Here is a 57,671-nt window from a genome sequence, read left to right on the forward strand (position 1 = left end):
GATGCTCAACTCAGGCAGCGCAGACGGGTGCGCTGAGGGCATAGGTGTTATGTCTATGACTCGCCCCGAAGTAGGCGCATGCACAGGTACAGACCAGTTTGCAGTGGGTTTTGTAAGCGCTTGGCCTTTTAATACGGTGTCATGAATGTTGACTAATAACTGACCCTGCGCACCGATATGTTGCTTGATAGGCAACACGATTTTATCCGGTAACGGTAGGGTGTGGATAGGCAGTGAATTTGACTGGCTCTTGTTTTCCGGCGGGTGCACCCCCCCTGGAATTTGCCATAATTCTCCGCGACTGATTCGTTCTAATAAAGAGTCCAACTCACACCTCTTAATCAATTTGCGTCACGGGAATAGCGTCTAATTGCCACTTCCACGTTTGTTTGGTTTGTGCCACAGGAACCATGTCGATGCAATCGACTGGGCAGGGGTCAACACATAAATCACAGCCAGTACACTCATCAATCAGTACGGTGTGCATCTGTCTCGTTGCGCCAACAATGGCGTCAACAGGGCAGGCTTGAATACATTTGGTGCAGCCGATACATTCATCTTCGCGAATATAGGCGACTTTCTTTTCTGGTTCGGCCTGTTCACCACCGGCGAGTGGTTTTGCTTCCACGCCCATTAAGTCAGCCAGTTTTTTCACTGTGGCTTCACCGCCCGGTGGGCATTTATTGACATCATCACCGTTGGCGATGGCTTCTGCATAGGGCTTACAACCAGGGTAACCACATTGGCCACATTGGGTTTGTGGCAAAATGGCATCAATTTGTTCAACGATGGGGTCACCTTCGACGCGAAAACGCACGGCTGCGAAACCGAGGATGACACCAAATACCAGTGCTAAAATACCCAGAGCAATGAGGGCGTAAAATAAAGTCATAATTAAAACTTAACCAATCCGCTAAAGCCCATGAACGCCATCGACATTAGGCCAGCTGTTATCATAGCAATTGCGGCACCTTTAAATGGCGTCGGCACATCGGCGCCTGCCATTCGTTCACGCATCGCGGCAAACAGCACCAACACCAACGAAAAACCAACAGCAGCACCAAAGCCATAAACCGCAGACTCAACAAAACTGTGTTGTTCCTTGATATTTAATAGGGCAACACCTAATACCGCACAGTTGGTGGTGATAAGCGGAAGGAAAATGCCTAACAATCGATACAGGGTAGGTGATGTTTTTTGTACTACCATCTCAGTGAACTGTACCACCACCGCAATGACCAAGATAAAGCTCATGGTGCGAAGAAAAGTCAGTTCAAGGGGCAATAGAATATATTGATTGACCAAATAACTGGTTACCGATGCCAGCGTTAGTACAAAGGTGGTCGCCAAAGACATGCCCACGGCGGTATCTAATTTACTCGATACGCCCATAAACGGACACAGACCTAAGAATTGTACAAGAACGAAATTGTTAACCAACACGGTACTGACAAGCAGTAAGAGATATTCCGTCATAGGCACCCAAGAAACTGAAAAGAACTGCGGTATTATCCTTATTTCTCGTTCATTTCACAACAGTTACGACGGTTTTAAGGCGTGTTCAAAGAAGGGGAGTCGCGGCGCTCTGGATCGCCGCGGGAGAACACTGAGATTAAGCTTGTGTTTGCGAGCTGTCACGCACCACCAAAGAAGGCGTAAAAATTCGCTGAATGTCTTTATCTTGATTTCTCGCACCACGTGTTTTACTAAACAGCAAACGGGCTGCGTGTTGAGAAATAATATCGTTATCTTGATGTGCAGTGGTGAGCTTTGGCCAGGTTTGTTTGGAGAACGGTGAGTCTTCAAAACCTGTGATTGCTAACTCGTTTGGAATAGAAATATCCATCAAGCGTGCTGCGAATAACGCACCGGCTGCAATTTCATCGTTGCCGCCCATTACTGCAGTGATCTGTAGCGCGTTATCGCCTTTAAGTAGTTCTTTGGCACCGCTTACACCAGATTCAAACGAATACTCGCCACGGTAAATTAATTCTTCACGGTTTTTAATGCCGTTGTCAGCAAGCGCTTGCTGATAACCTGCTAAACGCTCAGATGTGGATTTGTGCTCTTCATCACCACAGATAAAAGCGATATTTTTGTGACCTAGGCTTAACAAGTGCTGTGTGATTTCGTAAGCAGCCGCATAGTCGTTCACGTAGATACAAGGGCTGTTGTCGCTGTCATCTCCACGGCCTGAGAGAATCCGCACATAATGCATGTTCATGCTATCGAGCTCGTCGATAAGTGCTTGTTGCTCAGAAAGTGGTGGAGTGAGCACTAATCCGGCGATGCGTGAGCGTTGGATCATTGTTTTGAGCTCATCTTCCATTTCGCTGTCGGCGTAACTGCAAGGGTGAATCACCAATTCGTAGCCTTCTTGGCGACAGCGTGACAGTACGCCATTTTGCATATCGATAACGTAGTAGGCGTTGGGGTTGTCGTACACTAGGCCTATGGCATAAGAAGAGGTACCGGCAAGGTTTCGTGCTGCGAGATTAGGTTGGTAGTTAAGCTCTTTGACGGCGGCCATAACGATGTCATGGGTCTTTTTGCGCACCGATGGCTCATTATTGATTACTCGCGAAACCGTTTTCATAGATACACCGGCGAGTTTCGCAACGTCATTAATAGTTACTTTCATGATTGTTTCTTATTATCTCAGCGCAGGCACAAGTACCTAGCCTTTTGTTATGTAATCGTGTGAGCCAAATTAGCTCGCTATCATTTTTCAATCTTAATGCTATGAGAGTTTAACCGTCTAAAATTTATAGCTAGCGGTCAAAAGCTGAGTGAAAAACGCTGTTGAAATTTTAAGCCAACAAAAATGACTGTAAGACAAATTTTCATTGAGTGTATCTAAAGTTATAAAAAATTAGCAGAGAAAATTTCATTTTTTCCACATGATACCGGTGTCAAAGATGAAAATATGCGCTATCATTCCGCAAATAAAATCAAAAATAAGCCATTTGACAGCGTTGTCATTTTAACTTAACGTTTACGTCCCAATGGCAATATGCAGTATTTGATGCAAGTGGTTACGCGCTTATTGTTCACGAAGTTACATAAAAATGTCGTGATAATGAGGCAAAATTAAATCAAACGTCGAAGTACCCACTTAATCAGTTAGGAATCCGAGGAACAAAAAATGGTAGCAAGTCGTTCACAATTAACGAGTTGGCAAGCACTTGAACAACAGGCTCAAGAGCTTAAAAGCGCACACCTAAAGCAATTATTTGCACAAGATGTAGACCGTTTTTCGACATTTTCTTTAGAAATTCCAGGCGTATTGTTTGATTATTCGAAACAGTTAATCACAACAGCTGTTCGTGATTCACTCGTCGCACTTGCTGAGCAATGTGAGTTGGGCCTATGGCGCGACAAAATGTTCAGTGGTGAAAAAATTAACATCACAGAAGACCGCGCGGTGTTACACACAGCGCTTCGTAACCGTGCAAAAACACCCGTATTGGTGGATGGTCAAAACGTGACTGAGCAAGTTGAAACTGAACTTGCCAAAATTAAAGTATTTGTAGAAAAAGTACGTTCAGGTGCATGGCTTGGTTATACAGGCAAAGCGATTAGCGATGTTGTAAGCATCGGTGTAGGTGGTTCTAACCTTGGCCCACAGATGGCAACTGAAGCACTCGCAAGTTATGCTGACGACACTTTGAAAGTTCACTACGTGTCAAACGTGGACGGCGTGCAAATTGCTCATGTGCTCAAAACACTTAACCCAGAGACGACTTTGTTTGTTGTGTCTTCTAAGACCTTCACTACATCTGAAACGATGACTAATGCGGGCACAGCAGTGCAGTGGTTAACGGATGCATCAGGTGATGCAGCGGCTGTTGCAAAACACTTTGTTGCCGTAAGCACAAACTTAGAAAAAACGTCTGCATTTGGCATCGCTGATGAAAACGTATTCACTATGTGGGATTGGGTCGGCGGTCGTTTTTCCATGTGGAGTGCGATAGGCTTACCTATTGCTTTGTATCTCGGTTATGACACATTTATCGACGTGCTTGAAGGTGCGTTTGAAATTGACCAGCATTTCCAACAAGCGCCTTTGAGCGAGAACATTCCTGTTTTGATGGGATTGCTCAGTGTTTGGAATACGAGTTTCTTAGATCACCGTGCTCAAGCGATTTTACCTTACGACCAAGCATTGCACATGTTGCCTGCTTACCTTCAACAAGGTGAGATGGAAAGTAATGGTAAGTCAGTGAATTTTTCCGGTCAGAATGTTGATTACACAACGGTGCCATTGATTTGGGGTATGACAGGTATTAATGGTCAACACGCGTTTTACCAGTACCTGCACCAAGGTACGACTATCGTACCTGCTGATTTCATCGGCTCTGTGCAGCCGCAACACGATGTTGATGACCATCATACTATTTTAATGTCGAACTTCTTCGCTCAAAGCGAAGCCATGATGAATGGCGTTAATGCTGAAGAAGTACGTGCAGATTTGCGCGCTAAAGGCTTGAGCGAGCAACGAATTGAAGAACTTGTTGAGCATAAAGTTCACCAAGGAAATCGCCCTACAACATCTATTATATTAGATAAAGTAGATGCAAAAGCATTAGGTCGTCTAATTGCGATGTACGAGCACAAGATTTTTGTACAAGGGATCATCTTAGAGATTTGTTCTTTTGACCAATGGGGTGTCGAGCTGGGCAAAGGCCTTGCAAAGAACATTGAGTCAGAATTGCGTGACAATCGTGTAGGGGAGCACGATAGTTCGACGCACGGACTCATGGCGTATTATCAAGCTAAACGTCAGTAACAATTTTTGCTGCATGCGCAGCACAGCCGAGTAGCGCTGAGAGGCTTGGCGATTTTAGATGTAAATCGCTAAGGCTTTTATCCCAAGCGGGACAGCACACAAGAATACCTTTGAACGGGTAGCGCTGGAGTCTTTAGGGCCTGTATGTTTGTGAGAGGATATACAGACTCCCTAAGACTCATTTATTCCCAAGCTCCGACAGCTAAGCTCTTAGTGTCGGAGCTTGCCTTTTTCGAATATGAAAAAGCTTACTCTAGGTGCATTAAATTATGCATTACGAGGACAATATCCAAGGGCGATAATGTAGAATATCAACCAGCCCTATAGTCACAATTATTATGTTCTGTTGCCCAAAGGGGCAGGAGAATCAAGCAAACAGGTAGAGAGTAAATCATGCTAAATCCTTTTGATATTATCATTTTTGGTGGTGGCGGTGACCTTGCACTTCGCAAGTTGTTGCCTGCTATGTATCGCGCTTATCAGGAAGGCAACTTACCTCAGGGAACGCGTATCTTGCCGACAGTACGTGGCGCAGATAAGCGTGACGAATACATTGAAACTGCGCATGAAGCGATGAAAGAACACCTGTCAAAAGGTGAATACAATGCGAAAGATTGGAAAGCATTTGCGCAGTACTTAGTACCCGTGGTTGTGAATGTAACCGAAGCAGACTCACTGTGGGACGAATTAAAAGCAACGCTAGATGAGCACGAAGAAGACAAGTCTCGCGTGTTCTATTTGTCATTGCCGCCAGCAGTCTATGGCAAGTGTTGTGAAATTTTATCTACTAAAGGCCTAATCACTGAGACATCTCGTGTGGTTGTGGAGAAACCAATCGGTTATTGCGGCAAATCAGCAGAAGAAATTAACGCAAAAATCGCGCAATATTTCACAGAAGAACAAGTGTTCCGTATTGACCATTACCTCGGTAAAGAAACAGTGCAAAACCTTATGGCACTGCGTTTCTCAAACTCGGTGTTTGAAAACCTGTGGGATGCCAAGACCATCGACAATATTCAGATCAGTATTTCTGAAACTGTGGGTCTTGAAAGTCGTGCTGGTTTTTACGATAAAGCCGGCGCGTTGCGCGACATGATCCAAAATCACTTGTTACAGCTACTGTGCTTAGTGGCAATGGAATCTCCGCACAAGCTGACAGCGAATTCAATCCGTACTGAAAAGCTCAAAGTACTCGAAGCGCTTCGTCCTCTGGTCGCTGAGCAAGTAGACCAAAATATCGTACGTGGTCAGTATGTACCGGGCGATCTTGATGGCAAATTAGTACCAGGTTACCTAGAAGAACTAGGCGAAGGTTCAAGTGCGACAGAAACATTCGTTGCGATCAAAGCGCACATTGATAACTGGCGTTGGGCTGGTGTGCCATTCTACCTTCGTACTGGTAAACGCATGAAGAAGCGTTGTGCGGAAATCGTGGTGGAATACAAGCCGGTTTCGCACAATGTGTATGAACAAAGCGTAGGCCCAATTCAGCCAAATCGTTTGGTTATTCGTTTACAACCAGAAGAAAGCATCAAGCTGACACTGATGTCAAAGCGTCTTGATAACCTTGAAATGCAACTAGAGCCAGTGACGTTAAACATTGAACTGTCTGAGTCTTATTCAAATGGCTTCCACTCAGATGCGTACAAGCGTTTGATGCTTGATGCTGCGGCAAACAACCCATCACTGTTTATCCACCGTGATGAAGTGCGTCAAGCATGGCAGTGGATTGATCCAATCATCGAGCGTTGGCAAGAGAAAGGTGTTCCTGCATTGTACCGCGCTGGTACGTGGGGCCCAGAAGATGCGGACGAGCTATTGGCTGAAACAAACCATCGTTGGTTCAACACAGGTGAGGGCGCATAATGGCGAATATTACCGAGCGTTTTTTTGATTCAAAAGAGCAAATGACCGAAGCCTTAGCTGCATCACTTGAGAGCCGTTTGACAGACGCATTGGCATCATCACAGCGTGCATCATTGATGGTCTCAGGTGGGTCATCGCCTGCACCAGCCTACAAATACCTATCGGGTTTGGATATCGCTTGGAACAAGGTTGATGTCGCTATGGTTGATGAGCGTTGGGTTGATGCAGGGCACGATAAAAGCAACGAACAGTTCATCAAAGGTACTTTGTTGCAAGACAAGGCCGCCGCAGCCAACTTCATCACCATGAAAAACGCTGCCGCAACTGCTCAGGAAGGTGTTGCTGAGTGTGAGCACGCGTATCAACAAATTCAACGTCCTTTTGATGTAACAATTTTAGGCATGGGACCGGATGGTCACACGGCTTCATTGTTCCCGCACGCTGAAGGCTTAGAAGTCGGTTTAACTTCAGACCAATTAGTTTGTGCTATTAATGCAATTGAGAGTGAAGTGACGGGCTCTATTACAGAACGCATGACCTTAACACTCAACGCTATCGCTCACTCTAGGGTTGTAAAACTCTTGATCAGTGGTGAAGAAAAGCTGGCTGTTTACAAAGAAGCAAGCGCTGGCGGAGATGTTAATGCGATGCCTCTTCGCGCGGTACTTCAGCACCCAGATATTGAACTCGAAGTATATTGGGCGCCATAAGGCGACATTGATTTTGATTTAAAAACGCAGTCTTGGCTGCGTTTTTTTATATCCCAAATATGCCTTGCTATACAGCGCCTTAGCGAGACGATGTAAAATATTACGGACAATCGTCTGCACCACAGTAGGGCAAAATCGTTTTCAACACTCGCCGCAGTCTTTACATTTGAATGATGTTTTGTGCTATATTCCTCCGCGTTTCAATCTGACTTAACCGATTTACACTGACTTATAATCCATAAATTTCAATTAGTTAAATATGCATTAGTGCTTTTTTTAAACTAAAAAGACAAAAATATGTAGCGAAATTGTAATTTTGGGTGTATGGTTTGTTAGTAGATGACAGCGTTGTCATCATCACTGGGCAGAAGTGATTTGAAAATCAACAAAATGATTCAAGGGGAATCCTGTGTTAGCTAAAAATTTTAAGAAAAGCTTATTAGCAGTGAATGTTAGCCTTGCAGTAGGCGCTGGTTTTTCCGGCGTTGCAGTGGCAGCAGACGCACAAACTCAAGCAAAAGAAGACGTAGAAGTAATCGAAGTACGTGGTATTCGCCGCTCTTTAGCAGCTGCAATGAACACCAAGCGCTTTGCGAACTCAGTAGTTGATGCGGTATCTGCAGAAGATATCGGTAAGTTCCCAGACAGCGATGTAGGTGAAGCACTTGGTCGTATCTCTGGTATCTCAGTAAACCGTCAATTCGGTCAAGGCCAGCAAGTATCAATCCGTGGTGCGTCAGCTCAGCTTACTCGTACACTTCTAAATGGTCACTCAGTTGCTTCGACGGGTTGGTACGACCAACAAGCAATCGACCGTAGCTTCAACTACACATTGCTTCCACCTGAACTAGTAGGTGGTATTGAAGTATCTAAGTCTTCACAAGCAAACACAGTTGAAGGTGGTATTGGTGGTACGGTTAACGTTAAAACACGCAAGCCACTTGACCTAGATGCGAACACTATCTTTGGTGGTGTTAAAGCGGACTACGGTACAATTTCTGAAGAAACAGATCCAGATGTATCAGGTCTTTACTCTTGGAAAAATGACGACGAAAACTTTGGCTTCTTATTTGCAGCTGCATACTCAGAGACAAACTACCAGCGTAACGGTATTGAATCGCTAGTGGGTTGGGGTGACATCGTTCCGACTACATTCCAACAAGAGCGTGAGCGCACAGCAATTAATGCTGCATTCCAGTACCGTCCTACTGATAATCTTGAGCTTGGCTTAAATGTAATGAGCCTTGAGCTTTCAGCTAACAACGCTAACACGTCACTATTCGCTATCTTCCCAGATGACAAAGCGGCTGCATGTGAGCAAACAAATGCGTCTGGCACATGTACTTTCTACCGTCGTACAGCGGGTGACGCTAACCCTGGTTGGGCGCAAACATGGGCACGTGCTGGTTCAATGACATCAGACACAGTTGATTTCGACTTCAAATACGTGGGCGATAACTTCGAAGTGTCAGGTCGCTTCGGTAACACGCAATCTGACGGTGGTACTGACCTAACAGCAAACTACGGTTTCTGGCTAGGTACTCCTGCTGATTTTGCTGGTACATACGACGCAACAGGCGATGTAATCCAAATTGACATCGCAAACAAAGAATTTGACGCAAGTGACTTCACGGGTGAGCTTTCTCCAGCGGGTTGGTCACTTAAGAAACAACCTAACTCAGATGAAGAAACGTACGCACAAGTTGACTTCTCTTTCCCAGTAGACTTCGGTGCAATCACTGCAGTTAAAACGGGTTTCCGTTGGGCTGACCACGAAGTTACACAAGAAACGTGGGGCGCTAACCTAGTTGACTCACTACCGGTAAACAGTGCTGACAAGTATTTCTCAGGCACTATGTCTTCAGGTGCTGGTTTCACTCTTCCAGAGCCTAACCTAGATGCAATGATTAGCGATGGTTACGCGGCAATCGCAAGCTTCGATGACACATCAGCTGTTTACAAATCAGGTTACGGTACAATTCAAGAAGAAAACTTCGCACTATACGTAATGGCTGATTTCGAAGGTGAAGCGTTCCGCGGTAACGTGGGTCTACGTTATGTTTCTACCGATGCAGAGTCTGATTACTTCGACCTAGACGCAAACGGTAACTACGCAAATGCGCTGAGCACTGACAAAGCTGATTACGATGAAGTGCTTCCTAGCGTGAACATCGCATTCGATCTTGCTGAAGACGTAATCCTACGTGTATCTGCTGCACAAGTAATGTCACGTGCTAACTACGCTGACATGTTCTCAGCATCTACACTGGCTGGTTACAATGACGGTACAACAGGCAACGAAGTACTGAAAAAAGGTAACATCGGTCTAGAGCCGTTCAAAGCAACGCAAGCTGACTTCGGTATCGAGTACTACTTCGATAACGACGCCATGTTCAGTGCCACTTACTTCATCAAAGATATCTCAAGCTTCACTAAGACTGACCAAGTTCTTAACCAAAGCATCGGTATCGTTGATAACGACTCAGGTGTAGATAGCTGGACTATCGCAACGATGGGTACAGGTAGCGGCGGTGAGATCCAAGGTATCGAACTACAGCTACAAGATGGTTTCGACAATGGCCTAGGTTACCAAGTGAACTACACGCTTGTTGACTCATCAGCACCAGAAGAGAACTTCCCAGATCGCGTATCACAGTTCACTGATTCATCTGATCACACTGTGAACCTTGTGGGTTACTACGAGACTGAAGACTTCAACATCCGTCTAGCGTATAACTGGCGTTCAGAATACATGATCCGTGAATTACCAGGTTTCTACGGTAACCGCGAGCATCAAGACTACGGCACACTTGATTTAAGTGCTAAGTACTCAATCACTGATAGCCTAGACGTTACATTTGAAGCTGTTAACTTAACAGAAGAAGACAGTGTTCAACTAGGTGTTGCTGAAGGTGATGTAGACGTTAAGCCTGAATTGAAAGATGGCTACCCTGCATGGTTCTTCGAAGGTGAAGCACGTTACAAACTCGGCTTACAATTCCGTTTCTAAGCCGTGCGCTGTGAAAAAGCCAGAGACTTGTCTCTGGCTTTTTTTTGCCTTTTGTTCAGAGAGTTACAGCATTGGCTCAGCTGAAAGTAGGGCGAACCACAGGCACGAAAAAGCTCAGCAAGGCCCAGCTTTCTCATTACATTTTTGCTAAGCCATTTTGCCGTATCTTTGCAATTAACTCGCGGTTGGATTGCAGTTGGCTGCGTACATGATTGGCCTTTGCGGCGATAGCATGGTGCAAGCTATTGAGGTTCTTGCTACGGTGATTAAACACCGAATTTGATAACTGAGTTTTAAAGTCCATCCCGTACAGCACATAAAGATAATTCTCGAGGCGAAACGCATCAAACCCTTGTGGGAAATCGTAATGTGAGGGCAGGTGAGTGCGCCAGTGTTGCACGTTATCTTGCAGTTGTTGTGGCCATGTTTGCGGGTTGCGGTTATCCAGCCAAAATTGACTGTCGTCGCGGTTTGAGATGGCGTAATGTAGCTTGATAAAGCCAATCACACTCTCCCACATACCGCTTACATAGCTATTGAAGCGGTCGCTTAGTGGCGCTAATTCCTCTGTACAGGTCGGGAATTGATGCGCCAGTAATTTTGCGGTGGCATCAAATACCAATAAACCGGTGGCTTCCAGCGGCTCAACAAAACCTTGTGCTAAGCCAATGGCCACACAGTTTTTATGCCAGAACTTTTCGCGATAGCCCACCGGCATAGCGATCTCACGGGCATGTACTTGTGAGGCAGGCTTCTGTAGGTAATTTGCCAGCAATTGATGGGCTTCATCGACACTCATATGCTTGTCACTAAAGACATGGCCGACACCGCGACGAGTGGGCAATGCAATATCCCAAATCCATCCGGCTTCTTGTGCAGTTGCTTTGGTGTAAGACGGGATCACGGCATCGGGGTCGTCGTAAGGTACTTGAATTGCCAGTGCTTTGTTTACAAACAAGACATCGCTTTTATTAATAAACGGCACGTGCAGCGCTTCGCCTAACAAGCGGCTGCCAAAGCCAGAGCAGTCAACGTACAAATCAGCGTGATGGGTATTGCCCTTTGCATCTATCAGTTGATGAATCGCGCCATCGTCGCTGAGCGTGACTTTATCAATGTGGGCGAACACGCGTTTAACGCCCAGTTTGTCGGTAGCATGCTCAGCCAGTAGGGCGCCAAATTTTCCGGCGTCAAGGTGATAACCATATGCGGCCAAGCCTTGATATTCTGGGCAGCATATCGTTTTTGGGGCGAGCTCTGCATCGCATAACTGCGCCTGAATACCGACTTGATGGCTAAAGCTATTCTCTTGTTGCGCTAACCAAGCTGCGACATTGTTGTCATCTAAAATGGGGTAGTCAAACGGATGATAATAATGATGTGGCTGCTCATCTTGGGGTTTCATCCAGTTGTCAAAGCGAATACCTTGTTTGAACGACACATCACAGCGCGTGATGAAGTCTGTCTCACTGATGCCAAACTCTCTGAGTGTATGCACCATCAAAGGAACCGTTCCTTCTCCAACACCAATTGTCGGTGTATCAGGAGATTCTATTACGGTGATCTCAACACCACCTTGATGTGCAGGTTTGAGCTTGGTTGCTAGGTGATTCGCACTGAGCCAACCGGCAGTGCCACCACCGAGAATTATCACTTTTTGAATTGGCTTATTGTTCATTATTTTTCACCTATAAATGACAGCGCTGTTATTGTATCTATTCTGCGCTGTTAATACAGCCTATTAACAAATAAAGTCGACGTACAAAAGTCTTAAGTATTTTTTGCTAGGGGCGATCTCAATTCGCAAGAGATGTGTATATATGCATCGATTCACATGTTAAGATTCATGCACTAATTAAATTATTGTATTATCAAATGGATTTGACCCTAAACCCAACATTGCAAGTTCGCACACTTGATGTTCCCGGTACCCAAGAACAAGTCTTCGTCATCGATGATTTTTTGCTAGACCCTGAGCCGGTTTTGCAGTTCGCTAGAAATCACGCTTATTTCAATCCTGTAGGTGCAGATGGCACCTTCTACCCGGGTATTCGGGATCATATGCCAGCACCTTACATTCGTGTTTTAGAGCAGCTCCTCAATCAAGGCTCACATCCATTCACTTGTGGCCAAGGGCCGCAGCGGGTCACCAAATCCATGGTGAGCTTGATCACACAGCAAGCGTCACAATTATACGATGTTCAAAAGATGCCGCACATTGATAGCAGTAACGACAGAGCCTACGCCAGTGTACATTACCTCAGTGCTGAGCCCAGAGGCGGCACCGCTATTTATAAATACAGACCCACTGGCACAGTGCAAATTAACCAACAAAATCAAGAAGTGGTGTTAGCTATGATGGAGCAAGTTAAAGCGCAATCGCAAGAGCACAGTGGTTACATCAATGGTGATACGTCCTTATTTGAGAAGCTTGTCGACATCCCAGAGCGTTTTAATAGACTGGTGATTTACAAAAGTAATTTACTGCACAGTGCGCGACTTACTCACGATAAAAGCATCAGTTCATCCCCAGATGAAGGCAGGCTCACGGTTTCTTCATTTTTTAATGACCTTCAATAGTCGCACGACTAGGACACACGTTGGCTTTCTTGTAGACTAATCCTATTGCGTACAAACACTAAAAGAAATCGCGTGAACAACAAGATAAAAAGAATTGTCATCCTCGGTGGTGGCACAGCAGGTTGGCTTGCAGCCAGTCATTTAGGCGCTCATTACAAAAAGACTATCCAAGCTGGGCAATTAAGCGTGACCGTTGTTGAGTCTCCTGATGTGCCGACTGTGGGAGTGGGTGAGGGTACTGTGCCAATTATCCGCGACAGTATTCGTAGCTTTGGCATCTCTGAAATCGAGCTTATCAGTAAATGTGATACCAGCTTTAAACAAGGGATCAAATTTGTAGAGTGGACGCATAACCCTTCGCAAAAGCCCGGTGACTTCTATCACCATTTATTTGAGACTCCTCATGTTGCTCAAAGTGGTATTAATGCGCATTGGCTTCTAAACAATCAATCTATGAGTAAACACTATGCTCAGTGCGTGTCTATTCAACACGATGTGTGTGAGGCCGGATTAGGGCCAAAAGATTTGTCGACGCCTGAATTTCAGGGCATCGTGAATTACGCGTATCACCTCGATGCAGGAAAATTCACCGAATTACTCTCACATAATGCGCAGCGAAACTTAGGTGTGCAGTACATAAGTGGGCATGTAGATACCGTTAATCTCACAGACGATGGAAACATCACCTCGTTGCTCCTAACCGATGGCAATACGATTGCCGGCGATCTATTCGTAGATTGCAGTGGCTTCCAAGGTCGATTGATCAATGATGAACTGCAGGGGACGTTCGTAGATAAATCAGATGTACTGCTGTGTGATAGCGCATTGGCTGTACAAGTGCCTTACACCGATCCTAATCATGACATCAAATCTTATACTATCGCCCACGCTCAACAGGCAGGGTGGGTCTGGGATATAGGTCTCACTTCTAGGAGAGGAGTGGGTTTTGTATACTCAAGTGCTCATTTAAGTGAAGATGAAGCGTATCAAACCTTATTCAACTATCTCGGTACACAACCTGAGATGGTTAGAAAGATACCAATGCGCACAGGGTATCAAAGCCAGCCATGGCTAAAAAACTGTGTCGCTATGGGGTTGGCACAAGGATTCGTTGAACCACTTGAGGCAACAGGGTTGCTGGTGTTTGATATGTCAGCAAAATTGCTCGCGACAAAACTTCCTGTGACGCAAGATGAAGTGGCGATTGTTGCCAGCAAATTTAATAATCAAATGACCGCCATTTGGGAGGACATTGTGGACTTTATAAAGTTGCACTATTGTATTTCCAAGCGAGACGATACGGCATTTTGGCTAGATAACCGCGCACCAGAAACAATTCCGCAAAGTTTACGCGAACGTCTACAACTTTGGCGTACTCACATTCCTACTCATTTCGATTTTGAACGAACATTGGAGTTATTCAAACTCGAAAATTACCTCTATGTCCTCAATGGCATGGATTTCTGTGTTGATAAAGAGGCCATTGCGTCACGCTATATGCAGACCGAAGGTGCGCCGCAACACCTCGCAATGATTGAGCAAGCGGTTCGCCAAGTCACCAGTGCGTTACCCAAGCATCGTGCGCTGCTAGAGAGTATTAAGCAACGAGGACGTCATTAATACCTTTGTGGCGAACTTTGTTAATTGATTGTGCCACCGAATTCACTTTTGGTGGCACTGCTTTGCTACATAAAGCTACACAGCGCTTATTTTGTTTTAAACATTATCAAGGCCTTGGAATCACTCGTATAGCCTTCTATACAATGACTTTAAACTTTCACGTATTTTCTCTTCCTTTTTGTAAGCAAAACCGATAGCCTTAGGCCACAACAAGTAACAAATACGTAAATAGTATGGAGCAGTATTATGGCGGAGCAACAAGTGCAGCCTTTGCATAACGAGAAACATGCCAACACTAAAATCAAAAATGGCATCAATCTAGAATTCTTAAAAACTCAACACCTAGTACCAGTAGTTGCACACGAGTTCGGTCGTGTAGCAAATGAATTCCCAATGGCTTTCGTTAAAAACAACGAAACAGGTAAATTCCAAGCGGTAGCACTTTTCGGTCTTGAGCCAGGTGAAAACCTTTTCGTAGACGGTGACAAATGGAACGCTGGTTTCGCACCTCTTGCAGTTACTCGCTACCCTCTAGGTCTAGTTAAGCACCCAGAAGAAGAGCAGTACGGTGTAGTAATCGACGAAGCGAGCCCGCTTGTTGGTGAAGAAGAAGGCCAAGCGCTATTCGAAAACGGCGAAGAATCTGATTACCTTAAGCGTCGTAAAGAAGCGCTTATCTCTTTCATCGAGTTCACTGGCGTGACTGACGTATTCACAGAATACCTAGCTGAAAAAGAGCTTCTAGCTCCACAAACGCTAACTGTTGATATCAAAGGTGAGAAAAAAGACATCACTGGTATCTACATGATTGACGAGAAAAAATTGAATGAACTAAGCGATGAGGCTTTCCTAGAACTACGCAAGCGTGGTTACCTGGCGCCTATCTATTCATTCTTAACTGCTAGCCATCAAGTGGCTCGCCTTGCTCGTCTTAAAGCAGAGCGTAGCGCATAAGCGTGAATGAAATACGATAAAAAAACCCAGCCTATGCTGGGTTTTTTTATGTTGTTTGATTACAAAATCGGCTATTAACCATCTTGGACGAAAGTTTTACCTTTTTATTCTTGAGTAACTTTCGCCCTTGTGAAAAAATTTAAGTTTACTTAATAACCCCAAACGCAGACACGAGGATTTCGATTATGCGCATTATTTTATTAGGCGCACCAGGCGCGGGTAAAGGCACGCAAGCTCAGTTTTTAATGGACAAGTACAGCATTCCACAAATTTCTACTGGTGACATGCTACGTGCAGCTATTTCCGAAGGCACACCACTTGGCCTAGAAGCAAAGAAAGTAATGGATGCGGGTCAACTTGTGTCTGACGATATTATCATTGGCCTTGTAAAAGAACGCGTAGCGAAAGCGGACTGTGAAAACGGTTTTCTACTAGATGGCTTCCCTCGCACAATCCCTCAAGCGGACGCGATGAAAGAAAATGGCATCAGTGTTGACCATGTTATCGAGTTTGAAGTTGCTGACGAAATCATTGTTGAGCGTATGGGCGGCCGTCGTGTACACCCAGGTTCAGGTCGCGTATATCATGTTGTTTACAACCCGCCTAAGGTTGAAGGTAAAGACGACGTGACGGGTGAAGATCTAATCATCCGTGATGACGATACAGAAGAAACAGTACGTAAGCGTCTTGCTATCTACCACGACCAAACAAAGCCGCTAGTAGATTACTACCAAGCAGAAGCTCAAGCTGGCAACACGCAGTACCACAAACTAGACGGTACACAAGCTGTTGAAGCAGTAAGCAAGCAACTAGCTGACCTACTAGGTTAAGCATATTGCAAATTAAGAAACCGCCGTAAGGCGGTTTTTTGATCTAAGCGCCACTTTTATTGGTATAATCAACGTCATATCAATAAAAGGAAGATGAATTTATGTCGTTAGCCCTGACGCAGCCGGCGAGTCGTTACGGTGTTTTATTGGTCAACTTAGGTACGCCTGATGCGCCAACCGCCAAAGCCGTTCGTGCCTATCTTAAAGAATTTTTATCTGACACTCGCGTGGTAGAAATACCGCCATTCCTTTGGTCCATCATTCTCAATGGCATCATATTGCCGATTCGTTCTCCTAAAGTGGCCAAAGCCTATGCGGAAATTTGGGAAGAGGGTGATTCTCCGCTGCGTGCAATCACGCATCGCCAAAGCCAAGCACTAAAAGCGTCGATTGAATCGCACCTCGGTGAATCTATCCACGTGGACTACGCCATGACGTATGGTAAACCAAGTATTCAAAGCCGCGTTGATGACATGATTGCCAGAGGCATAGATAAAATTGCGGTGCTGCCTTTGTATCCACAATATTCTGCGACTACCACGGCGGCAGTATTCGACAAGTTAAATCGTCATTTGGCAACGATTCGCAATTTGCCAGAAATTCGCTTTTTGAAACATTACTACGAGCGTGATGATTATATCGCTGCACTCGCGTCCTCTATTACAAAATATCGCAAAGAGCATGGCAGCGCAGATAAGCTCATTTTCTCATTCCACGGTATCCCTAAGCGATGTGTAAATAAGGGTGACCCTTATTATGAGCATTGTAAGGCGACAGCACACAACACGGCGAAAAAACTTGGTTTGAAGGACGAGCAATGGATGATGACATTTCAGTCTCGTTTCGGTGCAGAGGAGTGGTTACAACCCTATACCGATGAAACGCTGGAGAGTCTCGCTAAATCGGGCACTAAGACAATCCAAGTTGTATGTCCTGCGTTTGCCGCAGACTGTTTAGAAACCTTAGAAGAAATTTCTCAGGAAAACGCCGATATCTTTAAAGAGGCGGGTGGAGACCACTTAGGTTATATCCCTGCGTTGAACGATTCAGCGGAACATATTGCGGTATTGACTGACCTTGCCAAAGGTCAGCTACAAAACTGGTAAACTCAGAATAAAATAAGGGCGCTTTAGCGCCCTTATTATTAAAGTGCCTTTAACGCGGCAATCGCGTTGTCGTAATTTGGCTCTTTAGATAATTCACTCACTAATTCTTTGTACACAATCTTGTGGTTCTTATCTAATACGAACACTGCGCGGCTTAAAATGCCCATGTCTTGAATCAGTAATCCGTAATTTTCAGCAAAGTCACGCCAAACTGCATCTGACAATGTTTCTAACTTATCAATGCCTTCAGCCGCGCAATAACGTTTTTGCGCAAAGGGTAAGTCTGTGCTGATGGTGAGCATGGCCACCTGCGGGTAGTTTGCAGCGACTTGCTCGTTAAAGTGTTTGGTTTGAATACTACACACACCGGTGTCTAAGCTTGGTACTACACTTAGTAACACAGGCTTTTGTTGATAATCAGACAAACCTTTCGATTGGAACTTAGCATCAACAACTTTAAAGTCCGGCGCAGTTTGGCCAACTTCAACGCCTGTGCCGAGTAAAACAACAGGCTTTCCTCGTGCGGTAACCTTACCTGCATCTAGGTTATTAATGGTGCTACTTTGCTGTGCCACGGCACTCAAGCTAAAGGTCATTACTGCGATTGAACTGAACAAAAGTTTTTTAATCATGTTGTAGCCTTATTATTTAGTGATGTCCCATTAAAAGGAGTTTAATGGCCGACTATATTTAAATTGAGTTTATAAAATTATTTTATTAACATTGTGCTTAGTTAGTTTTAAAAAAACATTAAAAATCATTAACTCAGCTAACTATTCTACGACGTTTGTGCGAGGTGCGGTAAGTCATGAAAACCCCAGTGTTAATCTGTGATGACTCAACAGTTGCGCGCCGCCAACTCGCACGTTCATTTCCCGAAGATTGGGAAGTCCAACTCAGCTATGCCACCAATGGTCAAGAATGCCTTGCAACACTTGAAAGTGTTAAACCTGAAGTTTTATTTCTTGATTTAAACATGCCTGGCATGGATGGTTATCAAGTATTACAAGCAATTCGTGAACGTCATATCCAAGTGATTGTTATCGTTGTTTCTGGCGATATTCAACCCAGTGCTCATGAGCGCGTATTAGCAATGGGAGCGGTGGACTTTATCGCTAAGCCCTGCGATGCAAACAAGCTCGCTCAAATTATAGATCAGCATGGTATCAAAGATAGGGCAATGCGCCAGCGAATTGCGATGCAACTGGGTGAACAGCTAGATCCCGATATTCGCGATATATATCAAGAGATAACCAATGTTGCCATGGGGCAAGCGGGCGATCTATTAGCGCGCTTACTCAACGTATTCGTGAAGTTGCCTATTCCCAACGTGAATGTGCTTGAAGTAAATGAACTGGCTATGGCACTGAGATCCATCGACCAAAATGCCGCGACTTCGGGTATCTGCCAAGGTTTTATTGGCGGCGGTATTTCCGGTGAAGCGTTATTGTTATTGAACGACTCCAGCTTTAAAGAGATTGCGTCGTTGATGAATTACGACGGCGACCTGACGGATAATGTCGAGCTTGAGCTACTGATGGACGTCAGTAATATCCTCATAGGTGCTGTGCTCACGGGGCTTGCGAAACAATTGGATGTGAGCTTTTCCCAAGGCCACCCTGTGGTACTTGGACAACACCGTGAAGTGGAAGAGTTAGTGGCTACAAACCGAACGCGCTGGCAACGAACGCTCGCCATCGAGATAAGTTATGGGATAGAAGATCACGACATTAACTGTGATCTGATGTTGTTATTCACAGAAGATTCGCTTCGTACCTTGAAGTACAAAGTCGAATATTTACTGGAAGACTGATTATGCCTGCTGCAGATTTCAATATGCATGAAATCCATTGGTTAATGGATATGTTTAACACCGTTGACGTGGGGCTTGTGGTCCTCGACAGGCAATACTGTGTGTGCATTTGGAATGGTTTTATGGAGAATCACTCAGGCTTATTACCCAGCGCAGTAAAAGACAAAGAGATATTCGATTTATTCCCAAGTATTGATGAGCCGTGGTTTCGTAAGAAAACCGACTCAGTGTTTGTGCTCAAGAACCGCTCTTTTACTATTTGGGAACAAAAGCCCTATATATTCCGCTTTAAAAATTACCGTCCTATCACGGGCAAAGCGCACCACATGTACCAAAACGCCACCTTTATTCCGCTGACGAGCACCACAGGTGATGTCACCCATGTGTGCATTATTATCTACGATGTCACCGACGAAGCCGTGAATAAGATTGAGCTTGAAGAAGCAAACCGATTACTGGAGCAAGTCAGTAGAACAGACAGCCTAACGCAATTGCCTAATCGTGGTTTTTGGGAAGAAACACTCAGCAAAGAATTCAAGCGTTTAAATCGTTCCAACGGCTGCGGGTCATTACTGATTTTGGATATTGATCACTTCAAAAACATCAATGACACCTATGGGCATGCCACAGGTGATGAAGCGCTCAGGCATATTGCCAGCCTACTCAAAGCCACCTTGCGTGAAAGTGATATGGCAGGACGCTACGGCGGCGAAGAGTTTGTAGTGACCTTGTGTGACACCGATTTGGATGGTGCACAGGTGTTTGCTGAGCGCTTACGCCAACGCGTTGAAAGTACCGAAGTCGTGGTGGGTGAGTTTAAGCTCAAAATGACTATCAGTATCGGCATTGCCCAATTTCAAGATAGCTTTACACAGTACGAGCAATGGATAGAAGCTGCAGATAAGGCGCTTTATCGCTCTAAAGAAAATGGCAGAAACCAAATTTCAGTAGCGGGCGTGAAGTAAGCCGAGATAAGGCGCTCACATCGAGCTCGTTTCACCTGCTTCAACTTAGCATACACAGCCAACTTACTTGATAGAACCCGACTCATGACCAACAATCGTGAATGTTATCTTTGTTCTATTGGCTAAATTAGCAATGGAAGATACAAAGAAGTAGCCGTATTTCATATTAGAAAAAATCTGATTTATCAGAAACTAATGTACAAGACTAACACATTGCGATACAGATAATACAATTCGGTAAATCGCGACGGGAGATTAATAGATGGCGTATTTTATGTATTTCAAAACGCTAGCACTGTGTACATTGCTAGCATGGGTGTCCAATGTACACAGTGCATCTGAAGTTCCGAAACCCGATAAAAATACGCAATCCATTCCAGAAGCGACTCAATTTGTTACTCAGCATAAAGGCACGTTTAATGGTCAAAAGCTGAGTTACAAGGTTGTCGCGGGTGAAACCTATTTATTGGATAAAAACGAAGAGCCTACCGCCTCTATCTTTTCATTTGATTACACAGTCGCAAGCGAAAAAAATAGGCCGGTCACATTTATATGGAATGGGGGCCCTGGTTCATCTTCTAACTGGTTACACATGGGGGCCTATGGGCCTAAACGTATTGTTGTGCCAAGCGATGCCGCGCATCCAGGGACAGCTCCCTACCAAATGAAAGAAGCGCCAGAGACCATTCTAGATGTTACTGATATGGTTTTTGTTGACCCTGTCGGTACTGGGTATTCTCGCGCTCTGGGAGGTACCCCAAGTAAAGCGTTTTGGGGGTTAAATGAAGACGCAACCTCCATGGCCGACTTTATCGCGCAGTGGCTAACCGATGAAAATCGCTGGAATTCGCCAATATTCTTGTTGGGAGAAAGCTTTGGAACGACCAGGGCAGCAGCTGTCGCTAAAGTCCTCATGGATAAACACCTAATTAATGTTAACGGCATAATTTTTGTTTCCCAAGCATTGGACTATCAAGGGTCAAGCCCTTATGTCGATGACAACATTATCTCTTACATCACCTATATACCGACATTAGCAGCAACAGCTTGGTACCATGAAAAAGTGGACACAAGTGGCAGCTTTGATGCGTTTATAACAGCGAGCAGACAGTTCGCCGTCGATGATTTACTGCCAGCATTGTTTAAGGGCAATGCCCTCACCTCGGATGAAAGAGCGCGCATTGTCGAGGGGTTACAGCGTTATACCGGGCTTAGTAAGCAATACATAGAGCGGGTTAATTTGCGTATAAACGCATTTAGATTTGCTAAGGAGTTGTTGCGAGAAGAAGGGGTGTCAATTGGCTTGCTTGATGGACGCTATAAAATGGATGAAAGAGATGATGTGGCTGCCGACCCTAAAAAAGATGCTGCAACTGTCATTTCACCGGCCTACAAAGCCGCATTAATGCACTATATGCGCACAGAGTTGAATGTGGAGTGGAAAAGACAATATTTAAATCCATCTGACCCTGAGTTATCAGCGAATTGGCGCTGGCGTAAGGCTCCAGACGGGCAAAGCTGGGAGCCAACATACGTTAATACGGCACCTGACTTATCTTACGCCCTAAGAGGTAATCCGCAGTTGAAAGTTATGGTGGCGTCTGGTTACTACGATATGGTCACACCATTTTTTGATGCCGAATATACGTTAAACAGACACGGAATATACGCTGATAAAATTGATTATCACTATTACCACGGTGGACACATGATGTATGTTCACGAACCCGCGAGACTATCACTGTTAAAAGACACTCGACACTTTATTAAAAAACAGCTGGAACAAGACTCTGAATATTAGAACCTATTTAATTGCGACAATATCTGCAATTGCTTTACCGACGTTAATAATGACGTGTTGGTACCTTCACGGCCAATTTGAAATATTCGATGCAAACGATCCGTATATTTGGGTTCGTACCAAAGGCTTCTTTCTTATGGTCTTGATAATTGCGGCTGGTTATGTGGTTTTTCTGGGGCTGCCTGCTTATTTTCTATTAAAACACATCAACAGAGTAACTTGGTGCTCTATAGGCGCTTCTGGATTTTTAATAGCAGCAATGCCGGTAGCAATATTCTTATGGCCTTATGGTTCTCCTGGTTCAAGTGCTTCTTCTAATGGGACTAATACTATGATCAATGGGGTACCAACTTTGGCTGGGTGGTTTGATTATTTGGAAGCTGTTTTATTTTTTGGTGTGTTCGGTATGGCAAGCGCATCTATATTTTGGCTACTAACCCGAAACAAACAAATTAACGTGGACTAATACCGCTTGGCTCTGTGCGTGCCTCATTGTTTTAGTCAATGAGCTTAAGCCATTATTCGGTTTTAGCTATTGAGCGATATTTTAGAGCAAGGATGACTAATTTAGTTATGAAAAGAATCTTAATGTGTTTATCAATCATGGTCCCAAGTGTTGGCTATTGTTGCCCATCATTGGATGGAGCATGGACATCATCCATAGAGAAGTTTGAATCGTTCAATAAACAATGGGCAAATATAGACGAAAAAGCGTGGTCTTTTATGATTCAAACGCAAGGGGTTGAGGTTATCAAATATAATGGAAAAAATGAGATGACCGTTAATTCCCCCGAAATTGAAATCAAGATGGGTGACAAAAAGATGAAACGCCCACCCTCAGAAGAGCGTATTACTTTCAATGTACTAGGATGTACAAGTAACAGCATCGCAATACAATATGAAAGGTATGGCGAAAAAGAAATCTCTCAATTGCACTTTGAAAATGAAGATACATATTGGGTATATATGGGGGCTGCGGGAGCAGGCGGCAATAGCCATATAAGGGAATACTACACAAGAAATCGGCCTGAGTAGTTAACAAACTGGGTAATCGGGACGCCACACAGTTGGCGGAGTTTCGTTTTGCTTCACATAATAGCCAACCAAGTTTTGCCTTTTAACTGAGGCGTTATAATTACTTGCCAGTGTCGGAACTAGGATTTAAAAGATGAAGTGTTCAGTGTTTATTGCAACCAGTACAGACGGTTACATCGCAGATGAAAATGGTGGTTTGGATTGGCTTCATGTATCAGGCAATCAAGACGCTGATATGAGTGGAAATCCAGATATGGGTTTTGCTGATTATGTAAGCACAGTTGATTGTATGGTCATGGGGCGAAAATGTATGGAAACGATATCTCGTTTTAATCTTACCTCTGAACAGTGGCCTTATGGTGATATAAAAATTTATGTCTTGAGTAATAAACTCAAAGCAGCACCGGACAACCTCTCTGATAAAGTTGAAATGTACTCTGGGTGCCTATCTGATTTAATGCGTAAGCTTGATCAAGACGGTTATAAGCACGCCTATATTGATGGTGGCTCTACAATTACCTCCTTTTTAAATCAACAACTTATCAATGAAGTCACAATAACAAGCGTTCCTGTGATTTTAGGTGGAGGTATTCCACTTTTTGGTAAATTGGATAAAGCTATTCAGTTGCGTGATGCTTCAGCAACAGTGTTTCCTAATGATTACATCCAAACAAAGTATTCCGTAAATTACTCATAACAGAGCGTATAAGAGAGACTCCTAACGCAGCGCTTGTTTATGGCTAAGATGAGCTTACTCATTCGCGCTACGTATTAATCTATCTCTTCAACTTTGGGGCACTGTGCGATTTTAACGATGCCGCCATCGGCATTTTCTTGTTCAAGCTTCACGGTAAATCCCCATAAACGATGTAAGTGCTTTAATACCTCTTCACGTGAGTCAGCCAGTGGGATGGCGTTATGGGGCACGTAGCGAAGCGTCAACGAGCGATCGCCGCGAATATCAATGTCGTACACTTGGATATTGGGTTCGTGATTACTCAAGTTGTACTGCGCAGAAAGCGCTTGGCGAATTTTCTGATAGCCGATTTCATCGTGAATGGCTGAGACTTCTAAATTGGGTGCGGCACTGTCATCGACAATCGAGAACAGTTTAAATTCACGGATCATCCGTGGGGATAAGAACTGGCTGATAAAGCTCTCATCTTTAAAATTTTGCATCGCAAAATGCAGTGTTTCGAGCCAATCACTGCCCGCGTATTCAGGGAACCAACGTTTATCTTCATCGGTCGGGTTTTCACAGATGCGGCGAATATCCACCATCATGTTAAACCCCAATGCATAGGGATTAATGCCTGAGTAATAATTACTGTTGTAGGGCGGTTGGTACACTACATTGGTGTGGCTTTGCAGCACTTCAAGCATAAAGCCATCTGTGAGTTTACCTTCATCATAAAGGTGATTGAGCAAGGTGTAATGCCAAAATGTTGCCCAGCCTTCATTCATCACTTGTGTTTGCTTTTGCGGGTAAAAATACTGTGAGATTTTGCGCACGATACGCACAATTTCACGTTGCCACGATTCTAATAATGGGGCGTTTTTCTCGATAAAATAGAGGATGTTTTCTTGTGGCTCTGATGGGAAGCGAACGCGTTTTTGCTTCGCTTCTTGCTCACTATTTGGGATAGTGCGCCACAGCTCATTAACTTGAGATTGCAGGTACTCTTCACGTTCTTGTTGGCGCTTTTGTTCCTCAAACATTGAAATTTGTTGTGGCCGTTTATAACGGTCGACACCGTAATTCATCAACGCATGACAGGAATCGAGTATATCCTCAACCTCGTCAATGCCATATTTTTGCTCACACTTGGCAATGTAATTTTTGGCAAAGAGCAGGTAATCAATAATAGAACCTGCATCTGTCCAGGTTTTAAATAAATAATTGCCTTTGAAAAATGAGTTGTGGCCATAACAGGCGTGCGCCATCACCAGCGCTTGCATTGCCATGGTGTTTTCTTCCATCAAGTAGGCAATGCACGGGTTAGAGTTAATCACAATCTCGTAGGCTAACCCCATTTGCCCACGGCGATAGTTTTGCTCGGTTTGAATAAACTTTTTACCGTAGGACCAGTGGTTGTAGCCAATAGGCATGCCCACACTGGAATACGCATCCATCATCTGCTCTGCGGTGATCACTTCAATCTGATTGGGGTAAGTGTCCAATTTGTAATGCTCGGCGACGCGTTTGATTTCTTCGCGATATTCCTCGAGTAATTCAAATGTCCAATCCGGACCGTCACTTAAAGGCTTACGTGTCATACTCGCCCTCCCAAGCTACGCGCTGCGCGCCGTTTTATTCGCACTTTTTTTGAATAGCTCGCGGAAGATAGGGTAAATGTCTTCAACCGCGGTGATGTGCTCAATCGCAAAATTACCAAAATGGGCAGCCAGTTGTTCATATTCGCGCCATAAGCTTTGATGGGCGCGATTAGTGATTTCAACATAGGCGTAATAACGTACCTGAGGCAGAATTTTGGTGCTCAGCAATTCAGAGCACTGTGGTGAATCGTCTGCCCAGTTATCACCATCAGATGCCTGTGCTGCATAGATATTCCATTCACTGGAGGAATATCTGTCAGCAATGATTTGGTGCATCAGTTTCAATGCACTGGAGACAATTGTACCGCCTGTTTCTTGGGAGTAGAAAAACTCTTGCTCGTCTACTTCTTTGGCTTGGGTGTGGTGACGAATGTACACAACATCGATGTCTTTGTAGGTGCGTGTGAGGAACAAGTACAGCAAGATGTAAAAACGCTTCGCCATGTCCTTGGTGGCTTGGTCCATTGAACCTGATACATCCATCAGACAGAACATCACCGCTTTTGAGGTGGGGTGAGGGCGCTTTTCATAATTCCTAAAGCGCAAATCATAATTATCAATAAATGGCACGGCTGATATCTTGCGCTCGAGCGCTTCGATTTCCTCAAGCAGTGCGTTAATCTTGGTTTGCTCTGGCACAGGCTGTTGCTCAAGCTCAATAAGTTGTTGCTTGAGCGCTGCTAACTCCTTTTTCTTGCCAGCAGTCATGGCTACGCGGCGCGCAAGGGAGCCTTGCAGTGAGCGCACCACATCGATGTTGCTCGGCATACCGTCATTACAAAAGCCTGCTCGGTGCGTTTTCATTTGCACCAGTTTGTCGAGGCTGTTTTCCTGTAAATTCGGTAGTTCTAAATCTTCAAAGAGTAAATCAAGGTATTCATCTTTGGAGATAGAAAAGACAAAATCGTCCTCTCCTTCCCCTTGGTCGCTGGCTTCGCCTTCACCAGCGCCACCACCTTGGCCGCCTTGTGGGCGCTTGATTTTATCGCCCGTGTTGAATTGATCATTACCTGGGTGTACCTGTTCGCGACGACCCCCTCGGCCTTGGTGAAAAAAGGGCTCAGTGATGTCTTTTGCAGGTATAGAGATACTCTCGCCACTGGATACATCAGTGACACTGCGTTTGTTTATGGCGTCCGAAACGGCTTCTTTTATCTGCTTTTTGTAGCGACGAATAAAGCGCTGGCGGTTAAGCGTGCTTTTATTCTTGCCGTTTAGGCGCCTATCAATAAAGTGCGCCATATTATTCCCCTCAACCTACATCAAGGCGTTACTGCGACTTACGAACGCGTAAGTACCATTCTGATAACAACCTAACTTGTTTCTGGGTGTAGCCTTTGTCGACCATGCGATTAACAAAGTCTTCGTGTTTTTTCTGATCGTCAGCAGATGTTTTAGTATTAAACGAGATGACCGGCAGCAAGTCCTCAGTATTAGAGAACATCTTCTTCTCGATAACGGTGCGCAGTTTCTCGTAACTGGTCCACAGCGGATTCTTGCCATTGTTATGCGCCCGAGCCCGCAACACAAAATTAACGATTTCATTGCGGAAGTCTTTCGGATTTGAAATACCAGCTGGTTTTTCAATTTTCTCCAGTTCAGCGTTGAGTGCCGCGCGGTCAAATAATTGGCCAGTATCTGGATCGCGATATTCTTGGTCTTGAATCCAAAAGTCAGCGTAGGTGACATAGCGGTCAAAGATATTTTGGCCATACTCAGAGTAAGACTCTAAATAGGCGGTTTGCAGCTCTTTACCGATGAATTCAACGTATTGTGGAATGAGGTAGCCTTTTAAATGTGAGAGGTAACGCTCTTGCACTTCTGCACTGTACTGCTCTCGCTCAATTTGTTGCTCCAACACATAGAAGAGGTGCACTGGGTTAGCGGCCACTTCACTGTGGTCAAAGTTGAATACGCGAGAGAGTATCTTGAATGAGAAACGCGTCGATAGACCTGTCATGCCCTCATCGACACCCGCATAGTCACGGTATTCTTGGTAAGACTTAGCTTTAGGGTCAGTGTCTTTGAGGCTTTCGCCATCATAGACCCGCATTTTTGAATAAATACTTGAGTTTTCTGGCTCCTTAATACGTGATAACACCGAGAATTTGGCCAATGTTTCTAATGTTCCAGGTGCGCACGGAGCGTCGCTAAGCTCACTGTTTTGTAATAATTTATCGTAGATTTTGACTTCTTCTGTCACGCGCAAGCAATAAGGTACTTTCACTATGTAAACGCGGTCTAAGAAGGCTTCGTTATTTTTGTTATTTTTAAATGTTTGCCACTCAGATTCATTTGAGTGGGCGAGGATGATACCGCTAAATGGCAAGGCTGAAATGCCCTCCGTGCCATTGTAGTTACCTTCCTGGGTTGCCGTCAGCAGTGGGTGCAGCACCTTGATAGGCGCTTTAAACATTTCCACAAATTCCATTAACCCCTGATTCGCCAAGCACAATGCACCTGAATAGGCGTAGGCATCTGGGTCGTTTTGGGCAAAGTGTTCGAGTTTACGAATATCTACTTTACCGACTAACGCTGAGATGTCTTGGTTGTTCTCGTCCCCAGGTTCTGTTTTGGCAATGGCGATTTGATTCAAAATGGAAGGGTAGCGCTTCACTACTTTGAACTGGCTAATGTCGCCATTGTATTCTTTTAGGCGTTTTGCTGCCCAAGGCGACATAATGGTTCGTAAATAGCGCTTCTTGATGCCATATTCTTTTTCAAGTAACTCACCATCTTCCATTGAATTAAACAAACTCAAAGGGTGATCATTGACGGGGGAGCCTTTTAGACTGTAAATCGGCACTTGTTGCATCAAGTACTTGAGCTTCTCTGCGATAGAAGACTTACCACCGCCAACAGGACCTAGCAAGTAAAGTACTTGTTTACATTCTTCGAGGCCTTGTGCCGCATGCTTCAAATAAGAAACAATTTGTTCTATGGCATCTTCCATTCCATAAAACTCACTAAATGCGGGATATCGTGCAATGACGCGGTTGGAGAACAACCGACTCAGTACTGCATCCTTAGAGGTGTCGACCATTTCGGGTTCACCAATGGCTGTGAGTAACCTCTCTGCTGAGGTTGCATAGGCGGTTTTATCGGTTTTGCACAGTTCTAAGAACTCGCTGACCGTGTATTCTTCTTCTTGGGACGCTTCAAACCGTGATTGATAATGCTCGAAAATTGTCATATCGACCTCCAAGTAACCTAAAGCGAAAATGAAAAGGTAAAGATGCCACTCGGTAATTAAAGCTTAGACAGTGATATAAAAATTTGCGAAATAAATTAGTTATTTACTGTGTTCCTGATAGGGGTATTCAGGCATAAAAAAGCCGTAGTAACTCATGCTACTACGGCTAGAAATTAGGCTAATTAAGCGTGAAAAATTTTCACTTCACTTAATGAGCAGGGATTAAGCTGCGAAGTTTTGGTTCGCGAAGTCCCAATTAACTAGAGCCCAGAAACCTTTAAGGTAATCAGGACGCACGTTACGGTAATCGATGTAGTATGCGTGTTCCCATAAGTCCACAGTTAGAAGTGGAGTTACGCCAGCTTCAGTTAGCGGAGTAGCAGCATTTGAAGTGTTAACGATGTCTAGTGAACCGTCAGCCGTTTTTACTAACCAAGTCCAGCTTGAACCGAAGTTGTTAACTGCTTTGTCGTTGAATGCTTCTTGGAACGCTTCGAAAGAACCCCATTTAGCGTTGATTGCGTCAGCTACAGCGCCAGTCGCAACACCGCCGCCGTTTGGAGATAGGCTGTGCCAGTAGAATGTGTGGTTCCAGATTTGCGCAGCATTGTTAAAAACACCGCCTTCTGATGAACATACGATCTCTTCTAGTGATTTACCTTCGAAATCAGTACCTTCGATTAAGCCGTTAAGTTTAACTACGTAAGTGTTGTGGTGCTTACCGTGGTGGAACTCAAGTGTTTCCTGAGAAATGTGCGGCTCTAGTGCATTGATTTCATACGGTAGTGACGGTAGTTCAAATGCCATGTTTTTCTCCATCTGTCTTTATTTGAAAAAGGGCTGACAGGGTAGCTGCTACAGCAGCGTTTTATATACTGAAAGCCATTATAGTGTTACTATAATTCCTGAGTATTTTACTCAAGTTTAAACAAACAGCAACGCCTAACGACGGTGTCAATCGCCCAATATCGCAAGTGAGCGTTTAAGCATAGGTGTTTTTTTACGTAATGCCTGTAAATAGCAAGCGCATGATGCCTGTGCAAATTTCCCCTCACTCCGGCTATTAACCTAGTGCTGTTTGCTTTAACATTACACGTATTCATAGACATTGTGGTTACAGTGATGGTTTTCAACTTAAACCATCGCTTAAAACAGAAATTGAGGTTGTTAATGGAAACCATCGATAAGATTAAACAGCAAATTGCTGAAAACCCTATTCTTCTTTATATGAAGGGTTCGCCAAAATTACCAAGCTGCGGCTTTTCATCGCAGGCTTCACAAGCATTGATGTCGTGTGGTGAGCAATTTGCTTATGTCGACATTCTTCAAAACCCGGATATTCGTGCTGAATTGCCTCAATACGCAAATTGGCCGACATTCCCACAGTTATGGGTAGAAGGCGAGTTGATTGGTGGTTGTGACATCATTATTGAAATGTTCCAACGCGGTGAACTTCAGCCTTTGATTCAAGAAACTGCGGCGAAGTACAAAGACGCTGACGCAGACAGCGCAGAATAACCCAGAGCCGGCTTAGCCGGCTTTTCTTTTTCCTTTTCTTATCCTTAACTTCTATTACACTCATTACATGACCCTTATGGAGGAGTGTAATGTCATTAGTTAAGCGTTTTATTGCAGTGCTAACGATTTCTGCATTATTCGGCTCTATTACCTCTACCTGTTTTGCTCAGCAAAACAACCGCCTTCTGCTTATTAATTATCAAGTGGGTGAACAGCGTCATGATTATGTCGGTCAGTGGCATGGTCAAACCTTGTCAGTGTCTGCTGGAAAAGCCAAGACCATTATTATTGCGACATTAGATTGGCCTCCTTATATAGGTACGCAGCAATGTCAGGGCGGTTGGTTAACACATTATATGAGCGCAGTGCTCATTGAAGCTGGATACAACCCTGAGTTTCGCTTTTTACCTTGGGCACGCGCTGTACGCATGGTTGAATTAGGACATGCTGATATTCTTGCCCCTGAGTATGAGATAGAGAAGACGGCACCTTCCGATGTGGTGATTGGTGATACACGGTTGCAGCATCTGGCGATGTCAGAATCCCTTTTCCCACACTCCTTTGCATTATTTCAGTGCAGCAAATAGCCAGATAAAAAAATCGCCCACCCTTGATGAACTTCCTAATTATTCTGTAGGTGTTGTTCGAGGCTATCAGAATGCACCCGACGTAGATAAGGTGCTAGACAGTGGCAAAGTAGTTGTCCAGCAGGCCATCGATGATGCGCAAAACTTAGACTTATTAGTCAACAACCGTGTAAATCTAATAATTGGTGATCCCTATGTCATCGACACTATTGCTACACGCAAAGGAATTAGTGCGAATTTATATTCACAACTGGAGCCCAGTATCATTGAGCAGCAACTCTATTTTGCGCTCTCAAAAGCTCGCCCACAATGGCAAACGCTTCAACGCGATATCAACGCAGCCATTACAACACTTAACCGCGCCGGTGTGGACGAGCAAATAACGGCGAAAATCAACCAACTATGCCTTCATAACTAGCCTAAATAGGCAATGAATAGTTATTCTTTGAGTGCATAATTATTCATTTCTTTTGCCTCTTTACGTTAACGTAAACTGCGGCTTTACCTTTGCGTTTATCGTCTATTTTTTGTTTTGACACTGGTGTCATTGTAAAAATAACGAAAATAAACCAGCTAAATAGTGCAAAGTGTTTACTTTTCTACTTGGTTTACAAACAATGAAAAATATTCAAGAATGTGAATATGTATTCATTATTTCGTTGACACCCTGTGTGCAAAGGGTTAGCGTTGACGGTCCGTTAAGTCACTCGTTGTTTCTTATCAACGCAGTGGTGGGCGCGCAGTAGCAAGGGGGGAGGAGTCCACAATGTTATATGACTCAACGTTAGTAAAAGATAATTGCGGCTTTGGTTTGATCGCTCAAATAAACGGTCAAGCCAGCCATAAATTGATTCGAACAGCGATCACTGGTTTGGCTCGAATGGAGCACCGTGGCGGCATTTCTGCCGACGGTAAGACGGGTGATGGTTGTGGTTTGTTAATGCAAAAACCAGATAGCTTTTTTCGCGCAATTGCCAAAGAAAATGAATGGCTATTGGGGAAAAACTATGCGGTCGGGATGCTTTTCTTAAGCCAAGATCCTGTAAAAGCACATGCAGCCAAACACATTATTAGTAAAGAATTAGAAAAAGAAACACTGACATTAGTCGGTTGGCGTGACGTACCTACGGATAACAGTTATTTGGGTGAGATTGCTATTGAGCAATTACCTCAGTTTGTACAAGTATTTGTTAGTGCGCCAGAAGGTTGGCGCCCGAAAGACTTAGAGCGCCGTTTGTACATTGCGCGCCGTCGCATTGAGCAGCAGTTGGTAGATGACCAAGATTTTTATATCGCTAGCCTTTCAGGTTTAGTGACTGTCTACAAAGGCTTGATGATGCCTGTAGACTTGCCCAACTTTTATCTCGACCTTGCTGACATTCGTATGACTTCAGCAATATGCGTTTTTCACCAACGTTTTTCAACGAATACGCAACCGCGCTGGCCTTTGGCTCAACCATTTAGGTATTTAGCGCATAACGGTGAGATCAATACTATTACGGGTAACCGCCAATGGGCGAGAGCACGGGCATATAAATTTGCCTCACCTTTGCTTCCAGATTTACAAACGGCAGCGCCATTTGTGAATGAAAGCGGTTCTGATTCATCCAGTTTAGACAATATGCTGGAGCTATTTCTTGCCGGTGGCATGGACTTATTCCGAGCGATGCGCATGCTGGTGCCACCTGCTTGGCAGAAAAACAGAGCAATGGATGAAGACCTTCGCGCTTTTTATGACTTTAACTCGATGCACATGGAGCCGTGGGACGGTCCTGCAGGTATCGTTATGTCGGATGGCCGTTTTGCAGCTTGTAACCTAGACAGAAACGGTCTGCGTCCAGCTCGTTATGTGGTTACTCAAGATGGGTTTATCACCCTCGCTTCTGAAGTGGGGATTTGGGATTATGCTGCCGACGAAGTCATCGAAAAAGGCCGTGTTGGCCCGGGCGAGTTGATGGTTGTTGACACGCTGCACGGTAAGATTTGGCACTCTGATGAGATAGACCAAGATCTCAAAGCACGTCATCCATACAAGCAATGGCTTGAGCAGAACGTGAAGCGCCTGACGCCTTTTGAGCAACTCAGTGATAAAGAAGCGGGCAATCGCTCATTTGACGATGAAACCCTGCTTATTTATCAAAAGATGTTTGCTTACACTAATGAAGAGCTCGACCAAGTTATTCGTGTAATGGGGGAGAATGGTCAAGAAGCAACAGGTTCTATGGGGGATGACACACCATTTGCTGTGCTATCACAGGGGCATCGTTCACTGTATGATTATTTCCGTCAGAAATTTGCGCAGGTAACCAATCCACCGATCGATCCACTGCGTGAAAACCACGTTATGTCGTTAACGACCTGTATCGGCAGCGAGCAGAACGTATTTAATGAAACCACTGGCCACGCAAAACGCTTGCAATTCGATTCACCTATTTTGATGTACTCAGACATGGTGCAGTTGCGCACTGCGAGCCACGAGTATTATTCACACAGCCAAATCGATTTGAATTACACCTCTGACGAAACACTTGCCCAAGCCATTGAACGCATTTGTGATGAAGCGCAGCGTAAGGCTGAATCCGGTGTAGTCATGCTCATTTTGAGCGATCGTCAAATCACTCAAGACAGCTTACCAATCCCTGCTGCAATGGCGGTAGGGGCTGTGCAGCAGCGCTTAGTGAATAATAACTTACGTTGTGACACCAACATTATTATTGAAACGGGCAGTGCCCGCGATCCGCATCAATTTGCGGTGTTATTAGGGTTTGGTGCAACGGCGATTTATCCATATCTTGCTTACGAATCGCTGGTGGCAATGAGTGACAGTAAGATTATCGACAAAACATACCGTGAAGTGACCTTGTCATATCGCAATGCGATCAACAAAGGGCTATTCAAGATCATGTCGAAGATGGGGATCAGTACCGTTGCTTCGTATCGTTGTTCAATGTTGTTTGAAGCCGTTGGTTTGTCTAATGACGTGGTGGAATTGTGTTTCAAAGGCGTAGCAAACCGTATAAGTGGTGCTTGCTTTGAAGACTTCGAGGGTGATCAGCTCAGTTTGCGCAAACTCGCATTTAGTTCGCGTAAGTTATTGAGTCACGGTGGTTTGCTGAAGTTTGTTCATGGCGGTGAATACCATGCGTATAACCCAGACGTGGTGCAAACGCTGCAAAAGGCTGTGCGCTCAGGTGAGTACAGTGATTACCAAGAATATGCGGACCTTGTAAACAATCGCCCTATCACGACATTACGAGATTTGCTGGCACTTAAGCCAGACACTCAACCTATTGCGATTGAAGACGTTGAGCCCGCGACGGATTTATACAAGCGTTTTGACTCCGCAGCGATGAGTATCGGTGCATTGTCACCAGAAGCACATGAAGCTTTGGCCATTGCCATGAACCGTTTGGGCGGTTGCTCAAACTCCGGCGAAGGTGGTGAAGACAAACTGCGCTACGGTACAGAGAAAAACTCGCGTATAAAGCAAGTGGCTTCTGGCCGCTTTGGTGTAACGCCACATTACCTGCGCAGTGCCGATGTGATACAAATTAAAGTCGCCCAAGGTGCTAAGCCGGGCGAGGGGGGTCAACTTCCAGGTGAGAAGGTAACGCCGTACATCGCCAAACTACGTTACTCGGTGCCTGGCGTAACATTGATTTCGCCACCACCGCATCACGATATTTATTCTATCGAAGACTTGGCCCAACTTATTTTTGACCTCAAGCAGGTTAACCCTGATGCCATGATTTCTGTGAAATTAGTATCTGAGCCAGGGGTTGGCACGATCGCTACGGGTGTGGCAAAAGCCTATGCGGATTTAATCACCATCGCCGGTTATGACGGTGGTACCGGGGCGAGCCCCCTCTCATCGGTGAAGTATGCGGGTAGTCCTTGGGAACTCGGACTTGCTGAAACTCAGCAAGCGCTGGTCGAAAATGGCCTTCGCCATCGTATACGTTTACAAACAGACGGTGGTTTAAAAACCGGCCTAGACATAATCAAAGCGGCGATTTTAGGCGCCGAGAGCTTTGGTTTTGGCACAGGACCTATGGTTGCTCTGGGTTGTAAGTACCTGCGTATTTGTCACTTGAACAACTGTGCGACCGGTGTCGCAACACAGGATGAAACTTTGCGTGCTAAGCACTATCACGGTTTGCCAGAAATGGCGATGAACTACTTTAAGTTTATTGCCCAAGAGGCACGTGAATTGATGGCAGCGCTAGGCGTTAAGCGTCTCGTTGATTTGATTGGCCGTACCGATTTACTCGAAGTGATTGAAGGTAAGACGGCGAAGCAACAGAAGCTGGATTTATCGCACTTACTCGCTCAGCCAAACAATGTGAGCGGTCAATCCTTGTATTGTTCTACACCTAACACGTCTCACTACACAGGTAGTTTGAATGAAGAGTTGTTAGACAAAGCCAAGGACGCAATCGATACAATGTCGGGCACGAATTTAGTGAGCCGTATCTGTAACACTGACCGTTCAGTGGGTGGCATGCTCTCTGGATATATTGCTTCAAAGTATGGCAATCAGGGCATGGCCGCTGATCCTGTGCGCATTGAGCTACACGGAACCGCAGGCCAATCATTCGGTGTGTTTAACGCCGGTGGTCTGGAAATGACCCTCATTGGAGATGCCAATGACTATGTGGGCAAAGGCATGGCTGGTGGTCGATTGGTAGTACGTCCACCAATTGGCTCGTGCTTCCAATCTCATCAAGCAGCCATTGTTGGTAACACCTGCTTGTACGGTGCAACAGGCGGTAAATTGTACGCCGCGGGTTGCGCTGGAGAACGTTTTGCCGTTCGTAACTCAGGTGTGACAGCCGTCATTGAAGGCCTTGGTGACAATGGTTGTGAATACATGACTGGCGGAGTGGTGTGTGTACTGGGTAAAGTTGGCATCAACTTTGGTGCAGGCATGACAGGTGGATTTGCTTACGTGTTAGACGAGGGTAAAGACTTCGAAAAACGCATGAATCCTGAGCTTGTCGAAACGGTTGAGTTAGACACTTTAGCTACACATCAAGAGCATTTACGCGGTTTGATTGCTGAGCACTTAGACTTGACCGGATCGCAACGTGCAGAAGCGATTTTGGCTAACTTTGATTTGTATTTACCCTTGTTCAAATTAGTGAAGCCAAAATCGAGTGATGTGAACAGTTTATTGGGCCACCGTGCCCGCAGTAGCGCAGAATTGCGCGTGCAGGCACAGTAGGAGGAAGTATGAGCCAGAATGTTTATCAGTTCATCGATGTGCAGCGTGTAGACCCGCGCAAGAAGCCAATCTCTGCGCGTAAACAACAGTTTGTAGAGATCTATGAACCGTTTTCGCAAAATCAAGTGGACTCACAAGCAGACCGTTGCCTAGATTGTGGTAACCCATATTGCGAATGGAAATGCCCGGTACATAACTATATTCCCCAGTGGTTAAAATTGATTCGTACAGGGCGAATTTTGGAGGCGGCTGAGCTTTCTCATCGCACCAATAGCTTGCCTGAGGTGTGTGGTCGTGTTTGCCCACAAGACCGTTTGTGTGAAGGGGCGTGTACACTTAACGAAGAATTCGGCGCCGTTACCATAGGCAACATCGAGAAATACATCACCGACACCGCATTTGCGATGGGGTGGAAACCTGACATGAAGCACGTTGTGTGGACTGATAAAAAGGTCGCCATTATTGGGGCGGGTCCTGCGGGACTTGGCTGCGCCGATGTACTTGTACGCAATGGTGTTAAGCCTGTGGTCTTTGACCGTCACCCTGAAATTGGTGGTCTACTCACTTTTGGTATTCCTTCTTTTAAACTCGAAAAAGAAGTAATGCAACGTCGTCGAGAAATTTTCACGGAAATGGGTGTTGAATTTAGGCTCAATACCGAAGTGGGCCAAGACATTGAATTACAGCAGATTATTGACCAATACGACGCTGTGTTCTTAGGTGTCGGTACCTATCAAAGTATGCGTGGTAATCTGGAAAATGAAGATGCACAAGGCGTGTATGACGCTTTACCATTCTTGATTGGCAACACAAATCGCGTAATGGGTTACGATGAGAGCAACGACCCGTATCTTGATATGCAAGGCAAGCGCGTTGTTGTCCTCGGTGGTGGCGATACAGCGATGGACTGTGTTCGTACCTCAGTGCGTCAACAGGCACAGCATGTAATTTGTGCGTACCGTCGCGATGAAGAGAACATGCCGGGCTCTAAGCGTGAAGTTAAGAACGCGAAAGAGGAAGGCGTAGAATTCGTCTTTAATGTTCAGCCAAAAGGTATCGAAGTCAACGAGCAAGGCCAAGTGACCGGCGTACGCATGGTTAAAACTCAACTTGGTGAACCCGATGCGAATGGTCGTCGTCGTGCTGAAGAAGTCGAAGGTTCTGAGCATGTGATTGCTGCGGACGCAGTATTGATGGCATTTGGCTTTCAACCACATAAAATGGCGTGGTTAGAACCATTTGGTGTTGAAATCAATTCGTGGGGCGGTATTACAGCGCCTGAACACGGTGCTTATACACATCAAACAACCAATCCGAAAATCTTTGCCGGTGGTGACGCCGTTCGTGGCTCTGATTTAGTGGTAACGGCTATTTTTGAGGGGCGTAACGCTGCAGAAGGGATTATGGACTATCTTGACGTGTAATTTCGATAAGCGAATAAAAAAGCAGGCTTGTAGCCTGCTTTTTTTATGTCTTTAAGCGTGGGCAGATATTAATTCTTGGGCATTTGCGAGCGTTGTTTTACTGATGTTATCGCCGCCTAATAAGCGTGCTATTTCATCTATACGGCCTTGCAAATTGAGCGACTTCATTTGTGTATAGGTCTCATCATTGGCGACCTCTTTGGCAACAAAGAATTGGTTCATGGCACTTGATGCAACTTGCGGTAAGTGCGTCACACAAATGACTTGGGTTGATTCGCCCAACCGGCGCAGTAATTTACCAACGGCCGCCGCAGTAGGGCCTGAGATACCCACATCCACTTCGTCAAAAATCAATGTTGGGGTCGTAACTCGTTGCGCGATAATGACCTGAATTGCCAAACTAATACGCGACAATTCACCCCCTGACGCCACTTTTGATAGAGCTTGCATCGGTTGACCTGGGTTGGTTGATACTAAAAACTCGATGCGGTCCTGACCCAGTCGCGATGGTACACGCTCTTTGTCAAAATCGAGTTCAATGTTAAAGCGGCCATTCTCCATCGACAATTCATGCATGCTGGCACCAATCAATGTACTCAGTTGTGCAGCAGCGGTTTGTCGGCTTTGCGATAAAAGCTCACTGCGGTGTTGGTAATTTTCGAATGCATTAGCGATTTCTGCATCCAATTGTGATAAACGTTCATCATCCACACAAATGGCTTGCAAGCTTGCTTTGATTTCTAAATGGTGTTGTACCAACGCATTAGGATCAACCATGTGTTTGCGAGCAAGGCTGATGGCATTGCTTAAACGCTCGTCTAATTGGGCGAGGCGCTCGGGGTCTAATTCAGCGCTGTCGCAGTAGCTACGTAATTCGCGGCTCGCTTCTTCCACCTGCACGCAAGCATCATTAAGCATGGTGGCAATGTCTTCTAAGGATGGGTCAATAGTTGCAAGCTCAGCAATCGCGATGGCGCTGTGTTGAAGCGCGCCATTGATGGTTTGCTCATCGCCCTCATAAAGGGCATACAGTTGTTTTTGTGTGCCTTCAAGTAGGTGCTGAGAGTGACTAAGTTTATTGTGTTCAATTTCAATTTGCTCGAACTCGCCTTCTTCCAAAGCAAATTCATCTAGCTCGGCCACTTGGTATTCTAACAACTGCTTCTGCGCTTGTTGTTGCGCGTTCTTTGCTTCTAATTCTTTGAGCTCTTTGAGTAAACTCTGATAGTGAGAATAAGCACAAGCGGTGTTCTCGAGTAGCGATTGATGGCCGGCATAGTCATCAACTAAGTGCAGTTGGTGATCGTTTTTCAACAATAACTGGTGTGCATGTTGACCATGAATGGAAATGAGGTGTTGTCCCAGTTCTTTAAGTTGTGCAGCGGTAACTGCGGCGCCATTGATATAGCTTTTACTGCGGCCATTTTTAGCAACGACACGACGCAATAAACACTCATTCTCGTCACCTTCGAGCATGTGCTCTTGCAGATACTGTTGGGCTTTAGGAAGCTTACTGATGTCAAAGCGTGCACTAATGTCGGCTTGTTTTGCACTTGGCCTAACAGCGGCTGCATCGGCACGCTCCCCAAGGCACAGTGATAAAGCATCAATTGCAATTGACTTACCGGCACCTGTTTCACCGGTAATAGCAGTCATACCTGCATGCCATTGGGTTTCAAGCTCGCTGACGATAGCAAAATTAGAAATGGTTAATCCCGAAAGCATACTGTTTATCCATCCAGTTGTTATTAACTGTTAATCTATACAGTGTTTCGGGATTTTGCAAACAAATTTTAAGCAATATGTGCTGTTTTTTCACGCTCTAATGAATCGTCGTCAGCCGACTGCACGACTTCAGCTTGCTGTAGCTCCATTAGTTCTTGGGGGCTCAAATCACGTGACATCAATTGAGTGATCAGGCTAGGGAGGATTTCATGATAGAAAGCGTAGTTAAACTCGATACCGCGATGTGGGATCTCAGCAACGAGAAATTGCATTCTCTCGCGAAGACCTTCAATATCTTTGCGGGCATCCGCTTTTGTGAGCTCTGATTGAAAGGTTTGTAAAATACGCTCAATGATGTACTCAAGGTACTCTAGATTTTCGTTATTTTTACTTTGTACCACAAAAAAATTGCTACAAATACTGTTCAACTGAGTGGTGTTTTTAGGGCGTAAAATTCGTGCTTCAACATATTCATGTAAAACACTGCTAAATCGTTGTTGTACTTCTTTGATACGGGTGTTGAATAATCGTCTTTCTAATTCACGTGCCTTTTGTCTATTGCGCTCGATAATTATGTATACCGCGAGCAGAGCGATGAGTAAAACAAGGGCAAGAACGACAATTAGGACCATGGTTGATACAGCGATTTTTATTGGTTATTTGTGCGGTTATTCTTATTCAATTGGTGCCTTAATGCAATACAAAATGCAGCCAAAATATCGACGGGGCTCAGTACAGTCTGGAGCCCCAATTTAGCTTTTGTCTCAACACGTTATAGTAAGAATAGTCTGTTGGATGAATCAGTCTTAACGGTCTTTCCGCCTTTTTTATTACCACTTCATCACCGGGCAATGTCGCCAAAACCACGTGACTGTCACAACTTACTTGCAAGCTGTCTGTGTTGTCTAAACTCAACTGCAATCTTATTACGCTGTCACCATCAACGACCAAAGGTCTACTTGATAAGGTGTGCGGAAACATGGGCACAAGCGCCATGGCATTGAGTCCTGGCGTAAGAATTGGGCCTCCACCAGATAGGGAATAGGCTGTTGAACCTGTTGGTGTGGATACAATAAGACCATCTGATTTTTGTGAGAACACGAAGTCGTCATTAATGAAGCACTCAAATTCAATCATGTGCGCGACTTTATCTGCGTGCAATACCGCTTCGTTCATGGCTGAGTTCGCGCTTTTGAGTTCAGCGTGACGAAAAACCTCCACTTCTAGTAAGAAACGCTTTTCTTCAATGTACTTGCCACTCAGTACTTGTTCGAGCGCAGCTTCAAAACCATCAGGGTTGAGATCGGTTAAAAAGCCAAGATTGCCTCGATTTACACCAATTACGCCAACATCAAAACGTGCCAAGACGCGTGCTGCGCCAAGCATGTTACCATCACCGCCCACAACAACGGCTAAATCTGCGCGCTCACCGAGCTCAACTAGGTCAACCAATGTGGCATCTTGAGGGTTAGCCAGTTGACCGCCATAGTGACGTTCTACGAGCACCTCATAACCTAACGCTTGCAAAAAGGCATAAAGGCGTTGTAATGTCAGCGCCGCGCCTTCGTGATTCGCTTTTCCAATTAAGCCGATTGTTTTAAATGAAGCGCTCATATCTGTGCCACAAATGAAAAGTCCTTATAGATTAACGCAAAAGTGGTGGGGTTGAAACTGAGGCAAAGAGCCTAAATTATAACTATATGAAATTATCTCCACGTGATGAGCAGATTTTCTCTGCGGTAATGAGTTTGTATTGTGATGGGCAGGGCTTACCTGTTGCGTCGTCACGCATTGCCAAACAAAAGGGCATGGCTGTATGCAGTGCTACCGTTCGAAATGCAATGGCACGCCTAGAAAAGTTAGGTTTATTGTATTCTCCACATACCTCTGCAGGGCGTATTCCTACCCATGAAGGCTTTTCTTTGTGGTTTGACTCCTATTTCCAGTTGCACCAGCTGGGGCAGTATTGGCAGCCACCGCAAAGTAAATTAGTTGAATTTGCTCACCATTTAGCACAACGGTATAAAGTCTGTTGTTGCGTAGGGTTACCGCAAGTCACAACACAAGTTGTATTTCGCGTGGAAGTGCTGGATTTCGACCGTAAACACTGGCTTATCTTATTGCTTGATAGGCAGGGGCAAGGCCATAATATTTTGATCAGCAAACCGCTCGAAGCGAATGATGAAATCCGCTATCAATTCGCGACTTGGTTGAATTCGGTATTTGCCCAACAAAACCTGATGGAAGGTATTCATCGCATGCGTGCAATGAGCCGCACAGCGCCTCACTATTGCCATGGTTCTTTAGCACAGTGGACGCGTGAATTGGCCAATAAGCTTGGTAGCGATAATAGTATTGTTGTGGGGGAAAATAACCTGTATGCGTATGCGCAGACCAATCAAGAATACAATATTGGCGTGCGTTTTTTACATGCGATTGAAGATAGGTTGGCGTTTAAAAATGGTGTGTCAGTGCTCTTCGGTGAAGAGCTCACACAGCCAGGGTTTGAACCCTTTCTTATTTTTAGTTTGGCTTATTTTGCCAACCAAGAATATCAGAGTCGATTTTGCGTAATTTTGCCTAAGTCAGCACCGATTGAGGCGATCATTCAAGAATTTGCGCAAATCGATGACGTCGACTCTTGAAACCTACTAAACAATCCCCATAATGTTTCGCAGTTACGCAGTTTTTGGAGAGTAAATATATGTCTGAGCAACAACAGGCTAACGAACACGAGCAGGAATCAGTAGAAGCGCAATCTGAACAAGTGCAACAAGAACAAGCGCCTGAGCAAGAGCAAAGCGTTGAAGCAGAATTAGCCGCACTTTATGCAGAGCTAGAAGCTGCTAAAGAAACAATCGAAGCCCAAAAAGACAGCGTAGTGCGCGCTGCAGCGGAAGTAGAAAATATCCGTCGTCGTGCTGCACAAGATGTTGAAAAAGCACATAAATTCGCATTGGAAAAGTTCGCAAATGAATTACTACCAGTGATTGACAACCTTGAGCGTGCAATTGAATTTGCTGACAAGGAAAACGAAGCTATCGCACCTGTACTTGAAGGTGTTGAGATGACAGCCAAGAGTTTTGTTGAAGCGGTTGCTAAGTTCAATGTTGAAGTGGTTAATCCACAAGGTGAAGCATTCAACCCTGAGTTGCATCAAGCGATGGCGATGCAACCAAGCGAAGATGTTTCGCCAAATACCGTGTTAGCGGTGATGCAAAAAGGTTACACCCTAAATGGACGTCTACTTCGTCCAGCAATGGTAATGGTGTCTAAAGCACCTTAATCATCGAATTTAGTTGGAAAAATGCCCACTTAAGAGTGGGCATTTTTTTTGCGATGCCAAAGCTGTGTTACCACAATAAGCATAACGGCGCTGAACATCATAGCGGAGAAAGGTAAGGCGTTTTCAGGGTGCACTAAGGCTAATATTGGGCCAACCAATGCGCCACTGCCAAAGCGTAAGGTACCAATTACCGCAGTGGCTGTGCCTGAATTTCGCTCGAATTCCATCAGAATAAGCGCATCTGCATTTGACGCAATAATACCTAAGCTCATCATCAGCGGCGCGATACTCCACACGACGTAATACAACGACAGTTCCATCGCACTGACCACTAGCAAGGTGGTGCCGCTGACAATGGCGAGTGCTAAGCCGTAATAAAGCATTTTTCGTGAGCCCACTTTCGGCACAATACGGGTGTTGATAAAATTACCCAACATCAGCGCAATGACGTTTAACGCGAACAACACGCCGAATAGTTGCTCAGACACGGAGAAGTAATCAAGGTAAATAAACGGCACTGACGTTAAAAAACAAAAGAATGCGAAGGACGCTAGCATGGAGCTTAAAATATCGGCACGTGCTTTCGCTTCCCCCAAAATTACGCCATAACTTTCGAAGAACAACTTCAAGCCGCGTTTTTCACTGCGGTAAATGGGGATATCTATCAAGTGCATTTGCACCCACCCCAAAGTCATCAGTGCATAGCCTCCAAGTACCAAGAAGATCACTTGCCATTGAGCGAGGCCCATAATCAAAGAGCCAATACTGGGTGCAGCAAGTGGTGCGACCATCATGATCATCGACACATAGCTCATGCCTTTGGCGGTATTTTGCTGGTATATATGCCGGATGATCCCAGGGACCACCACGGTGGCGGCAGCACCCGTGAAGGCTTGCAGTGCGCGTAGCAGCCAAAATAGATGGATGTCTTCACAAAACGCCAAAGCAGTTGATGTAATAGCGAACATCCCCAGACCGATGCGAGCAAGCCGACGACGGCCCATTTGGTCAGCAATCGGTCCAAAGAACAGCATGCCCAACGCATATCCTGCAAGATAGACGCTCAGAGAAATTTGCACCTGCGGCATAGTAGCGCCCAGATCACTGGCGATTTGCACCATGGCCGGTAAATACATATCGACCGCGAGGGGGGTGATGGCGACAATACTCGCCAACAATGGCAACAACAAACGCCGACTAGGCGTTTTTCTATCTTCAGTGGACATAGATAAACTATCTTCTAAATTTGATGATGTGGAGAAACTAAGGAGGCACAGAGAACTGTACATAGAGTGAGCATCTTCTTAGTTTGAACACTATAGCACCAAGAATTAAAGCAGAGTAGTAGGGTGATATTAACATTATGTTAATTATCAAGTTTTAACATGCGCTATGCGATATCTCTCGGGTTTGATATCCTAGATTCATCAAAATAATATCGGGACAAAGATAATGAAAAAAATGATGCTTGCACTGGCAGCTGTGGCGGTAATTGTTGGTTGTAAAACTTCACCGACTGGTCGTACTCAAGTGACGCTTTATTCAGACAGCCAGATGAGCCAATTGGGCGGTGCAAGCTTTGCACAAATGAAAGAACAGCAAAAAATTAATCGTGACGCCGCAACCAATGCATACGTTCAGTGCATTGCAGATTCAGTCGTAGCGGTGTTGCCACAAAAATTTGCGCAACAAAAGTGGGAAGTGGTGGTTTTTGAAGAAGATTCTGCGAACGCATTTGCCCTTCCAGGTGGTTATATTGGTGTGCACACAGGTCTTTTAAAAGTCGCTAAAAACCAAGATCAATTGGCAACGGTTATTGGCCACGAAGTAGGGCATGTCATTGCAGAGCATTCTAATGAGCGCGCATCGCAAAGCCAGGTATTGCAGACCGGTATGCAACTTGGCGCGGTAGCCCTTGAAGCAGGAGACATTGGCTATCGTAACGAAATCATGGGCGCATTGGGTTTGGGTGCACAATACGGCGTGGTTTTACCATTTAGCCGCACTCATGAAAGTGAAGCCGATGAAATTGGTTTAGAATTAATGGCTAAAGCGGGCTTCAAGCCAGACCAATCAGTTGCACTTTGGCAAAACATGGCGCAAAGTGGTGGTGCGACTCCACCTGAATTTTTATCGACTCACCCATCACCATCAAGCCGTATAAATGACTTACAAAAGCGCATGCAAACTGCCAACGCTTTATACCAAGATGCTTACAACAGTGGTAAGCGTCCTCAGTGTAAGTAAGTCAGCACTTGTCTAGGTTTTGCATCTATACAGCGCTGTTGATTGCAGCAGCGCTCACGTTTGATAGCTTTGTTACATCCCCCGTGTTTGGCATTCATTGGCATAGCCCAGAGTGGATGGCTCACGCAACAGCTATTTTTAACGTCATTAAGTTGTTACTAATGGCTGTGTTAACAGGTTATTTATGGTGGGTTGTACCAAAGTGCGAGTTTCGCCCTGCTAGCACCATGGCATTACAGTTTATTACGCTTTTATGTGCGGTTCACGCCATTGTTTTGTTGGTGGCAAGACAAAACCTACTCAGTGACAAACAAAGCATTCAGTCTGTTGGGCCTATCACGGTTGTTGCGATTGATGAGCAAGAAAGCAGAACGTCGAAGCAGATTGTGTACCTTCGTTGCCAGCGCGCGTTGGGTTTTTACTCGTTGCACGAGCTTCTTTATTTGCCAAATCAGGAAGTGGCAACAGTAGGTAAAAAAGAGAGTACTTGGTATCTATATGCCGATAAAGAATACAAACTCATAGATGACTCAACTATGACTACCTTATGTAAATAAAAAAGGTGAGCACTTGCTCACCTTTTTTGTCTTTGGATTAGCGCGACTGCTAAGCGCGGCTAATGAACTTGCTCTCAGCAGTGTTAATCTTGATTTTATCACCTGATGAAATGTGCTCAGGGACTTGCACTACTAAACCTGTTGTTAGCGTTGCTGGTTTAGTACGAGCACTTGCTGAAGCACCTTTAATTGAAGGGGTTGTATCTTCAATTACGAGCTCAACGCTGGTAGGTAGGTCAACAGACACCGGACGACCTTCTACAAGCACAGCTTGAACACCTTTAGTTGATTCATCAATGAACAATAGCTGCTCAGCAATGCTGTCTTTGTGCATGTGATACGGTGTGTAGTCTTCTTCATCCATAAAGATGTACTCGTCACCATCAACATAAGAGAACATAACAGGACGACGCTGAAGATCAGCGAAGTTCAGCATGTCTTCTGCTTTAAATGTCTCGTCTACCTTGCCACCATCTACTACATCGTACATGCGCATACGGTAAAGGCTTCCGCCAGCGCGGCCTTGTGGAACTGAACGCTCGATATCACGAACGATCATCACGCGACCATTATATTCAATCGCTGCATGTTTTTTAATTTCGCTAGCCTTAGGCATAGTCTTACTTCCTAATTAATTTGACCGGGATAAGTTACCCGATTAAAACGTCCAAGCCAAGTGGATTTGCGGCACAGATTCAGTGGTGTTGGTGCCCAGTTTGTTGTGCCAATACTGCCATTCAACACCAAGCATTAGCGTGCGCTCTTGCATTGATAATGCGTGGCCCATGTCCCACTCTACGATTGGCTGTGCCAGTATCCAGCTTTTTACTTTGCCACCAAATTCATTCTCACGCTCGTCGATGTATTCAACGTGGCCCGTGAAATAAAACTTTTGGTTTCCTAGGCTAAATGGTGCACCCCAGGCAAGGTCGATCATCCAGCTGTCACTTTCGGTTGGCGCACCGCCTGAGCTGACACCATCACTGTCATCAATGTAAGCAGTGACTAACGTTGATACGAAATCAAAACCATCCACTTGCCAATCGAGTTTCACACCTGGAAGGAACTTCATCACATTCGCATCGCCAGCCGCGTTAAAGCCCATCACAAAACCAACATCTTTGATTGGGCCGAGCTTCACTTCGTTGCCACTGATTTTTCCGTAGCTGAAGTTTGAGTACCACTCACCGTAGAAGTCGCTGTCTTGGTAACCATCTTCTAAGTCGTCATTGATAATATCAATAAAGAAGAAGTTATCGCCAAGGCTGTAACCTGACGCGTGCTGAAAGGAAACAATACTGGTGTTTGCTTCGGCCTTTGTGAAAGGGTTTTTAAATTCGCCATAGTTAACATGTAGTTGTGTTTGGCTCCAAGTAGCAGCTTGAGCGCTACCTGCAAACGTGCTCGCAGCTAATGTTGCTAGAGCAAAAGCAGTAGGTGTAGTGATTTTCATAACAAGATGTTTAATAAAGGGAATGTCAGAACAGATTATAGCAGATGGCGACTTAGCGCCGCCACTGCCAAAGTATTTGTATCGAAATGAAGATAAAATTAGACCTTATTACGACGCAAAACAATGATGCAAAGAGCGGTGATAGCAAGGATAAAACAGTAGAACGCCGAAGTAGATACTTCCCACGGACTGATGCTAAATGTGGCGCCCAGCAACAGAGCTTGCGCACCATATGGTAATGAACCTTGCAATACGCAGGCAAATATATCGAGTAGACTCGCAGAGCGCTTTGCAGAGATATTGCCGTCTTCAGCTAGTTTCTTCGCCACCGGACCAGCAACGATAATCGACACTGTGTTGTTGGCAATACATAAGTTTGAAGTCATCACTAATAATGCAATACCAATTTGGTCTGCTACTTGGCGATTGAATTTGGCAATGACTTTTGTGAATGCTTGAATTTTTCCTGCCAAATAATCTAAGCCACCGCCACGGCGGATAAATTCGGACAAACCGCCAATGAACATAGACAGCAAGAATATCTCCTGCATGTCGCTGAAGCCCTTATACACGTCTTTTACGAATGCACTGCCTTCGTAAGCGCCGGTAAAGCCCATGAGCGCCGCAAATAAAATACCGCTAAAAAGCACAACGAATACATTTAAGCCCATCACCGCAAGGACCAGGATAAAGAAGTAAGGTAATACTAACAACCAGTCAAAATCACCCACTTCAACCGGTTGAGGTTCAGGTGTGAGATACACTAACAAAGCAATTGTAATCATTGCCGCGGGTAGGGCAATTTTTAGATTTTCACGGAATTTATCTTTCATTTCACACCCTTGGGTGCGTGTAGCTGCGATTGTGGTATCTGAGATAATCGATAGGTTGTCACCAAACATCGCGCCGGACACAATTGTTCCGGCCATCAACGATGGGTCTATACCCGTTTTAGCTGACACGGCAAGAGCGATCGGGCCGATTGCACCTATGGTACCCATGGAGGTCCCCATCGCTGTAGACACGATAGCCGAAATCAGGAATAGACCGGGTAACAACATGCTTGGCGGAATGAACGAAAGGCCAGCGTTAACAATTGCATCAACACCACCGGTTGCCCCCGCGACCGCTGAAAACGCGCCTGCAAGCAAGTAAATCAAACACATAGTAATGATGTTGCTATGGCCTGCGCCACGAATAAAGGTTTCTACCGATTCATTGATGCTTTGTTTTGTGATCAAAAAGGCAATAAATATCGCCGGCAGAATAGCAACCGGTGCTGGCAATTGATAGAACGCGTAGTCGACGTTCTGAGATTGCAAATACAGACCCGTTCCGAGGAAAAGTGCAACAAAGGTTAAAAGTGGGAGCAACGACAATTTTGCCGTTGTAGCGTTAAAGTTAGGCTGCATGAATACCTCAATTAAAATCACCAACAGCCAAAACCTTCTTTTAGCTGCATTTATTACGCTAACTAAGCAAAGCTAGAGTTAACACGCGCCCGCAAGCCAAAGACCAAATCGGCGCCAATTCGGGAAGTTTAAACGTGTGGATGGCTAAAGTCTATGGTGATACATTATTTGTTATTGTTTTTTGTCTTTTGTAGCACAAAAAAACAGCAATATCTAACACTCCCGTTAACGCATACAAAAGATGCAGTGCTAAGTATTAGTGCGTTTCATTACTCGCGCCATAGGTGCATCTGCGTTAGCATATGGGGTATCAGAATTAAAAATAATGTGGGGAATTGAATGAGCGTAGGTATAGGTATTCTCGGTGCAAATGGCCGAATGGGACAAGCACTTCTAGAAGCAAGCAGTGCAGATAAACAAGCCCATCTCGCTGGCGCATTTGTGCGTTCACAATCACCTTTATTAGGGCTACCCGTTAATACCTTAGTGAAAGGGTTATCTGAGGATACACAAGCGCTTGCTTTTACGAGCTTAGATGCTCAGAGCAAGGTCGATGTGCTCATCGATTTTACTCTTCCAGAAGGCATGCTGGCGCACTTAGATGTTGCCGTAGCAACTAAAACGCCAATGGTTATCGGCACCACAGGTTTAACTGAATCGCAAATGCAGCGCCTGCACGAAGCGGCTAAAGAAATTCCCATTGTTTTTGCACGAAACTACAGTGTAGGTATTAATCTTTTACTTGACCTTGTACAAACCGCAGCGGCGAAATTAGGTGATGATGCGGATATTGAAATTTTTGAGGGGCATCACAGACATAAAATTGATGCGCCATCAGGTACTGCATTAGCCATTGGTGAAGCTATCGCTGAAGCTAAAGGTTGGGATCACGACGAAGTGGCTGTTTATGATCGCTCACAAAGTGAACAGGCCAAAAGCCAAAAGGAAATTGGTTATTCGGTGCTCCGAGGTGGAGACATTGTTGGCGAACACACCGCTTATTTCGCATTAATGGGAGAAAGGCTTGAATTAACACATAAAGCGAGTTCGAGAATGACCTTCGCACTTGGTGCTGTTTGGGCTGCGAAGTGGCTGCAAAATAAACAAGCTGGCTTTTATTCTATGCATGATGTTCTAGAATTAGGGTAGAAAATATATACTTTTAGCGGTTTGAGTATGATTTTTAGATAAAGGTGCTATTTTACAGGTTTTTTGATTTTTAATTAGATCTTTTGCTAACTCTCGTGTAGAATATCGCCAATTTGCCAAAATTTCATAACGCTTGGAGACAAGCGCTCTAAACGGGTAGTAAATCAGTCGCATTTTTACTCCCGTTTTTTACTGTTAGGAGGTTAACTTGACTAAATCCGCTCTGTTAGTCCTAGAAGACGGCACAGTGTTTCGCGGTACTGCGATCGGCGCTGATGGTATGTCAGTCGGTGAGGTGGTATTCAACACGTCGATGACTGGTTATCAGGAGATTCTTACTGATCCGTCTTACGCGGAACAAATCGTAACCCTGACTTACCCACATATCGGTAACACGGGTACTAACAGCGAAGACGAAGAAGCGAGTCAAATCTGGGCGAAAGGCCTAGTGATCCGTGATTTGCCACTGCTAGCGAGTAATTTCCGTAATGAACAATCACTAAGTGATTACCTTAAGGAACGCAACATTTTAGGTATCGCAGATATCGATACTCGTAAATTAACGCGAATCCTTCGTGATAAAGGTGCGCAAAACGGTTGTATCATTGCTGGTGATGATATTGACGAAAGCAAAGCCCTGGAAGCTGCAAAAGCATTCCCAGGCTTGAAAGGCATGGATTTAGCCAAAGTAGTTTGTACTGAGTCATCATATCAATGGTCTGAGACAAGCTGGACTCTGGGCGAAGGTTTTAAAACGCTTGCGCCAGAAGACGAAAAATTCCACGTTGTTGCCTATGACTTCGGTGTTAAACGCAACATCCTTCGTATGTTGGTAGACCGCGGTTGTAAGCTAACAGTGGTTCCTGCGCAAACGAGTGCAGAAGAAGTGCTGGCGCTAAACCCAGACGGCATCTTCCTATCAAACGGCCCTGGCGATCCAGAACCGTGTACATACGCGATTGAAGCAATCAAAACCTTCCTAGAAAAAGATATTCCTATTTTCGGCATCTGCCTTGGCCACCAGTTATTGGCGCTAGCTTCGGGTGCAAAAACAGTAAAAATGAAGTTTGGTCACCACGGTGGTAACCACCCGGTTAAAGACCTTGACCGTGACGTTGTTATGATCACTGCACAGAACCACGGTTTCGCTGCAGACGAGGCAAGCTTGCCAGACAACCTTCGTGCAACACACAAGTCATTATTTGATGGCACTTTGCAAGGTATTCATCGCACAGACAAGCCAGCGTTCAGCTTCCAGGGTCACCCAGAAGCAAGCCCAGGCCCACACGATGCAGCACCGTTGTTCGATCACTTTATCGAACTAATGCAAGCGCAATCTAACTAATTTGAGACCGGAGTAAAAATGCCAAAACGTACTGATATTAAAAGCATTCTTATCTTAGGCGCGGGCCCGATCGTAATCGGCCAGGCCTGTGAGTTTGACTACTCAGGTGCTCAAGCCTGTAAAGCGCTTAAAGAAGAAGGTTACCGAGTTATCCTAGTTAACTCTAACCCTGCGACTATCATGACTGACCCTGAAATGGCTGATGCGACATATATTGAGCCTATCCACTGGGAAGTTGTTGAAAAAATCATCGAAAAAGAAAAGCCAGATGCAGTACTACCAACAATGGGTGGTCAAACTGCATTGAACTGTGCACTTGACTTAGACAAGTACGGTGTATTGGCAAAGCACGGTGTAGAGCTAATCGGTGCAACGGCTGATGCTATCGATAAAGCCGAGAACCGTGAGCGTTTCGACGCGGCGATGAAGAACATCGGCCTAGAGTGTCCGCGTGCAGAAATCGCACACTCGATGGAAGAAGCGCTAGACGTGCTTACGCGTATCGGTTTCCCTTGTATTATTCGTCCTTCTTTCACCATGGGTGGTACCGGTGGTGGTGTTGCTTACAACATGGAAGAGTTCGAAGAAATCTGTACTCGCGGTCTCGATTTATCACCAACGAATGAGCTATTAATCGACGAAAGCTTACTTGGTTGGAAAGAATATGAGATGGAAGTGGTTCGTGACAAAAACGACAACTGTATCATCGTATGTTCGATTGAAAACTTCGACCCAATGGGCGTGCACACGGGTGACTCAATCACTGTAGCACCAGCGCAAACGCTCACAGACAAAGAATACCAAATCATGCGTAATGCCTCGATGGCAGTATTGCGTGAAATCGGTGTTGAAACAGGTGGTTCAAACGTACAGTTCGGTGTGTGTCCTAACACAGGCCGTATGGTTATCATCGAGATGAACCCACGTGTATCTCGTTCATCAGCACTTGCGTCAAAAGCAACAGGTTTCCCAATCGCGAAAATCGCGGCGAAACTTGCTGTAGGCTACACGCTTGACGAGCTACAAAACGATATCACTGGTGGTGCAACTCCTGCGTCGTTCGAGCCGTCAATCGACTACGTTGTCACTAAGATCCCTCGTTTCAACTTTGAAAAATTTGCCGGTGCAAATGACCGTCTAACGACGCAGATGAAGTCGGTCGGTGAGGTAATGGCGATTGGCCGTAACCAACAAGAATCACTGCACAAAGCACTTCGTGGCCTTGAAGTTGGCGCGACTGGCTTTAACCCAATCTTGCCGGTAGGCGAGAAGGGCGCAATTGAAAAAATCACACGTGAACTTCGTGAGCCAGGCGCTGAGCGTATCTGGTACATCGCCGATGCAATGCGCCACGGTATGAGTGTTGATGATGTATTTAACCTAACCAAGGTTGACCGTTGGTATCTAGTACAAATCGAAGACATCATCAAAGACGAGCAGCAAATCGAAGAAGTCGGTTTTGCAGGATTAACTGCGGACTTCCTACGTCGCTTGAAGCGTAAAGGTTTCGCTGATGCGCGTATTGCAGAGCTTGCAGGTGTATCTGAAGCGGAAATCCGCAAGAAGCGTCACCAGCTTGAAATCTTGCCTGTGTATAAGCGCGTAGATACGTGTGCGGCTGAATTTAGCTCAGACACTGCATATATGTACTCAAGCTACGATGAAGAGTGTGAAGCTGCACCGTCAGACAAAGACAAAATTATGGTAATCGGTGGTGGTCCTAACCGTATCGGTCAAGGTATTGAATTCGATTACTGCTGTGTACACGCGGCCCTTGCTATGCGTGAAGACGGCTACGAGACAATCATGGTTAACTGTAACCCTGAAACGGTTTCGACCGACTATGACACATCTGACCGTCTATTCTTCGAACCAATTACGCTTGAAGACGTACTTGAAATCGTGCGTGTTGAGAAGCCAAAAGGTGTAATCGTGCAGTACGGTGGTCAAACACCGCTTAAACTTGCGCGTGAGCTTGAAGCGAATGGTGTGCCAATCATTGGTACTTCACCTGATGCAATCGACCGTGCAGAAGACCGTGAGCGCTTCCAGCAAATGGTTGAGCGTCTAAACTTACTTCAGCCTGACAACGCGACAGTAACGTCACTTGAAGAAGCGGTCGCTAAGTCTAAAGAAATCGGCTTCCCACTGGTTGTTCGCCCTTCGTACGTACTTGGTGGTCGTGCGATGGAAATCGTATACGATGAAGACGACCTACGTCGCTACATGACTGAAGCAGTATCGGCGTCTAACGAAGCGCCAGTACTACTTGACCGCTTCCTTGACGACGCAATCGAAGTTGACGTTGACGCTATCTGTGACGGCACAGAGGTGATCATCGGCGGTATCATGGAGCACATCGAGCAAGCAGGTGTTCACTCAGGTGACTCAGCGTGTTCATTACCTGCGCACAGCCTAAGCCAAGAAATCCAAGACGTAATGCGTGAGCAAGTACGTGCGATGGCGCTAGAGCTAGGTGTAGTTGGTCTGATGAATACACAGTTCGCAGTGAAAGACGGCGAAGTTTACCTCATCGAAGTGAACCCGCGTGCGGCGCGTACTGTTCCGTTCGTATCAAAAGCAACCGGTGTTGCCCTTGCAAAAGTTGCGGCACGTTGTATGGCGGGTCAGTCACTGGCAAGCCAAGGTGTAACTAAAGAAATCATCCCTCCTTACTACAGCGTGAAAGAAGTCGTACTTCCATTCGCTAAGTTCCAAGGTGTTGACCCAATTCGTGGCCCAGAGATGCGCTCAACGGGTGAAGTAATGGGTGTTGGTGATACTTTCGCCGAAGCATTCGCTAAAGCTCAGCTTGGTGCAGGTAATGCTTTACCACGTGGTGGTCGCGCGTTACTATCGGTTCGCAATGGTGATAAAGCTCGTATCGTTGAGCTTGCTAAGACCATGATCGAATTAGGTTTTGAACTAGACGCAACATCAGGCACCGCAGCGGCGCTTGAAGATGCAGGCATCGCAGTTCGCCGTGTAAACAAGGTATTTGAAGGTCGTCCTCATATCCTTGACCGCATCAAGAACGGCGAATACAGCTACATCGTAAACACCACAGAAGGTCGTCAAGCAATTGAAGATTCTAAAGTGTTACGTCGTGGCGCGCTAATGCACAAGACCAACTACACAACTACACTTAATGCTGCGTTTGCTAACTGTACAGCAAACTCAGCAGATGACCGTGGTAGTGTGTCGTCAGTTCAAGAGTTACACCAACGAGTTAACTAAGCGATTGAGCCGCAGCGTCTAGCTGCGGCTTGCTGCTAATGGGAAAATTATGCAAAAGATTCCAATGACTACACGTGGTGCAGAATTACTGCGTGAAGAGTTAAACGAATTAAAAACTGTCACTCGTCCGAAGATCATCGCGGATATTGCTGATGCGCGTGAGCATGGTGACCTTAAAGAAAATGCTGAGTATCATGCCGCCCGTGAGCAGCAAGGTTTCTGTGAGGGACGTATTCAAGAGATCGAAGCTAAGTTGTCTAATGTACAAATCATTGACGTCACAAAAATGCCTAACAATGGTAAGGTGATTTTTGGTGCGACCGTGACAATTTTGAACGTAGATACAGATGCTGAAGTGACTTACCGCATCGTTGGTGACGACGAAGCGGATATTAAGAACAACTTAATCTCTGTGAATTCACCTATCGCTCGTGGCCTTATCGGCAAAGAAGTTGATGACAGTGTAAACATCGAGACACCTAACGGTGCCGTTGAATACGAAATTGTCGAAGTAGAATACATTTAATCGGTATTTTATACGTATTTAAAAACCCGCTCCTAGAGCGGGTTTTTTTATGTCTAAAAAACGCATCTGCCAATTAGACATGGTTAAGGTGACGCATTCACTCTATATCAAGATTTCTTACCATCTCGCTCTAAAGCCACGATTATCGATATGCACGAAGCCACCATGGTGAGATTTTGGGTAGTATCGACCAATTCCGCCAATGTATCGGCTTTGTTTGTGAAACTTTTCGAATAGGGCGTACAGGGTATCAACGTCACGCGCATTTTCTTTGCCATCGCCATTGAGGTCGTCCATACGATTATTGCCATTTTCGTCTATATATAAGTCAAAGGCGTCACCGTATTGGTGACGACTGTGCCGCCCGTTGCCAATGGACCGGTTGTAAAAAGGCGTGCGATAGGCACTAATGAATGCGAAGCGGGTCACATTGACTCCTTCGTCCTTTAGAAACTGTAAGAGGTCTTCGAGCATTGTTAAACCATCGTCATTTACGTATAAGAACTTAGGGTAGCCACTGGTTTGTTTACATAAGAGCTGCTTTATTTGCACGTGTTCTGTGATGAAGGTATCAAGGTCTGATTCTGTTACACGAATAAAGCCATCTGGAGCAGAGTATTGTTCCAGTCCTTTATAAGGAGTAGGGTAGGAACCAATTTGATATCCCTCAACTCTTGTATTGTTCGCATCAAAAGGTACTTTAACCGCCACTTGAATGGTGTGTTTGTTGCCCTCTTTATTGTTTAAATCTAAGCGATACAAATCAGGTGCCATTGGCGCATTGAAATAGAGATGTTTGTCGTCCTGGTTGTTGACCTTGATGTGCTCCTGCTTGCCAACGGCATAGCCCTGAGGATACGCCACTTTGACGGTTTGATTTGGGTTTACTATCACCGTACGTAGCGTATTACCTATGGCTTGAGGAGTGAGCACTGCAAACAGTGCAGCGCCCACAAAGGAGATTGTTTTGTTTACTGCCATACAATTAACCTTTTGTTATTGCGTGAGTTTAGCCAGTAGAGCAGGATCTCGATTATAAACATCTGAATAGAAGTGCAAGCCATCTTCATTGCCTGCAACCGTCCAATACATCAATAGGACGTCCAGCGGTTCGTCAAGTGTGACCTTGGTTGTTTCTTTGCTCGCCAGAGTTTCGTTAATCTTAGTTCGCGACCATGAATCGGTGCCTGCCAAGACATGTTCTGCAAGATCAAATGGATTCTCAACACGTACACAGCCGTGACTAAAAGCACGTTGGTCTTCTGCGAAAAGCGTTTTTGCAGGTGTGTCGTGTAAGTATACGGAGTATTTATTCGGGAACATAAACTTAACCTGGCCAAGAGAGTTATTTTCTGAAGGCCCCTGTACAAACCAATACGGGAATTTGTTGCGGTTTACTGTATCCCAATCGATAGTTTGCGCGTCAACTGGGTTACGTTTTGCGTCTACGAGGTAGAAGTTTTTCTCTTCAAGGTAGCTAGGATTGGCTTTTACTTTATCAACCAAGCCTTTGGTAATGCTGCGTGGCACGGTCCATGTTGGGTTGATAACAACATAACTAAGGCGGCCCTTGAAAATTGGCGTTTTAGTGTAGTTACGACCCACAACCACATTACTTTCCCACTTTAGTTTTCCGTTTTTCATTAGAAACACTTTAAAACCGGCAATATTGACGATCAGGAAGTCCTCGGTCAAATTGTTGTCGACCCAGCGGGTTCGCTCTAGATTGACAATGATATCGTTGATTTTCTCTTGGTACGGCTGATTGAGTAATTTAAGTGTGTCTTTACCGATGACGCCGTCGGATTTGACTTGGTTAAAGTACTGGAGCTTTTTAACCGCATCTTGTAGAGGCTCATCGTAAGTTAGATTTGAGTCGCTTAATTTACTAGGATAATACCCCAAGCGCTCAAGGCGCTGGCGGATCACTGGCACGCTAGGATCTGTATCGCCCGGCTTTATGACACTTTTGGCTAAACTTGCTTCGGGTAATGGTTTCATTGCTTGTAGTTTCTTATAAAACTCCAAGCCTTCTTTTAAGCGTTTGTAGTGAGGTATTTGCGGTTTTAAATTTTCTAAACCTTTGTCTAGCGACTGTGCTTTAACATGCTTCAGTAGTGCAATAGCGGCCTGTTCAGGTGTAACGTTGTGCTGCTCGTAGTTCCAGGTATCTGTTAAAGATTTGGGGTTTACCTTGCCACGAATAAGGTGGGTGGCGTACGTCATTACTGCATCAGTCATCAACACATCGAATTGCGCTGAGTCGCTTTCTTGCACTAATTTCTCCAATGATTCTAAATGATAATCTTGTGGGTTTAATCCTTCCAAGTCAGCCTGTTTAATTAGCTTTAAAACGTCCTCGGCATAATTTCTATCCTGCCAAATTGGATCAAAGTTATTCGCTTGATAAGCGCCGATGACAAGATCTGGCGTCATGACCGTGTCTGTGCCTATGTTTGGCTGTTCACCAATCATAATAGGGTCAAGATATTGAGCGAGGTTGGAGGAGGCGGCATGATTCATCATTGAAACAAATAGCGCAGAGCACAAGGTAAGTACTGTTACAAATCGCATAGTTATTGTCCTTAAAGATATTTCCGTTGCCATTGCAATCTAGGGTGGTCAAATCCGTTTTAAGCGTAGCAGAGTGTAAAAATTATACGCAATCGTTTGAAGTTTTGTACCCATAGTGCGTTTTTTATTATATCTAGCTTTATCTTCTGGCAATAAAAAAGCCTCGTAAAATGAGGCTTTTGGTTGGGATTACATGGATAATAATTATTTAGCTTTGTGGCAAGGTCTCATGTGACTTTGCGGTTTCGACGCCATCAACCTTGGGACTCCTGCCAAATAACTTGCGTGTCAAACGCTTGAAGTCTTCCAGTGCCACGTATTGGCAAGGGATAAGAATCAGAGTGATTACAGTCGCAAACAGTACACCGAATGCCAATGAAACAGCCATAGGGATAACGATTTGCGCCTGAAGGCTGGTTTCAGAAATGATCGGTACCAAACCAATAAATGTGGTAATGGAGGTAAGCAAAATCGCTCTGAAACGCTTACAACCGGCTTCAACCACAGCATCTTTGATTCTCACGCCTTCAGCACGCGCTTTATTTACATAGTCGACCATCACCAGTGAGTCATTTACAACTACGCCCGCAACCGCAATGATGCCGAAGAATGATAGGCTACTCATTGTCATCCCCATGATAACGTGACCATAGATTGCACCCACAATACCGAATGGGATCACCGACATAATAAGTAGCGGCTGAGAATAAGAGCGAAGTGGAATGGCTAATAAAGCAAAGATGATCATCAGTGACAGAGCCAAGTCACGACGTTGTTCCGCAACGCTGTTCATCTCTT

Annotated in this window: 48 protein-coding genes (2 of these 48 only partly in view); 28 read left to right on the forward strand and 20 right to left on the reverse strand. The window is 45.1% G+C overall.

The window, feature by feature from the left end; all coding sequences use genetic code 11:
- The 4 genes from rsxC to ACH19P_RS07245 form a co-directional block, all read right to left on the reverse strand.
- Positions 1-327, reverse strand: partial view of an electron transport complex subunit RsxC gene (gene rsxC, locus ACH19P_RS07230; protein ID WP_462157859.1) — the 5' portion only. Its footprint begins 2,235 nt before the window's first position; the window shows 327 of its 2,562 coding nt (coding positions 1-327); the start codon lies at positions 325-327; the stop codon falls past the left edge of the window.
- 10 nt (positions 328-337) lie between these two features.
- Positions 338-892 carry an electron transport complex subunit RsxB gene (gene rsxB / locus ACH19P_RS07235; protein ID WP_347390932.1) on the reverse strand — a complete coding sequence of 185 codons (555 nt, stop codon included), beginning with the start codon at positions 890-892 and terminating at the stop codon, positions 338-340.
- Positions 893-894: 2 nt separating this feature from the next.
- Positions 895-1,476, reverse strand: a complete 582-nt coding sequence (gene rsxA / locus ACH19P_RS07240; RefSeq protein WP_347390931.1) for an electron transport complex subunit RsxA — start codon at positions 1,474-1,476, stop codon at positions 895-897.
- A 136-nt stretch (positions 1,477-1,612) separates the two neighbouring features.
- On the reverse strand, positions 1,613-2,641 hold the full coding sequence (locus tag ACH19P_RS07245; RefSeq protein ID WP_462157861.1) for a LacI family DNA-binding transcriptional regulator: 1,029 nt from the start codon (positions 2,639-2,641) through the stop codon (positions 1,613-1,615).
- 504 nt (positions 2,642-3,145) lie between these two features.
- On the opposite strand from ACH19P_RS07245, the gene pgi reads away from it, so the two are divergent.
- The 4 genes from pgi to ACH19P_RS07265 all read left to right on the forward strand — a co-directional run bounded on the left by pgi (position 3,146) and on the right by ACH19P_RS07265 (position 10,375).
- On the forward strand, positions 3,146-4,789 hold the full coding sequence (gene pgi, locus ACH19P_RS07250) for a glucose-6-phosphate isomerase (RefSeq protein ID WP_462157863.1): 1,644 nt from the start codon (positions 3,146-3,148) through the stop codon (positions 4,787-4,789).
- Positions 4,790-5,182: 393 nt separating this feature from the next.
- The gene (gene zwf, locus ACH19P_RS07255) at positions 5,183-6,655 is read left to right on the forward strand and encodes a glucose-6-phosphate dehydrogenase (protein WP_462157865.1); all 1,473 of its coding nucleotides are present in this window, start codon (positions 5,183-5,185) and stop codon (positions 6,653-6,655) included.
- Complete coding sequence (pgl, locus tag ACH19P_RS07260) at positions 6,655-7,365, forward strand: 6-phosphogluconolactonase (protein WP_462157866.1); 711 nt, start codon at positions 6,655-6,657, stop codon at positions 7,363-7,365. Before zwf ends, pgl begins: the two co-directional genes overlap by 1 nt.
- Before the next feature lie 409 nt (positions 7,366-7,774).
- Positions 7,775-10,375 (forward strand): TonB-dependent receptor, encoded by a 2,601-nt coding sequence (locus tag ACH19P_RS07265; protein ID WP_462157867.1) that lies wholly within the window; start codon positions 7,775-7,777, stop codon positions 10,373-10,375.
- A gap of 136 nt (positions 10,376-10,511) precedes the next feature.
- Here the strand turns inward: ACH19P_RS07265 and ACH19P_RS07270 are convergent, their stop codons facing one another.
- Positions 10,512-12,053: a tryptophan halogenase family protein gene (locus ACH19P_RS07270; RefSeq protein WP_462157868.1), complete on the reverse strand. Its 1,542-nt coding sequence runs from the start codon at positions 12,051-12,053 to the stop codon at positions 10,512-10,514.
- Between the two features lie 197 nt (positions 12,054-12,250).
- Between ACH19P_RS07270 and ACH19P_RS07275 the strand changes: the two genes are divergently transcribed.
- From ACH19P_RS07275 to hemH, 5 genes are all read left to right on the forward strand, one after another.
- The gene (locus tag ACH19P_RS07275; RefSeq protein ID WP_462157869.1) at positions 12,251-12,955 is read left to right on the forward strand and encodes a DUF6445 family protein; all 705 of its coding nucleotides are present in this window, start codon (positions 12,251-12,253) and stop codon (positions 12,953-12,955) included.
- A gap of 72 nt (positions 12,956-13,027) precedes the next feature.
- On the forward strand, positions 13,028-14,575 hold the full coding sequence (locus tag ACH19P_RS07280) for a tryptophan halogenase family protein (RefSeq protein WP_462157870.1): 1,548 nt from the start codon (positions 13,028-13,030) through the stop codon (positions 14,573-14,575).
- A gap of 246 nt (positions 14,576-14,821) precedes the next feature.
- The gene (locus tag ACH19P_RS07285; RefSeq protein WP_462157871.1) at positions 14,822-15,529 is read left to right on the forward strand and encodes a SapC family protein; all 708 of its coding nucleotides are present in this window, start codon (positions 14,822-14,824) and stop codon (positions 15,527-15,529) included.
- A 185-nt stretch (positions 15,530-15,714) separates the two neighbouring features.
- Positions 15,715-16,359, forward strand: a complete 645-nt coding sequence (gene adk / locus ACH19P_RS07290) for an adenylate kinase (RefSeq protein WP_462157872.1) — start codon at positions 15,715-15,717, stop codon at positions 16,357-16,359.
- 101 nt (positions 16,360-16,460) lie between these two features.
- Positions 16,461-17,465: a ferrochelatase gene (hemH, locus tag ACH19P_RS07295; RefSeq protein ID WP_462157873.1), complete on the forward strand. Its 1,005-nt coding sequence runs from the start codon at positions 16,461-16,463 to the stop codon at positions 17,463-17,465.
- Between the two features lie 38 nt (positions 17,466-17,503).
- Here hemH and tpx read toward each other — a convergent pair whose 3' ends face one another.
- On the reverse strand, positions 17,504-18,097 hold the full coding sequence (gene tpx, locus ACH19P_RS07300) for a thiol peroxidase (RefSeq protein WP_462157874.1): 594 nt from the start codon (positions 18,095-18,097) through the stop codon (positions 17,504-17,506).
- A 176-nt stretch (positions 18,098-18,273) separates the two neighbouring features.
- Here tpx and ACH19P_RS07305 point away from each other — a divergent pair, with 176 nt between their 5' ends.
- The 6 genes from ACH19P_RS07305 (at position 18,274) to ACH19P_RS07330 (ending at position 23,776) form a co-directional block, all read left to right on the forward strand.
- Entirely contained in the window at positions 18,274-19,278 is a 1,005-nt protein-coding gene (locus ACH19P_RS07305) for a response regulator (protein WP_462157875.1), read from the forward strand.
- A gap of 2 nt (positions 19,279-19,280) precedes the next feature.
- Complete coding sequence (locus ACH19P_RS07310; RefSeq protein ID WP_462157876.1) at positions 19,281-20,243, forward strand: GGDEF domain-containing protein; 963 nt, start codon at positions 19,281-19,283, stop codon at positions 20,241-20,243.
- Positions 20,244-20,505: 262 nt separating this feature from the next.
- Positions 20,506-22,044 (forward strand): S10 family peptidase, encoded by a 1,539-nt coding sequence (locus tag ACH19P_RS07315; protein WP_462157877.1) that lies wholly within the window; start codon positions 20,506-20,508, stop codon positions 22,042-22,044.
- 136 nt (positions 22,045-22,180) lie between these two features.
- Positions 22,181-22,510: a hypothetical protein gene (locus tag ACH19P_RS07320; protein ID WP_462157879.1), complete on the forward strand. Its 330-nt coding sequence runs from the start codon at positions 22,181-22,183 to the stop codon at positions 22,508-22,510.
- A 92-nt stretch (positions 22,511-22,602) separates the two neighbouring features.
- Positions 22,603-23,079: a hypothetical protein gene (locus ACH19P_RS07325; RefSeq protein ID WP_462157881.1), complete on the forward strand. Its 477-nt coding sequence runs from the start codon at positions 22,603-22,605 to the stop codon at positions 23,077-23,079.
- A 133-nt stretch (positions 23,080-23,212) separates the two neighbouring features.
- Positions 23,213-23,776 carry a dihydrofolate reductase family protein gene (locus ACH19P_RS07330; protein ID WP_462157883.1) on the forward strand — a complete coding sequence of 188 codons (564 nt, stop codon included), beginning with the start codon at positions 23,213-23,215 and terminating at the stop codon, positions 23,774-23,776.
- 74 nt (positions 23,777-23,850) lie between these two features.
- Here ACH19P_RS07330 and ACH19P_RS07335 read toward each other — a convergent pair whose 3' ends face one another.
- The 4 genes from ACH19P_RS07335 to ACH19P_RS07350 all read right to left on the reverse strand — a co-directional run bounded on the left by ACH19P_RS07335 (position 23,851) and on the right by ACH19P_RS07350 (position 29,416).
- Positions 23,851-25,356, reverse strand: a complete 1,506-nt coding sequence (locus ACH19P_RS07335) for a SpoVR family protein (protein ID WP_462157884.1) — start codon at positions 25,354-25,356, stop codon at positions 23,851-23,853.
- A gap of 15 nt (positions 25,357-25,371) precedes the next feature.
- Positions 25,372-26,658, reverse strand: a complete 1,287-nt coding sequence (locus tag ACH19P_RS07340) for a YeaH/YhbH family protein (protein ID WP_462157886.1) — start codon at positions 26,656-26,658, stop codon at positions 25,372-25,374.
- Positions 26,659-26,686: 28 nt separating this feature from the next.
- Complete coding sequence (locus tag ACH19P_RS07345) at positions 26,687-28,609, reverse strand: PrkA family serine protein kinase (protein ID WP_462157887.1); 1,923 nt, start codon at positions 28,607-28,609, stop codon at positions 26,687-26,689.
- A 222-nt stretch (positions 28,610-28,831) separates the two neighbouring features.
- A complete protein-coding gene (locus tag ACH19P_RS07350; protein ID WP_347390911.1) occupies positions 28,832-29,416 on the reverse strand; it encodes a superoxide dismutase in 585 nt (194 codons plus the stop codon).
- A 363-nt stretch (positions 29,417-29,779) separates the two neighbouring features.
- Between ACH19P_RS07350 and ACH19P_RS07355 the strand changes: the two genes are divergently transcribed.
- From ACH19P_RS07355 to ACH19P_RS07375, 5 genes are all read left to right on the forward strand, one after another.
- Positions 29,780-30,127: a Grx4 family monothiol glutaredoxin gene (locus tag ACH19P_RS07355; protein WP_462157889.1), complete on the forward strand. Its 348-nt coding sequence runs from the start codon at positions 29,780-29,782 to the stop codon at positions 30,125-30,127.
- An 89-nt stretch (positions 30,128-30,216) separates the two neighbouring features.
- Complete coding sequence (locus tag ACH19P_RS07360; protein ID WP_462157891.1) at positions 30,217-30,714, forward strand: hypothetical protein; 498 nt, start codon at positions 30,217-30,219, stop codon at positions 30,712-30,714.
- A 91-nt stretch (positions 30,715-30,805) separates the two neighbouring features.
- On the forward strand, positions 30,806-31,132 hold the full coding sequence (locus tag ACH19P_RS07365) for a hypothetical protein (protein ID WP_462157892.1): 327 nt from the start codon (positions 30,806-30,808) through the stop codon (positions 31,130-31,132).
- Between the two features lie 348 nt (positions 31,133-31,480).
- Positions 31,481-35,938 (forward strand): glutamate synthase large subunit, encoded by a 4,458-nt coding sequence (gene gltB / locus ACH19P_RS07370; protein WP_462157894.1) that lies wholly within the window; start codon positions 31,481-31,483, stop codon positions 35,936-35,938.
- Between the two features lie 8 nt (positions 35,939-35,946).
- Positions 35,947-37,362: an FAD-dependent oxidoreductase gene (locus tag ACH19P_RS07375; protein WP_462157895.1), complete on the forward strand. Its 1,416-nt coding sequence runs from the start codon at positions 35,947-35,949 to the stop codon at positions 37,360-37,362.
- 51 nt (positions 37,363-37,413) lie between these two features.
- Here ACH19P_RS07375 and recN read toward each other — a convergent pair whose 3' ends face one another.
- From recN to nadK, 3 genes are all read right to left on the reverse strand, one after another.
- Positions 37,414-39,087 (reverse strand): DNA repair protein RecN, encoded by a 1,674-nt coding sequence (gene recN, locus ACH19P_RS07380; protein WP_462157897.1) that lies wholly within the window; start codon positions 39,085-39,087, stop codon positions 37,414-37,416.
- A 68-nt stretch (positions 39,088-39,155) separates the two neighbouring features.
- Positions 39,156-39,719 (reverse strand): hypothetical protein, encoded by a 564-nt coding sequence (locus ACH19P_RS07385; RefSeq protein ID WP_462157898.1) that lies wholly within the window; start codon positions 39,717-39,719, stop codon positions 39,156-39,158.
- A 97-nt stretch (positions 39,720-39,816) separates the two neighbouring features.
- Positions 39,817-40,701 carry an NAD(+) kinase gene (gene nadK / locus ACH19P_RS07390; RefSeq protein ID WP_462157900.1) on the reverse strand — a complete coding sequence of 295 codons (885 nt, stop codon included), beginning with the start codon at positions 40,699-40,701 and terminating at the stop codon, positions 39,817-39,819.
- A gap of 86 nt (positions 40,702-40,787) precedes the next feature.
- On the opposite strand from nadK, the gene ACH19P_RS07395 reads away from it, so the two are divergent.
- Both ACH19P_RS07395 and grpE read left to right on the forward strand, forming a co-directional pair.
- Positions 40,788-41,732, forward strand: a complete 945-nt coding sequence (locus ACH19P_RS07395) for an HrcA family transcriptional regulator (RefSeq protein ID WP_462157901.1) — start codon at positions 40,788-40,790, stop codon at positions 41,730-41,732.
- Positions 41,733-41,791: 59 nt separating this feature from the next.
- Positions 41,792-42,373, forward strand: a complete 582-nt coding sequence (gene grpE / locus ACH19P_RS07400; RefSeq protein ID WP_462157903.1) for a nucleotide exchange factor GrpE — start codon at positions 41,792-41,794, stop codon at positions 42,371-42,373.
- Positions 42,374-42,402: 29 nt separating this feature from the next.
- Here grpE and ACH19P_RS07405 read toward each other — a convergent pair whose 3' ends face one another.
- Positions 42,403-43,599 carry a multidrug effflux MFS transporter gene (locus tag ACH19P_RS07405; protein WP_462157904.1) on the reverse strand — a complete coding sequence of 399 codons (1,197 nt, stop codon included), beginning with the start codon at positions 43,597-43,599 and terminating at the stop codon, positions 42,403-42,405.
- A 226-nt stretch (positions 43,600-43,825) separates the two neighbouring features.
- Here ACH19P_RS07405 and ACH19P_RS07410 point away from each other — a divergent pair, with 226 nt between their 5' ends.
- Positions 43,826-44,620, forward strand: a complete 795-nt coding sequence (locus ACH19P_RS07410) for a M48 family metallopeptidase (RefSeq protein WP_462157906.1) — start codon at positions 43,826-43,828, stop codon at positions 44,618-44,620.
- Positions 44,621-44,628: 8 nt separating this feature from the next.
- Entirely contained in the window at positions 44,629-45,177 is a 549-nt protein-coding gene (locus tag ACH19P_RS07415) for a hypothetical protein (protein WP_462157908.1), read from the forward strand.
- A 49-nt stretch (positions 45,178-45,226) separates the two neighbouring features.
- Here ACH19P_RS07415 and efpL read toward each other — a convergent pair whose 3' ends face one another.
- The 3 genes from efpL to ACH19P_RS07430 all read right to left on the reverse strand — a co-directional run bounded on the left by efpL (position 45,227) and on the right by ACH19P_RS07430 (position 48,042).
- Positions 45,227-45,793 carry an elongation factor P-like protein EfpL gene (efpL, locus tag ACH19P_RS07420; RefSeq protein ID WP_462157910.1) on the reverse strand — a complete coding sequence of 189 codons (567 nt, stop codon included), beginning with the start codon at positions 45,791-45,793 and terminating at the stop codon, positions 45,227-45,229.
- A 42-nt stretch (positions 45,794-45,835) separates the two neighbouring features.
- A complete protein-coding gene (locus tag ACH19P_RS07425) occupies positions 45,836-46,630 on the reverse strand; it encodes a nucleoside-binding protein (RefSeq protein WP_462157912.1) in 795 nt (264 codons plus the stop codon).
- 98 nt (positions 46,631-46,728) lie between these two features.
- The gene (locus ACH19P_RS07430; RefSeq protein WP_462157914.1) at positions 46,729-48,042 is read right to left on the reverse strand and encodes a Na+/H+ antiporter NhaC family protein; all 1,314 of its coding nucleotides are present in this window, start codon (positions 48,040-48,042) and stop codon (positions 46,729-46,731) included.
- A gap of 339 nt (positions 48,043-48,381) precedes the next feature.
- On the opposite strand from ACH19P_RS07430, the gene dapB reads away from it, so the two are divergent.
- From dapB to greA, 4 genes are all read left to right on the forward strand, one after another.
- Positions 48,382-49,191, forward strand: a complete 810-nt coding sequence (gene dapB / locus ACH19P_RS07435; protein WP_462157916.1) for a 4-hydroxy-tetrahydrodipicolinate reductase — start codon at positions 48,382-48,384, stop codon at positions 49,189-49,191.
- Positions 49,192-49,399: 208 nt separating this feature from the next.
- Positions 49,400-50,536, forward strand: a complete 1,137-nt coding sequence (carA, locus tag ACH19P_RS07440; protein WP_347390895.1) for a glutamine-hydrolyzing carbamoyl-phosphate synthase small subunit — start codon at positions 49,400-49,402, stop codon at positions 50,534-50,536.
- A gap of 18 nt (positions 50,537-50,554) precedes the next feature.
- Positions 50,555-53,773 (forward strand): carbamoyl-phosphate synthase large subunit, encoded by a 3,219-nt coding sequence (gene carB, locus ACH19P_RS07445; protein WP_462157917.1) that lies wholly within the window; start codon positions 50,555-50,557, stop codon positions 53,771-53,773.
- 49 nt (positions 53,774-53,822) lie between these two features.
- Complete coding sequence (greA, locus tag ACH19P_RS07450; protein ID WP_347390893.1) at positions 53,823-54,299, forward strand: transcription elongation factor GreA; 477 nt, start codon at positions 53,823-53,825, stop codon at positions 54,297-54,299.
- Between the two features lie 117 nt (positions 54,300-54,416).
- On the opposite strand, the gene ACH19P_RS07455 is transcribed toward greA, so the two are convergent.
- The 3 genes from ACH19P_RS07455 to ACH19P_RS07465 all read right to left on the reverse strand — a co-directional run.
- A complete protein-coding gene (locus ACH19P_RS07455; protein WP_462157920.1) occupies positions 54,417-55,280 on the reverse strand; it encodes a D-Ala-D-Ala carboxypeptidase family metallohydrolase in 864 nt (287 codons plus the stop codon).
- 15 nt (positions 55,281-55,295) lie between these two features.
- Complete coding sequence (locus tag ACH19P_RS07460; protein WP_462157921.1) at positions 55,296-56,873, reverse strand: L,D-transpeptidase family protein; 1,578 nt, start codon at positions 56,871-56,873, stop codon at positions 55,296-55,298.
- Positions 56,874-57,081: 208 nt separating this feature from the next.
- A protein-coding gene (locus ACH19P_RS07465) for an efflux RND transporter permease subunit (RefSeq protein ID WP_462157923.1) crosses the window boundary here: on the reverse strand, positions 57,082-57,671 show its final stretch. The gene runs 2,584 nt beyond the window's last position; only the last 590 of its 3,174 coding nucleotides appear in the window; the start codon falls outside the window, past its right edge — the gene reads right to left on this strand; the stop codon is at positions 57,082-57,084.

The sequence above is a fragment of the Pseudoalteromonas sp. GB56 genome, assembly GCF_054923835.1.

Coding starts and splice junctions, on each gene's coding strand:
- ACH19P_RS07270 (WP_462157868.1), bottom strand. CDS start 12,053: ATGAACAATAAGCCAATTCAAAAAGTGATAATTCTCGGTGGTGGCACT.
- ACH19P_RS07305 (WP_462157875.1), top strand. CDS start 18,274: ATGAAAACCCCAGTGTTAATCTGTGATGACTCAACAGTTGCGCGCCGC.
- pgl (WP_462157866.1), top strand. CDS start 6,655: ATGGCGAATATTACCGAGCGTTTTTTTGATTCAAAAGAGCAAATGACC.
- dapB (WP_462157916.1), top strand. CDS start 48,382: ATGAGCGTAGGTATAGGTATTCTCGGTGCAAATGGCCGAATGGGACAA.
- gltB (WP_462157894.1), top strand. CDS start 31,481: ATGTTATATGACTCAACGTTAGTAAAAGATAATTGCGGCTTTGGTTTG.
- adk (WP_462157872.1), top strand. CDS start 15,715: ATGCGCATTATTTTATTAGGCGCACCAGGCGCGGGTAAAGGCACGCAA.
- ACH19P_RS07275 (WP_462157869.1), top strand. CDS start 12,251: ATGGATTTGACCCTAAACCCAACATTGCAAGTTCGCACACTTGATGTT.
- ACH19P_RS07460 (WP_462157921.1), bottom strand. CDS start 56,873: ATGCGATTTGTAACAGTACTTACCTTGTGCTCTGCGCTATTTGTTTCA.
- ACH19P_RS07385 (WP_462157898.1), bottom strand. CDS start 39,719: ATGGTCCTAATTGTCGTTCTTGCCCTTGTTTTACTCATCGCTCTGCTC.
- ACH19P_RS07325 (WP_462157881.1), top strand. CDS start 22,603: ATGACTAATTTAGTTATGAAAAGAATCTTAATGTGTTTATCAATCATG.
- ACH19P_RS07340 (WP_462157886.1), bottom strand. CDS start 26,658: ATGGCGCACTTTATTGATAGGCGCCTAAACGGCAAGAATAAAAGCACG.
- nadK (WP_462157900.1), bottom strand. CDS start 40,701: ATGAGCGCTTCATTTAAAACAATCGGCTTAATTGGAAAAGCGAATCAC.
- rsxB (WP_347390932.1), bottom strand. CDS start 892: ATGACTTTATTTTACGCCCTCATTGCTCTGGGTATTTTAGCACTGGTA.
- ACH19P_RS07315 (WP_462157877.1), top strand. CDS start 20,506: ATGGCGTATTTTATGTATTTCAAAACGCTAGCACTGTGTACATTGCTA.
- efpL (WP_462157910.1), bottom strand. CDS start 45,793: ATGCCTAAGGCTAGCGAAATTAAAAAACATGCAGCGATTGAATATAAT.
- ACH19P_RS07345 (WP_462157887.1), bottom strand. CDS start 28,609: ATGACAATTTTCGAGCATTATCAATCACGGTTTGAAGCGTCCCAAGAA.
- ACH19P_RS07350 (WP_347390911.1), bottom strand. CDS start 29,416: ATGGCATTTGAACTACCGTCACTACCGTATGAAATCAATGCACTAGAG.
- recN (WP_462157897.1), bottom strand. CDS start 39,087: ATGCTTTCGGGATTAACCATTTCTAATTTTGCTATCGTCAGCGAGCTT.
- ACH19P_RS07310 (WP_462157876.1), top strand. CDS start 19,281: ATGCCTGCTGCAGATTTCAATATGCATGAAATCCATTGGTTAATGGAT.
- carB (WP_462157917.1), top strand. CDS start 50,555: ATGCCAAAACGTACTGATATTAAAAGCATTCTTATCTTAGGCGCGGGC.
- hemH (WP_462157873.1), top strand. CDS start 16,461: ATGTCGTTAGCCCTGACGCAGCCGGCGAGTCGTTACGGTGTTTTATTG.
- ACH19P_RS07405 (WP_462157904.1), bottom strand. CDS start 43,599: ATGTCCACTGAAGATAGAAAAACGCCTAGTCGGCGTTTGTTGTTGCCA.
- ACH19P_RS07320 (WP_462157879.1), top strand. CDS start 22,181: ATGGTCTTGATAATTGCGGCTGGTTATGTGGTTTTTCTGGGGCTGCCT.
- ACH19P_RS07455 (WP_462157920.1), bottom strand. CDS start 55,280: ATGGCAGTAAACAAAACAATCTCCTTTGTGGGCGCTGCACTGTTTGCA.
- rsxA (WP_347390931.1), bottom strand. CDS start 1,476: ATGACGGAATATCTCTTACTGCTTGTCAGTACCGTGTTGGTTAACAAT.
- ACH19P_RS07335 (WP_462157884.1), bottom strand. CDS start 25,356: ATGACACGTAAGCCTTTAAGTGACGGTCCGGATTGGACATTTGAATTA.
- ACH19P_RS07375 (WP_462157895.1), top strand. CDS start 35,947: ATGAGCCAGAATGTTTATCAGTTCATCGATGTGCAGCGTGTAGACCCG.
- pgi (WP_462157863.1), top strand. CDS start 3,146: ATGGTAGCAAGTCGTTCACAATTAACGAGTTGGCAAGCACTTGAACAA.
- ACH19P_RS07360 (WP_462157891.1), top strand. CDS start 30,217: ATGTCATTAGTTAAGCGTTTTATTGCAGTGCTAACGATTTCTGCATTA.
- ACH19P_RS07410 (WP_462157906.1), top strand. CDS start 43,826: ATGAAAAAAATGATGCTTGCACTGGCAGCTGTGGCGGTAATTGTTGGT.
- ACH19P_RS07395 (WP_462157901.1), top strand. CDS start 40,788: ATGAAATTATCTCCACGTGATGAGCAGATTTTCTCTGCGGTAATGAGT.
- greA (WP_347390893.1), top strand. CDS start 53,823: ATGCAAAAGATTCCAATGACTACACGTGGTGCAGAATTACTGCGTGAA.
- zwf (WP_462157865.1), top strand. CDS start 5,183: ATGCTAAATCCTTTTGATATTATCATTTTTGGTGGTGGCGGTGACCTT.
- tpx (WP_462157874.1), bottom strand. CDS start 18,097: ATGATTAAAAAACTTTTGTTCAGTTCAATCGCAGTAATGACCTTTAGC.
- ACH19P_RS07330 (WP_462157883.1), top strand. CDS start 23,213: ATGAAGTGTTCAGTGTTTATTGCAACCAGTACAGACGGTTACATCGCA.
- grpE (WP_462157903.1), top strand. CDS start 41,792: ATGTCTGAGCAACAACAGGCTAACGAACACGAGCAGGAATCAGTAGAA.
- ACH19P_RS07425 (WP_462157912.1), bottom strand. CDS start 46,630: ATGAAAATCACTACACCTACTGCTTTTGCTCTAGCAACATTAGCTGCG.
- ACH19P_RS07285 (WP_462157871.1), top strand. CDS start 14,822: ATGGCGGAGCAACAAGTGCAGCCTTTGCATAACGAGAAACATGCCAAC.
- ACH19P_RS07430 (WP_462157914.1), bottom strand. CDS start 48,042: ATGCAGCCTAACTTTAACGCTACAACGGCAAAATTGTCGTTGCTCCCA.
- ACH19P_RS07355 (WP_462157889.1), top strand. CDS start 29,780: ATGGAAACCATCGATAAGATTAAACAGCAAATTGCTGAAAACCCTATT.
- ACH19P_RS07245 (WP_462157861.1), bottom strand. CDS start 2,641: ATGAAAGTAACTATTAATGACGTTGCGAAACTCGCCGGTGTATCTATG.